This is a genomic window from Amycolatopsis halotolerans, from assembly GCF_042647905.1.
Classification (GTDB): domain Bacteria; phylum Actinomycetota; class Actinomycetes; order Mycobacteriales; family Pseudonocardiaceae; genus Amycolatopsis; species Amycolatopsis halotolerans.
Genome location: NZ_JBHRWI010000024.1, coordinates 111,765 through 168,738, shown reverse-complemented (window position 1 = coordinate 168,738; position 56,974 = coordinate 111,765). Strand labels below are relative to the sequence as shown.

Here is a 56,974-nt window from a genome sequence, read left to right as displayed (position 1 = left end):
ATCGACTCGCTGAACCCGTTCGTTTCCGTGGTCAGCATGGCGTTTTCGGTGTTCGAGCAGATCTACCCGACGTTGGTGCAGCTCGACCCGAACGACCACTACGTCCCCGAATTCGCCACCGGCTGGAACACCTCCGAGGACGGCCAAACCTGGACTTTCCATACTCACCCCGGGGCCACCTGGTCCGACGGCGAGCCACTCACCGCCGCTGATGTCGCGTGGACGCTCAGCACGATCGCGAAATTCCAGGACGGCCCGACAGCGGGTCTCGCCAACTACGTGGTCAATCTCGACAGCGCGACCGCACCGGACGCGAACACCGTGGTGCTGCACTACGCCAACCCGGTCTCGAATGTCCTCAGCAGACTGATGAGCGTTCCGATCCTGCCCCGGCACATCTGGCAGAAGTACGCCGAGGGCAAGGGCGACGCGCTGACCACGTTCCCGAACACCGCGCCCATCGTGTCCGGCGGCCCGTTCGTCCTGGTCAAACACCAGCCGAAACAGGTCGCGCTGTTCAAGCGGAATCCCGCTTACTACGGTCCGAAACCGCAGATCGCCGGGTTCGGCATCCAGTTCTTCAGCACCGACGACGCGATGATCACCGCGTTGAAGAGCCATCAGCTCGATGCGGTGCAGAGCGTGCCGGCCACTTCAGTGGGCAATCTCGAATCGTCCGGGTTCGAGGTGCTTTCCTCGCCGGGCATGCGCTTCGACAGCATCACGGTCAACGCGAACCCGAAACAGCAAGCAGCACATCGGGAATTGACGAACCCGCTGGTGCGCGAAGCGCTCGACCACGCGGTCAACCGGGCCGAGATCGTGAAAACCTCGCTGCTCGGCCACGGCAAACCGGGCGGCGCGGTGATCGCGCCCGGAACAGCTGATTGGACAGACAACTCGATCAAGCCGCCGTCGTTCGACCTGGACCTGGCCAATCGGCTGCTCGACCAGGCCGGTTACCGGCGCGGGCCGGACGGTGTCCGGATCGCGGGCGATCATCCGATGGACTACCCGATCATCCTGCCGGAGGACACCTACAGCGGCGCCGGGCTGCGCTCGTTCCAGATCATCCGCGGCGATTTCGAGCGGATCGGCGTCCGGCTCGAACCGCGGCTGCTCGACAACGCCGCGGCCAACGAAGCGGCCATGGCGAACAAATCGCAGGACTTCGCCATGACCATGTGGGGGTGGAGCGGCGGCACCAGCGACCCGGACGACACACTCAACTACCTCACCTGTGCCAGCCAGGGAATCCTCAACGACACCGGCTACTGCAGCAAGGAATGGGACGACCTGTACGGCGAGCAGGGCGAGGCGATGAACCCCGCGGACCGGCACGACGTCGTGAACCGGATGCAGCAGCTGGCGGCACGCGAGCGTCCGCTGCTCGTGCTCGACTACCCGGACGCGATCGAGGCGCACTCGCCGTCCTGGACCGGCCTGACGCCGGTGGGCGGGGCCTCGTTCTCGTCGGAGTCGAAGCTCCCGCTGCTGTCCGTGCGAAAGGCGGGCTGACCCGATGCGCAGTCTCGACTATCTGCTCCGGCGCGGCGTTTTCACTGTGGTGACGATCTTTCTCACTGTCACCGCGAACTTCTTCCTCTTCCGGGTCCTGCCCGGCGACGCGGTGACCAACCTGTCCCGCGTGCCGCACGCGACCCCGGAACTGCAGCACGCGCTGATGGTCCGCTTCGGTCTCGACAAGTCCAAATGGGACCAATACCTGATCTACCTCAAGAACCTGCTGCACGGCGACCTCGGCGTTTCGTTCACCTATCAGCAGCCGGTGACCCATCTGCTGGTCGAGGACCTCAAGAACACCGTGCTGCTGGCCGGCGTCGGAACGCTCGGCGCGATCGTGCTCGGCATCCTCTCCGGGGTGATCGCGGCGTGGCGGCGCGATTCCGCGCTGGACCATCTCAACACCGGGCTCGCGACGCTCGTGTACTCGTTCCCGTCGCAATGGCTCGGGTTGGTATTGCTGATCCTGTTCGCCGGGATACTTCCGGCCGGCGGGATGTCGGACCTGTTCCTGTTCGACAGCCCGCCGTTCTGGCAGAACATCGGCGACGTGGCGAGTCATATGGTGCTGCCGACGGTCACGCTGATCCTCACCGCGTACGGCGGTTACACGCTGGTGGTGCGGTCCTCGATGCTGGAAACCCTCGGCGAGGACTACGTGCTCACCGCGCGCGCCAAAGGTCTTTCGGACCGGCGGGTGGTCTGGCAGCACGCGGTGCGGAACGCGATGCTGCCGATGGTCACCATGGTCGCGCTCGATCTCGGCTACGTCGTCGGCGGCGCGGTGCTGATCGAGGTGATCTTCAGCTGGCCGGGCATCGGCATGGCCACCTACACCGCGCTCAGCCAGCGCGATTACCCGATGGTGCAGGGCGGGTTCCTGCTCCTGACGGTGTCGGTGATCCTGCTGAACTTTCTCGCCGACCTGGTCTACTTCCGTCTTGATCGGAGAGTCAGCGCATGACCACTGCCGCCCCGGCCGAATTGCGCCGCACCGGTATCTTCCGAAAAGTACTGCGGGAGCACAAAACCGCGGTCGCCGGTCTCGTTATTCTCGGCCTTTTCGCAGTCTTGGCCGTTGTTTCGCCTTACCTCGCGCCATACAGCATCACTGAACGCTCCTGCGCGGTTTTCGAACCGCCGTCGGCGCACCATTGGCTGGGTTGCGACGACGGCGGCGTGGACATGCTGTCGCTGCTGATGCGCGGCGGGCAGACGTCGCTCGTCGTCGGATTCGCCGCGACGCTCGTCGCGATGCTGCTCGGCGGCACGGTCGGAATCCTGTCCGGGTATTTCGGCGGCTGGGTCGACGCGGTGCTGATGCGGATCACCGACGTGCTGCTGGTACTGCCGGATCTGGTGCTGGCCATGGTGATCGCCGCGGTGTGGGGGCCGAGCCTGTTCCACGTGATCCTGGTGATCGGCCTGCTGGAATGGACGACGACCGCGCGAATCGTGCGCGCGGAGGTGATGTCGCTGCGCGAACGGGCTTACGTCAAACGGGCACGCGGGCTCGGCGCGAGCAATACGCGGGTGATCGTGCGGCATATCCTGCCGCAAGCGGGACCGCTGCTGATCGCCAACACCGTGCTGACCGTTTCGGTCGCAATTTACTTGGAGACAGCGTTGGCATTTCTCGGTTTGGAAGACCCGAGTGTCACGACGTGGGGAACGATCCTGGAACACGCTTTCGCCCGCACCGCGATCAGTTCCGGGGCCTGGTGGGCCATCGTGCCGGACGGATTCGTGATCGCCGCGGTGAGCATCGGCTGCTTCCTGCTGGGCCGGGCGATCGAGGACGCGTTGAACCCGCGCCTCAAGGTTTCCCATCTGTCCGGCCGCCGGTGGCGAGTGCGGGTCCTGGCCGGAAGGGGAGCGGACGCCCGATGAATGTGGTGGAGTGCAATGATTTGCACGTGTGGTTCGACCTGCCGGGCGGCGGTCAGGTGCATCCGGTGAACGGGGTGAGCTTCTCGCTGGCCCCGAGCGAACGGTACGGGCTGGTCGGCGAATCCGGCTGCGGGAAGTCGACGACGATCCTGGCGTTGCTGGGCTTGCTGCCGCCGACCGCGACCGTGGCGGGCAGCGTTTCCATTGCCGGTACCGAGATTTTGGCCGGCGGCGAGGAATCCATGCGCGGGCATCGGTGGCGGGACATCGCGATGGTGTTCCAGGGCGCGATGAACGCGCTCAATCCGGTGAAGACGGTCGGCTGGCAGATCGCGGAACCTATGCGCGCCCACGGCATCGCCCGCCGGGCGAAAGCACGTGAGCGAGCGCGGGAACTGCTGGAACTGGTCGGTATTCCCGCTGCGGCGGCGGATCGGTACCCGCACGAGTTCTCCGGCGGCATGCGGCAACGGCTGTCGATCGCGATGGCGCTGGCCTGCGAGCCGAAGGTGCTGCTCGCCGACGAACCGACCACCGCGCTCGACGTGATGGTGCAGGCGCAGATCCTGGAACTGCTGACCTGGCTGACCGACGAACTCGGCATGGCGCTGGTCCTGGTCACCCACGACCTGCCGTTGGTGTCTCAATTCTGTCACCGGGCCGCGGTGATGTACGCCGGGAAGATGGTCGAAGAGGGCCCGGCGGATCAGCTGAGCTGGGAGTCGCAGCACCCCTACACTCGGCTGTTGTTCTCAGCGACGCCGGATCTCTACGGCGACGAACCGGTCGTCTCGATTCCGGGCGCTCCGCCGCGCCTTGACACCGAGATCGTCGGCTGCCCGTTCCGCCCGCGCTGCGATGTCCCGATGGACCGCTGCGCTGCCGAGTTGCCGCTGCTGACCACGGCCGGTCCGGGGCATCGGGCGGCGTGTTTCCGTACCGAGAGCGTGGTGACGGCATGACCGAGGCGCTGCTGGAGGTCGACGACCTCTCGATCCACTACCCGATGCGCCGCGGCGTCGCAGGTGCGCTGGCCCGGCGTCCGCGCAGCGTCGTGCACGCCGTGGACGGCATCAGCTTCCGGCTCGGACGCGGTGAGATGGTCGCCGTCGTCGGCGAGTCCGGCTGCGGGAAATCCACGACGGCGGCGGCGATCTGCGGCCTGATTCCCCCGACCGGCGGTACTGTCCGCCTGGAAGGCAACGCGATCACCGGACTGTCGGAACGCCGCTTGCGACCGATCCGGCGACGGGTCCAGATGATCTACCAGGACCCGTACGAATCGCTCGACCCGCTCTGCCGGGTGCGGGACATTCTTGCCGAGCCAATGCTGATCCACGGCGCCGGCGGGTCCAAAGAGGAACGGGCCGCGCTTGCCTCGGACGCACTGGAACGCAGCGGCCTCTCGCCAGCGGAAGCGTTCCTGGACCGCTACCCGCACGAACTGTCCGGCGGCCAGCGGCAACGCGTCGCCATCGCCGCCGCACTCGTGCTCGACCCGGACGTCCTGCTCGCCGACGAACCAGTGTCCATGTTGGACGTTTCGGTGCGCGCCGGTGTGCTGTCCCTTTTGGACACCTTGCGGAAGGACCAGGACACCGCGATCCTGATGATCACCCACGACCTGTCCACGGCCGCGCATTTCGCCGACCGGATCGTGGTGATGTACCTGGGCCGGATCGTCGAACAGGGACCGGCGCGGGAGGTCGTGCACAATCCGCGGCACCCTTACACGAAGGCGTTGCTGTCGGCGGTCCCGCGACGGGACCGGGATCAGCAGGCGAAACCGCGGCTGCTGACCGGCGAGACCCCGAACCCCGTCGACATCCCGCCCGGCTGCCGGTTCCGCTCGCGTTGCCCGGTCGGCACCGAGGACTGCGAACGCGCCGACCCGCCGCTGGTCGCGATCGGCGGCCACGAAACCGCATGTCTGTACGTCTGATTCTCCCTCGCGCGCCCAAGGAAAGGAACACGATGTCCGCCGATCTCGTCCTCCGAGGTGGCTCAGTACTCGACGGCACCGGAACCGCCGCCCGCCGCGCGGACGTGGCGATCACCGGGGACCGGATCGAAGCGGTCGGCGACGTCCGGGATCCCGACGCCCCGGTCCTGGACGCCGAAGGGTGCGTGGTGGCGCCGGGATTCATCAACGTGCTCAGCCACGCGTACGAAACCCTCCAGCTGGATCCGCGCGGACTGTCCGACATCTATCAGGGCATCACCACCGAGATCTTCGGCGAAGGCCGCTCGATGGGCCCGGTCACCGGCCGGATGACCGACCTCGTCGCCGCCGAACCGCCGCTGTTCGGCATGCGCACCAGTTGGCCCCGGCTCGACGACTTCCTGACCGACCTCAGCGGGGCCGGGTTGAACATCGGCAGCTTCGTCGGCGCGGAAAACCTCCGAATGCCCTTCGCCGGCAACGAAGACCGCCCGCTCACCGACGACGAACTGGCCGCCGCCTGTGCGTTGCTGGACGAGGAACTGGCGGCGGGCGCGCTCGGGGTGGGTTCGGCGTTGATCTACGCGCCGGGCAGCTACGCGTCCACCGAGGAGCTGATCGCGTACGCACGAGTGCTGGCGAAGCACGACGCGCTGTACATCTCGCACATCCGCGGGGAGTCGGACCGGCTGGTCGATTCGGTTGACGAGCTGATCCGGATCGCTCGGGAATCGTCCGCGCGGGCAGAGATATATCACCTGAAGGCATCCGGACAGCAGAACTGGCCGCTGCTGTCCACCGTGCTTGAGCGGGTCCAGCAGGCGCGCGCGGACGGTCTCGGCATCACCGCGGACATCTACCCGTATGACGCTGGTTCGACGTTCCTCTCCGCCTTCATCCCGCCGCGCTTCCACGAAGGCGGCGGGCTGGCCGCACGCCTAGCCGACCCGTCGAGCCGCGCGGAAATGAAAGCCGCCATCCGCGCGCCACGGCAGGACTGGGAGAACCTGTACCTCGGATCCGGTGGTGCGAAAGGGATCCTGTTGTTAAGCGGTGCGGTGCAGGGCCAAACCCTCGCCGAAGCGAGCCGTGGCGGAGACCCGCTCGACACCTTGCTGGACCTCGTCGCGGCGGAACCGACTCTGATGGTCGCCGAGTTCACCGCCTCGGAGGCGGACACGCGACGTGCACTGAAACAGCCGTGGGTTTCAGTGTGCACAGACTCCGAGGCGATCGCGGCGGAGGCACCGTTCACGGATACGTCCATCCATCCCCGGACGTACGGCGCCTTCGCACGAGTGCTCGGCCCCTGGGTCCGGGACGGCGTGCTGCCGCTGGAAGAAGCGGTGCGGCGGATGACCAGCCTGCCCGCCGCGAACCTGCGCCTGACCGACCGCGGCGTGCTGCGGCCCGGTGCGTTCGCTGATGTGACGGTGTTCGATCCAGCGGCGGTGCGGGACAACGCGACCTACCTGGACCCGCACCGGTACGCCGACGGGATGCGCCACGTGCTGGTGAACGGCCAGCCCGCGCTGCGGGACGGGAAGCCGACCGGGGTGCTGGCCGGGCGAGCTGTGCGGCGGGGGTCGTGAGTGGCATCGCCACTCACGACTACCACCCCAGCTGATCACCCAGCCGCAACCGCAACCACAGCACCAGCCGCTCGTCCGGATCGGCCAGATCGAACCCGAAGATCTCCTCCGCCCGCGACAGCCGATACCGGATCGTGTTGGGATGCACCGACAACCGAGCCGACGCGGCCGCGATGTCGCCGTTCGTATCGAGATAAGCCAGGATCGTCGGCGCATACGTCGTCCCGTGCTCGACATCGTGCGCCCGCACGGCCGGACCCAACCGCCGGGGCAACGCGGCGTCCCCGGCCAGGATCTGCGCCAGCACCGACAGCGTCGCCCCGGCCCAGACCTCCTCGATCGCCGCCACCTGGCACGGCTCCGGTGCGGTCCGTCGCTCCGCCAGCGTCCGGAGGACGAGATCCGCGTCGGCCCGCGACGAGGCGATCGACCGGAGCCCGGGGACCGTCGAGCCGAGCCCGGCTTGCACCGGCATCCGCAGCGCGCCGTGTGCTCGCCGGGCGATGTCGGCGACCAGATCGCGATGCGCATTCGGCAGCAGCGCGTAGACGGTCCCGTCGATCAGCGCGCACCCGTGCTTTCCGTAGTGGGCCTCGCAGTGCAGGCTCACCAGATCGGCCAGCCGCGTCGCCGCGTGAGCAGCCAGCACGTCTTCAGGATCGGTGACGGTGAACGCGGCGACCGCGACCGGGGCGTCCGGGTCCAAGCCGAGTTGCGGGGCGGCGGCGGTGACGCTGCTCGGGTCGGCCAGCAGGCGTTGTAGCAGGTCAGCGCGCCGACGGCGGACGACGTCGACCGCGGTGCGCGCGGCCAGCAGATGCAGCGCGGCGATCTCGGCGGCGTTGAACAGCGCCTGCTCGGCCGTCTCGTCGAGACTGTCGTCGGCGTCGACCACCCAGATCGAGCCGAGCATCTCGCTGCCCGCCCGCACCGCGACGCCGAGCCGCGGCAGCCCGCCGGGGAGCGAGGGAAAGCGGCAGGTCTGCCGCACCCGCGCGAGTTCGCGGTACTGGTCGTCGTAGAAAACCGGCACCTCCGGCACTTGCAGCCCGAGGATGCCCTGGCGGCGGCCGTCGTCGATGGGCTGGCCCGGCAGCGTCGAGTACGCCAGGATCCGCCGGTGGGGATCTTCGATGGTGGTCGCGCCGCCGACCATCCCGGCGATGGCGTTGGCCAGCGCGAACAGATCGCCGGCAGCCGGCGCGCCGGGCGTGCGCACAGCGGGGGCGAGCGCCGAGGAGATCATCGCCTCGAGGTGGTGCCAGGGCACGGCCTCGTCGGCGGCGAGCAGCACGACCCCGGCGTCGCGCGCGGCGTCGGACAGTTCGGTGAGGGGTTCGCCGAAGCTTTTCACCACCAGCGCCGCGTATCCCACGGCCGAGTTGAGGAGATCTTTCGCTTCGGCCGGATCGGCCCCGACCGCGAGCAGGATCGTGTCTTGCCCCGGCGGTGCGCCGCTGCGCCGCTCGTGGATGAGCACCCCGGACACCGGCACCGGCCGGTCCGGCAGCGGGCTGGCCGGCTGCAGCAGCGAAGCGCCGAGCGCGTCGAGGACCTGCCCGAGATCGGGGACCTCCGGATCGAGCATCTTCACCTCTTTAGCCAGACGCACAAAACATCCGCGGAATCTCTGGACCGGCATTGCACGCACCCGGACGATCCGGCCGCGAGGCTGTCAGCATGCACGTTCCACCAGGCGCACCCGCGACCGTACTCCCTCCGGCCCCGGACGCGGCCGTCTCGACCGCCCTGCGCGCCGCGACCCGGGCCGGCGTCCGGATCCGGCTGGCCGAAGACGTCCGGACGCTCGAAGCGGTGTCGCGATTTCTCGCTCAGGTGTGGCAGACGCCGGAATCCCACGCTCCGTTCGGCGCGGACGCCCTGCGCGCCGTCGTCCACGCGGGCGGCGCGGTGCACTACACGGCTGATGACGCCGGTATCCAGGCGGCGTCGGCGCTCATTTTCTGCCCGCCGGTGACGCGCGCGGTTTATTCGCTGATCGCCGCAGCGCGCGCGAGCGACCGCGGGGTGGGCTTCGCGCTCAAGCAGGCTCAGCGGGTGTGGGCGCTCGACCAGGGTGCGGAGACGATGGTCTGGACCTTTGATCCGCTGGTGAGCCGCAACGCGCATTTCAACCTGGCGAAGCTCGGCGCGCGCGGAACCGAGTACACAGTGGACTTCTACGGCCAGATCGAGGACGGCGTCAACGGAGCGGACGAAACCGACCGGTTCACCGCGGTGTGGCCGCTGCGGGAACCGAATCCGGTCCGGCTTTCCGGCCCGGACCTGACGACCGCGGAGATCGACCCGCGCCGCGCCCCCGACGGCGAACCGTTCCTGGTCCGCGACGGCTCCGGGTATTGGTGCCGGGTCCCGGCCGACATCGTGGGCCTGCGCCGCCTGAACGCGCGGCTGGCCGCCGAGTGGCGCTACGCGATCCGGGACGCTTTCGTCCCGCTGATCGCCGAGGGCTGCACGGCGACCGGGTTCAGCCGATCCGGCTGGTATCACCTGACCGAAGGGGAGCGGGCGTGAAAATCGAACGGATCGACCTGATCGAGGTCAGCCTCCCGCTCGTCCGTCCATTTCGGACCTCGTGCTCGGTGGACACCGAACGCAACACCCTTCTGTTGCACGTGGTGACCGACGTCAGCGAGGGCTGGGCAGAGTTCGGCGGAGACCCGGAACCGGTGTACAGCCCGGAATTCGCCGTCGGAGCCGAACGGATCCTGCGGGATCATCTCGTCCCGCGCGTGACTGCCCTGCCGCACTTGACCGCCGCCCGGGTCGCGGGCGCGATGGCTCCGGTCAAGGGCAATCCGCTGGCGAAAGCCCTGCTCGAAACCGCGGTCCTCGACGCCGAATGCCGCGCCTACGCGATGCCGTTGTCGACTTATCTCGGCGGCGTGCGCGATCGGATCAGGGCTGGAGTTTCCGTCGGAATCACCGACACTGTCCCGGAATTGATCGACACCGTCGCCGGTTATCTGGCCGAGGGATACGTCCGGATCAAGCTGAAGATCGAACCCGGCTGGGACCTCGAACCCGTGCGCGCCGTCCGTGCCGAGTTCGGCCCGGACCTGGTGTTGCAGGCCGACGCGAACACCGCCTACTCCCTCGCCGACGCCGACCACCTGCGCCGACTGGACGAGTTCGGCCTGGTCCAGCTCGAACAGCCGCTCCCCGCGGACGACCTCGGCGGCCATGTCGAACTCGCGAAGCTCCTGCGCACTCCGCTCTGCCTGGACGAATCGATCTGCTCCGCCCGCGACGCCGCGTTCGCGATCCGGCTGGGAGCGTGCCGGATCATCAATGTCAAACCCAGCCGCGTCGGCGGATACCTCGAAGCGCGGCGAATCCACGACGTGTGCGCCGCGCACGGAATCCCGGTGTGGTGCGGCGGAATGCTCGAAACCGGCATCGGCCGCGCGCAGAACCTCGCCCTCGCCGCACTGCCCGGTTTCGTGCTGCCGAATGACATCTCCGCGTCGAGCCGGTACTACGCCACCGATCTCACCGCGCCGTTCGAACTCGAAGACGGTTGTCTGTCCATTCCAGACGGTCCGGGCGGCGGCGTCGCTGTCGATCCGGCCGCGCTGAAACGGCACACCGTCGCTTCGCAAACGCTCTTCGCAGTCTGAAGATTCCAGCAGAAGGAGACGACATGCGAGCTTGGACCAGCGCCGCCGCGGCGGTGGCGGTAACCGCGGCATTGATGGTCGCGCCGACGACCACGGCCTCAGCGGCCGCGTGCTCCGCCAAACCCATCCAAACCGCGCTGGACGGCCTGAAAAAGGTCGGTCTCCCCGGAATCGTCCTGACCGTGCAGAGCCCGGATTGCGGCCTGTGGAAAGGCGGCGTCGGAAAGTCCGATGTCGAGTCCGGCCGCGCGATCACCGGCGACGAACACTCCAGAATCGGCAGCGACACGAAAACCTGGACCGCGGTAGTCGTGCTGCAATTGGTCGCCGAGGGCAAAATCAGCCTGAACGAAACCGTTGATCACTACCTGCCCGGCCTGATCCGCACCGCCCGCTACGACGGCCGCAAGATCACCGTCCGGCAGCTGCTGCAGCAGACGAGCGGCCTGCCGGACTACCTGGACTCGCCGTTCTGGGAGGACGATCAAGCGCATCGGTGGGAGCACTTCGACCCGATCCAGACCGTCAAACAGGCGCTTTCGCTTGCCCCGCCGGACCGCGCCCCGTCCGGTTTCGCGTACTCCAACACGAACTACAACCTGGCGGGCATGGTGGTCGCGAAGGTGACCGGCCGCGGCATCGGCACCGAACTCACCGAACGGATCATCAAACCGCTCTGCCTGGACGAAACCTATTGGCCCGGCGACGAAACCACGATCGACGAACCGGACCTGCGGTCGTACACCGACGGCGTCGACACCACGGAATGGAACGTCTCCGAAGCCGACGCCTCCGGCGAATTGATCTCCACCGGCGCGGACACGACGAAATTCTGGACCTCGCTGCTCGGCGGAAAACTGCTGCCCGCTGCCTTGCTGACCGAAATGAAAAAGACCGTCCTTGACGACGGCGGCGAGGGATACGGCCTAGGCCTGCAGCGGTACGAACTGACGCCGAACTTCCCGACCTGGGGCCACAGCGGCGGCATGGCCAGCGGCCACGACTTCCGCAACGCGGTGACCGAGGACGGAAAGCGGTCGGTGACAGTGTTTATTGACACGGCGGACTATTCGAAAGCCCAGTCGGACCGGATAGACGCGATCGTGGGCGCACTGGTCCGCGACATCAGGTAACGCCTCCGGGCGGTTGCGGCGTCCCCCAGCGCGGCAACCGCCCGGATCCCACTCAGGCGTTCGCGAGGCGAAGACGCTCAGCAGCCTGCTCCCGAAGCGCCGCACCGCAAATCGGCGGATCTCCATACAGCGCTTCCCACCGGGCGTTGTGCGCCGCAGGCCACAAGCTCGCCGCCCACGCGACTTCCTGTTCGGCTACGGAGAACCGGCGGCCTCGGAAGTCCTGATAGGACTCCAAAAATGCTGCGGAGCTCTCGATCGGTGCCAGCGTCGGCGGGGTAGTGCTCGGGAACATCCCGCTCGCTGCTCCCGCCAGGGCTGCTTCCGGTTGCCACGCCAGGCTGTCCCAGTCGTGTACCGTCCAGCCCTCACTGGTATCCCAGCGGAGGTTTTGCGCTTCGAAATCACCGTGGCCGAGGACGTTCGGCAGATCGGCGGCGAGCAGTCGGCGGCGGGCCCGGTCCGCGGTCTTGGCGACCTCCTCGGGTACGGAGCGCTGGTCTCGTCCGTCCAGGAAGTCGATCGCTGGCCATAGGCCGGGGTCGGCGTGATCCCAGCGCAACCAGCGCGGGTTCGGCAGCGGCGGCTTGACGGCGATCCCGTCGAGGGTGGCCAGCAGCAGGGCGAATAGCTCGGCATAACGCGCGGCAACGTCCGGCGAGTCCCCGGGTACGACGTCTCCGCCCGGGCGGTATTCCTCGGCGTGCACGGCTAGAGAGCCGACCATGACGGCCGGGGCCAGCGGTCGTGCGCAGGGAAAGCCGCGCTCAGCCAGTTGGGTTTGCGCGGCGACGCAAGCGAGGGCGCGGCCGTCGTCCGGACGGGCCTTGACCACGACTTTCCGGCCGTCTTCGAGGCGCAGGCCGTGCACTGTCGAGACCTGGCGTGCCTCGAACAGCACGTCGACCGGTGCGGTGCCGAGGTGCGTGCGGCACCAATCCGAGAGCCATGGTTCCAACTATTCGACTCCCGGTGCCGTCGTGCGTCGTTCGGTCGACCGGCGTTCGATCGCCTCCGCGACCCCGTCGATCGCCCGTCGGATGATCGCACCGTACTCGTCGTCGGCGAGCGCGTCCTGTCGTTTTCGCGCTGCCGCGATCTGCTCCGTCGCCGCGGAGAACGAGCCGAGGCGGCGGAAGTTGTCGGCCAGGTTCAGGTGGAGCGACGGGTAGAAGCCTTCGATCCGAAGCCCGGCGTCGTGCGCTCGCACCTGCTCGTCGGTCACTGTCGCGGCGGCGTCCAGGGCTCTGACATCCCACACCAATGCCTCTGCCGGGTCCGTGAACAGATCTGCTTGGTAGTGGGCGAGAACGCAGCGGTAGAACGGATCTCCGCCCGGTCCGATCTCGTCCCACAGCTCCTGCAGCCGCGCCCGCGCGGCGTCCGTGTCGCCCGCTCGGCCCTGCGTCACCGCGGAGGTGATTTCGGTCATCATTCGGCATTTCCTTTCACTGGCATGGCAAGCGTGGTGAGGTCGCCGTCGTCGGCTGAGCGCACGACGACCGGCAGGTGCGGGGCCGCGACGTCCAGCATCACGTCCGGACCGACCGCGGTGCTGATCGCCGGGTGGAGCGTGCTCACGGCGAAGGAGAGCGAGATCGGCGGGCCAGTGACGTCCGCGGGGATGGATTCGGTTCCCACCCTGACGGCTGCGGGCGATAGGTCCAACTGGACTTGCGGGGCGTATTGGCGTTCCAGACAGGCCAAGAGCGCGTTGCGGGATATCACCGCCCGAGTAAGCACTTCTGGCAGCGAAGCCAGCATCAGCCGATAGTCCGGGAATTCGTCGGCGACAGTGCGGCAGGTTCGTGTTGCATCGTCGCCTTGGAAGCGGAGCTCCTCGTCCCGGACGCTCAGCCGCAGCTCGTGCTGACGGCGCGTCCACGGCATCGCGAGGCGCAGGTCGTCGGCGTCGATGGTCGCGGTCCAGGTGGACGCACTCGGCTCGGCCGGGACGAGCGTGCGGGTCGAGAGGCGGTACCGGTCGGTGGCGGTCAGCACGATCGCCTCCGGAGAGACCTCGAGGTGCGCGCCGTTGAGCACCGGCAGGTCCGGCGACGTCGCGGTCAGCACCTGCTCGACGGCAGCGGTGAACACCGGCCCGGTGAACTGGACCGACGGTGCCGACGCCGTCGAGCTCAGCGTGGCCTTCACTGCCGCGGCCGTTTCCCGGGCCTGCTGCACCTGAGACACCAACCCGGCGACGTGGTCGTCGATGATCCGCGACGCCTCGGCCGGTTCCGCGGCGAGGACCGCGCCGACCCGTTCCAGCGGAAGGCCGATCTCCCGCAACCGCCGGACGAGCAGCGCGGCCGACACCTGGCCGGGGGAGTAGTAGCGGTAGCCGGATTCCTCGTCGACCCGGATCGGTCGCACGAGGCCGGAATCGGCGTAGAAGCGCAGCGCGCTGGCGGTGAGGCCGCAGCGGCGGGCGAACGCACCAATGGTGAGCAGGTCGGACACCTGCCCATCATCGGGCTTCAAGCAGCTTGAAGGTCAACCCGGAGCGCTTGACCACGAGATTTCCCCGATTGTGCTAGTACGGACAGACGAGCGACCCGATCGAGGAGGCAGCGCTGTGCGGCGCGATGGCGGCCGAGATCGCGCTGTCGGTCGAGGGCACCATCTCCGCCGGACGGCTGGCGGCCGGCTGCTCACCGTGCGCGACCTTGCCGCGCGGCTGCTCACCGTGCGCGACCTCGCCGCGCGGCTCGAAGTGAGCCCGGTGCCCGCCAACGCCGCCTGCCGGACCCTGCCGCAACCGTGGTCTCATCGCAGCCGCCGGTCGCGCTGGGACGCGCGTGCTCGAACGCACCGCGCCGACGAACCGCACTCTCGGCGCCCCGGCCAGGCCAACGCTGGCCCGATCCGTGAGCTAGGCCAAGGCGAGTGCGTCGTCGATCGTCGCGTCCAGGAAGTCGAGGGTGTCACGTCGTCGCGCCAGGGGATTCCGGTAGCTGCGCCGGCCTTCCGCGCCTTCGGTGCGCAGGCTCAAGCTCTCCGCGATGATGCGCTGCCACCGCTCGTCGAATTCCCTTGCCGCATAACGGCCCGCGCCGCACTTGGACGTCATCTCCCCGGTGGCCAGCAAGTGGTGCAGTCGGCTCACCCCGAGCACTGCCCACACCGGAAACCACGGGCTCATTCCGATCGCGAGCGACAACGTACTGGCGCGCCGGTTCTTCTCCCACCACGGCCGCCAATAACGGCTCAGGTTGTCGACAGTGAACGCGCGCAAGGCATCCTGGTCCGCCCAAATGTCCGCATCGGACGGTTCCGGTCCACGCAGCGCGATCCCGCGGCTGGCGAGTTCGCAGAACATCACCGGGTTGAGACCGTCGCGACCCGACTCGGTGAACCGGTTTTCCTGCGCGCACGGAACGTCCGGGCAGGCATCCGGTCCGGCGGCGAGGTCGGCCCAGGTGAGCACGGCTCCGTCGAAATGCGGTTTCGGGAACTGGGCGACCGTCGTGCCATGCGCCAGCGCCAGCGCCAGCGCCTCGATCTCGCCAGGTTCCGCGCGTCGGTCAGCGACCGCGACGAAGTCGATGTCGCTGGACGTGCTCAGCCGTCCGCGTCCGGCGCCGCGGGCGTGGAAGTCGCCGAAGCAGACCGAGCCGACCAGGTAGAAGCCGGTGACCAGCCCCGGTGCGACTCGGTCCACTGTGGACAGGAACAGCGTGGTGCTTCGGCGGACTTCCTCGGGTATCTCAGCGGGCACGCCTGCCACGTTACCGAGTTACGCGAGTTCGGCCGCCGCCTTCGCCAGTTCGTCGACGCTGCCGGACATGACCGTGCGGACGTGCTTGGTGAGGTGCTCCACCGGCCAGTCCCACCACGCGATCGCCAGCAGCCGTTCGACGTCCTCGTCGCTGTACCGCCGCCGGATCAGCTTCGCCGGATTGCCGCCGACGATGCCGTAGTCCGGCACGTCGTCCACCACAACGGCCCCGGACGCGACGACCGCGCCGTGCCCGATGCGGACGCCCGGCATGACCATCGCCCGGTAGCCGAGCCAGACGTCGTTGCCCAGCACCGTGTCGCCGCGGCCGGGCAGGCCGGTGATGACGTCGAAGTGCTCGGCCCAGTCGCCGCCCATGATCGGGAACGGGAACGTCGACGGCCCGTCCATTCGGTGGTTCGCGCCGTTCATGATGAACCGCACGCCCTCGCCGAGCGCGCAGTACTTGCCGATCACGAGCCTCTCCGGCCCGTAGTGGTACAGCACGTTGCATGTCTCGAAGGCGGTCGGATCGTCCGGGTCGTCGTAGTAGGAGAACTCGCCGACGTCGATCAGCGGCGAGGTGACCAGCGGCTTCAGCAGCACCACTCGCGGCTGGTCGGGCATGGGGTGCAGGACGGTCGGGTCGGGGGAAATGGGAACTCTCCTCGGGGTTGGGTGTCAGTGGCGGTGGTGGATCCGAAGCCCAGCTGGGTGTGCTGGATGCCCTGCTGGTGCCAGTCGGGGTTGTCCGGGCATCGGGTGCAGGCGGAAACGAAACCGAGCCGGGTGTGCCGGTTGCTCCACCAGTACGACCCGCGGCTGTTCGGCTACGGGTGCAGGGCGGTCGGGTCTGGGGAAATGGGGTCTCTCCTCGGGGTTAGGGCTTCAGCAGCGGGTGGTGGTGGACCCGAAGCGCGGCCGGGTGTGCCGGATGCCCTGCTGGCACCAGTCGAGGTTGTCCAGGCATCGGGTGCAGGCGGAACCGAGACCGGGCCAGGTGTGCCGGTTGCCCACCAGCGCCACCTGCGGCTGTTCGGCTACGGGTGCAGGGCGTTCGGGTCTGGGAAAGCGGGCTCTCCTCGGGGTTGGGGGCTCAGTGGCGGGCGGCGGCGGACCCGAAACCGAGCCAGGTGTGTCGGTTTCCCCACCAGCACCAGCCGACCTTCGGGGCGTTGCGGCGTTCGCTGCCGTCGCGGCCGGTGCCGTTGCTGATCCACAGCGCTGGTGTGCGGGTGTCGAACGTGCCGTTCTCCTTGCGCAGCCGGGAGCCGATGGTCATGAAGCAATGATTGCGCTCGAGCACCGAAGGCTGTTGCAGCACCCAGTGGATCCCCTCGGTGAGCAGCAGCGGACTGCGCCCGGCCTTCGTGATCGCGGGCAGCGCCTCTTCGGGGCTCCAGTTCCCCATCTCCTCGCCGCGGTCGAGGCCGGTGACCAGGTACAGCGGCGCGTCGGGCAGCTCGACGTCGCGCGGTGCGAACTGGTCGACGTCCGGCATGTCCGTGACGACGAATCCGGCCTTGCCTTCGCGGCGTAACAGCGGCGTGAGCGCCGACGCTGGCGCTCGATCCGGGTGGATCGCCAGCAGCGCGCCGTCCGCGTCGCTGTGGGCTGCCGCGAAAGTGCGCAGGTCGGCGGCGGAAAGCTGCGCGATTTCGGGTACCTCCAGCGAGATCAGGTGCTCCGCCTGGTCCGCGAGCGACGGGAGGGCGGCGATCGACAAGTGGTTCTCCTTCGGGTTATGTTTACGTCGGTAGTAAAAGTATGCCGAGACCCGGAACTGCTGTCAAGGTAAAATTACGTCGGAGGTAAGTTTTTGATGGAGCTAGGCCTGCGGGAAGCCAAGAAGCAGGAGACGCGCCAGCTGATCTCCGACCACGCGACGCGGCTGTTCCTGGAGCAGGGCTTCGAGGAGACGACGATCGCCCAGGTCGCGGAGGCCGCGCGGGTCGCGAAGAAGACGGTGACCAACTACTTCGCCCGCAAGGAAGACCTGGTCCTGGACCACCAGGAGGAGTTCGTCGCGACTCTGGCGGCCGCGGTGTCGGCGCGGGAGCCAGGGGAGTCCGCGCTCGCGGCGCTGCGGCGGGCGTTCGAGGCCGCGGTCGCCGCGAAGGACCCGGTGGTCGGGTTCGCGGGGCTGGAGTTCACCCGGATGATCGCCGAGAGCCCGACGTTGTCCGCGTGCCTGCGGGGCCTGCACCGGCGGCGGGAACGGGCCTTGGCCGACGCGCTGGCGGACGCGGCGAGCAGCCTCCGGTCGGACATCACCGTCCGGACGGCGGCCGCGGTGCTGGGGGCGGTGCACCACAGCCTGTTCGAGCGGATCGAGGAGCTGACCCTCGCCGGACGGCCGGTCGACGAGATCGCGGAGACGGTCGCGGCGGAGGCGCGGAAGGCGTTCGACCTGCTGGAACCTGCGCTCGGGAACTACGCGGTGGCCGCCGCGACGTCCTAGGCCGCGTCCGTGAGGGGAACCCTGCGGACTCTGATTCCCAATGCCAGAAACTTAAGCCGCGTTACCTCGGCCCGCTGATCGTCCGCAAAGGACTCCGGAAGTGCCGAAATGCCCGATTTGTCACCCTGTGGTCAGGGCTTGAAGTACGTGAGGGGCTCCTTGAGGGAATCAGAGTCCCTCAGAGGGTGTTTCGAAACCCGGTGGTGTGGTCGGGCGTTGGCTGTGATACCCGCGCGGCATGGCGTTCACCGGGCGACTGCGTGCAAGCTGCCGCGTAACACACGGATTCAGCGACTGAGCACGCGGGTTTCGAAACACCCTCTCAGGGTTCCCCTCACGGACCGGTGCCTCGGCTGAACTCGCTCCCCGAAACCCGCCCGAAAAAGTTTTCCCCGGGGATGTCGATCCGCCCGCACCCCGATCGTCGCGTCAGTGAGACCGGTCGGCGAGACCGCCGACGAGGCGACTTCAGGGGAGAGAGCAATGAGCGCAGGACGACGCGAGTGGCTGGGCCTGGCGGTGCTGGCCCTGCCGACCGTGCTGTTGTCGCTGGACATGAGCGTGCTGCACCTCGCGGTTCCGCACCTCGCCGCGGACCTGCGGCCGTCCAGCACGCAATTGCTGTGGATCATCGACGTCTACGGCTTCATGATCGCCGGGTTCCTCGTCACGATGGGCACCCTCGGCGACCGGATCGGCAGGCGGAGGCTGCTGATGATCGGCGGCGGCGCGTTCGGGCTCGCGTCGGTCGCGGCGGCGTTCTCGACCAGTCCGGAGATGCTGATCGCCGCGCGGGCCGTGCTCGGGATCGCCGGGGCGACGCTGATGCCGTCGACGCTCGCGTTGATCAGCAACATGTTCCAGGACCCGAAGCAGCGCGGCACCGCGATCGCGGTGTGGATGAGCTGTTTCATGGGCGGCATGGTGGTCGGCCCGGTCGCCGGCGGGTTCCTGCTGGAGCATTTCCGCTGGGGTTCGGTGTTCCTGATGGGCGTTCCGGTGATGATCCTGCTGCTCGCGACCGCGCCGAAGCTGCTGCCGGAATACCGCGACACCTCCGCCGGACGCCTCGACCTCGCCAGCGTCGGCCTGTCGCTCGCCGCGATCCTGCCGGTCATCTACGCGCTCAAGGAAATCGCCAAGAACGGCTTGTCCCTGACCGAAATCGTCGTGCTCGCCGCGGGGCTCGCGGTCGGCGCGGTGTTCGTCCGGCGGCAGCGGCGGCTCGAGCACCCGCTGCTGGACCTCCAGCTGTTCCGGGTGCGTGCGTTCAGCGCGGCGGTGGCGATCATGCTCGTCGGCGCGGTCACCATGGGCGGGGTTTTCCTGCTGGTGAGCCAGTATCTGCAGATGGTCGCCGGGCTGAGCACGGTCGACGCCGGGCTGTCGCTGGTCCCGCAGGCGCTGGCGGTGGTCGTCGGGTCGATGATCGCGCCGCGGCTGGCGCGCCGGTTCCGTCCGGAATTCGTGCTGGGCTTCGGAATGCTCGTCGCGGCGGGCGGGATCCTGTTGTTCACGTTGGCCAGCGGGTCCGGTGGTGTGGCATTCGTGGTGCTGGGCATGTCGATCGCGAGCTTCGGGATGGGACCCCAAGGCGTGCTGTGCACCGAAATGGTGGTCGGCTCGGTCCCGCCGCAGCGGGCCGGCGCGGCTTCGGCGATGTCGGAGACCAGCGCGGAATTCGGGATCGCCATGGGGATCGCGGTGTTCGGCAGCGTCGCGACGGCGGTGTATCGCAACCAGATCGCGGTTCCGGCACACGTGCCCGCCGCGGCGGCCGCCCAGGCGACCGACAGCATGGCCGGTGCGATGGCGGCGTCGGCGACGCTGCCCGGTGCGACGGGGGAGCAGTTGCTGGCCACAGCGCGGGACGCGTTCACCTCGGGGCTGCACACGGTAGCCGGGATCGGCGCGGCGATCGTGGTGGTGTTCGCGGTGGTCGGGATGGTCGCGCTGCGGCGTTCCCCGGCGGCGGCTAAGGCGGAGGAACCGGTGCCAGTCGCGTCGTGACAGACGAAAGCGGGCCGGTGTTCCAGCCGAGCTGCTAGCTCAGCCGGAGCACCGGCCCGCCTGCGAACCTGGTGTGCCGTCAGGGTTTCCGCGCGACCCCGACCGCCACGATCCGCTGGGCGACCGTCGGGGAACCCAGCAGCGGGCCGTCCGGCCACCATTCGACCACCGGCACGATTTCCGCGGGCTTGTTCGGTCCGCTCGGGATCAGCTCCATGTCGTGGAACAGTTCCTTGATCTCGGCCCGGGTGCGGGACGAGACGTCCTTCATCGATCCGTTGTGGATCGATTCGATGATGCCCTGCACCGCTTCGTCGTCCGCGGAGCCGTCGTGCGCGTCGAGCAGGTGCGAGATCGCCACGTACGAACCGGACGGGAGCCGGTCGATGAATTCCTTCGTCACCTTCGCCGGTACCTCGCGGTCGCCGGTCTGGTGGTGCAGGGCGAGCAGGAACAGCACCGCGATCGGCTGGTCCCAGTCGAGGTGCTCGGTGACCGTCGGGTGGTCGAGAATGCTCGGCGGGTCGAAGAAATCCGCCTGGATGTATTCGGTGAACTCGTTTTCGTCGAGCAGCGCCCGTCCGTGGCTGGCCACCACCGGGTCGTAGTCGACGTAGACGACCTTCGTGCCCGAATCCGCGCGCTGCACGATCTGGTGCACGTTCTCCGCGGTCGGCATGCCGGAACCGCAGTCGATGTACTGGCGGACGCCCGCGTGATAAGCGAGGAACCGGCAGATCCGGGTCATCAGATGCCGGTTGACCCGCGCGGTCTCCGCGATGTCCGGCATCACCCGGGCGGCTTCCCTGGCGACCTGCCGGTCGATCTCGTAATTGTCTTTCCCGCCCAGCAGATAGTCGTAAACGCGGGCGGCGCTCGACTGGTCCGGGTTGACTCCCGGCGGTGCGTTGACTGCGTCGGCCACGACGCGTACCTCCCGCGTGCTGACACGGTGATAGTTGCCGTACTGAGAGTAGCGGACTTCGCCGACGTCGCGAAACTGGTGCCGCCCGGATGCCAGCCGGGCTTATCTCACTGCGCTGACCAGCGGCGACAGTGCGCTCACGCGGTCCTTCCGGTCCACTCGGCACAGGTCACGACCTCGAATCCCCGGCTGGGGAACACTTTGTCCAGCAGGAAGTCGTTGACGTCCTGGTCGCTGTCGGCGCATCCGTCGCGCAGCACGGTCACCCCGTAGCCGCGGTCCGCCGCGTCGTAGCACGTCGCGGTGACCATCGCGCTGGTCGCGACCCCGGCGATCGCGACGTCGCGGATGCCCCGGGCACGCAGCACCAGGTCGAGATCCGTTCCGGCGAACGCGCTGGCCCGGCGCTTCAGGACGACGACGTCCTCTTCGGCGACCGGCAGCGTCAGTTCAGTGCCCGGCGAACCCTCGTGGAAAGCGTCTCCGGCGTCGAAGAAGGAGCGGTACAGCGCGCCGTCGGGCAGGTCGGTTCCGTTGTCCCGCATGGCGAAATGCACGAATACGACGAGTGCGTCGTTCTTGCGGGCACGCGGCAGCAGGTCGGCGAGCGGCGGCACGACCTGACGGGCGAACGGGTAGCCGTCGGTGATGCCTCGCTGGATGTCGCCGACGATCAGTGCGGTGGTCATGACAATCCCCCTTTGCGCTCGCCGCTATTTAACCCGCAGGCGCGGTCAGGCGTCGAAGGCGAGCAGCGCTTCGAGCAGTTCTTCCGGAGTTTCGACCTGCGGCAAATGTCCCGTGCGAGGAAGCACGGTGAACGTCGAGCCCGGGATCGCGGCGGCGTACGCCTCGCCGTACCGCGGATCGGCGATGCGGTCGCTTTCGCCCCACAGGACGTGAACGGGGATTTCGGCGGTGCCCAGCCGTTCGATCAGGGTCGGGTCGGTCATCGCCGGGCCGGTGTAGCCCACCAGCGCCGCGACGTCCGGGCTCGGGCCGCTGCTGCCGGACGGCGGGGTCGGCGCCTTCGCCGGGTCGTGGAACGAGAACTGCTGGATTTCGGCGACCGTCTTGCCGCGGACGTCGGCCAGCGGATGGCCGTCGACCTCGATGCCGATGCCGTCGACGACCACCGCGCGGCTGACTCGCGGGCTGTGCAGCAGGGCGATTTCCGCGGCCAGCCAGCCGCCGAAGGAGTTGCCGACCACCGTGACATCCGAGACGTCGAGGTGGTCGAGCAGCGCGACGTACGCCTTGGCCAGTGCGGTGACGTCGGTGAGCTCGGTGGCTTTCGGCGTGCTGTTGAAGCCGGGGTGGGTGGGGAGCAGGACTCGCGAGCGCGTGCGTTCGGCCAGCAGGTCGGCGAAACCGGCCATCGTCGCGACGCCGCCTCCGCCGTGCAGCAGCAGGAAGGTCCGGGTGCGGTCGTGGTCCTGGACGGCGATCTCGACCGGGCCGGTGGACTGGAACTGGAGGATCCGGGAGGAAGTCATATCAGGAACCTTATATAAGGAAGTTGATATAAGCAACCTGTCTTGAACGAGGTAGGCTCCCGGCCATGAAGTACCGCCACGCCGACGTCGCATTGGCCGTCAAGCGCCTGCAGCACCGCCATCACCGCGCGCTGAGCCAGGCGTTGCAGCCGCTCGGCCTGTCGCTGGTGCAGTGGGACACGTTGCGGCACTTGGACAATCACCCGGATGCGTCGCTGCACGACCTCGCCGTGCTGACCTTCCAGACCGACCAGTCCTTCGGCACGCTGGCCGGGCGGATGGTCGACCGCGGCCTGATCGAGCGGGTGCCCGGGCCGGGTCGCGCGGTGCGGCATCGGCTGACGGAGAAGGGCGCTGAGCTGCGGTCGGCTGGGCAGGAACTGGCGGACGTGGTGGTGAGGACGTCGTTCGACCGGCTTTCGGCGGCTCAGTTGGATGAGCTGGGCGCGTTGCTGGACGTCGCGCTGGAGTCTGATCCGGCGTAACCGGTCAGCCGGTCGGCGAGGGCGCGCATCCGGTCGCGGAGGGCGTCCGGCTGCTCGATGACGAACGGCCGGTCGAGCGCGGCGAGCCGGGGCGGGATCCAGTCGAGGCGTTCGGCCCGGATGCACGCCCGCGTCCACGCGCCGTCCGCCTCCAGGATGGCGATGGACGGCGGGAACACCGCGCGGATCTCCTCCGCGGTCGCGTCGATCCGCACCGCTACGTCGTGTCGATGCGGTGCTTCGGCGATGCCGGTGAGCACCTGCCGCATCGGGTCGAAATCCGTTGGGGCGCTGAAGGTTCCGTCCTGCGGTTCGGCCCGTTCGATGCGGTCGACACGGAACGTGCGCACCTGCCCGGCACTGGAGTCGAAGCCGGTGAGATACCAACGGCCGGAATGCGCCACGACCCCGTAGGGCTCGACGACGCGTTCGCTGCTCCGGCCGTGCGCGGCGGTGTAGGCGAGTCTGATCGGCCGCTGGTCGCGCGCGGCCTCGGCGACCGCGAGCAGCACTTCGGCCTCGGCGGTGAGCGCGGCCCGCGCGGGTGCGGTGAAGTCGGCGACCTCCAGCAGCGCGTCGAGCCGACGCCCGAGCGCCTCGGGCAGCACCCGGCGGACCTTCGCCACCGCACTTTCCGCAGCCGCGACCGACGTGGTGACCAGCCCCGCGCGGCGGCCCGCGACCAGCCCCAGCAGGACCGCGAGCGCCTCCTCGTCGGTGAGCATCAGCGGCGGCATCCGGTAGCCGGGCGCGAGCCGGTACCCGCCGTAGCGGCCGCGCACGGAGCGAACCGGAATGTCCAGGTCGAGCAGGTGCTCGACGTACCGGCGGACAGTGCGCTCGTCCACGTCGAGCCGTCCCGCGAGTTCGGCGACGGTCCGGGTGCCGCCGCCCTGGAGGATCTCCAGCAGCGCCAGCACGCGGGCGATCGGCCGGGTCATGCGGAGAATTCTCGCAATACCGGGCGGATCCTGTCCACTATTGCTTCTAGCGTGGCCACTGAGCAACGAGAGAGGAACTGGCCGTGCAGTTGACTTCCGTCCGGATCATCACCGGTGACATCGACCGTCTGACGTCCTTCTACGAGCAGGTGACCGGCCTCGTCGCGAGCCGCCCGGCGAAGCAGTTCGCCGAGTTCGTCGGCGAGACCGCGACCCTGGCGATCGGCAGCGCCGAGACGATGACGCTGTTCAGCGCGGGCGCGGCGGTGCCGGAGTCGAACCGGACCGTCATCCTGGAATTCCAGGTCGAGGACGTGGACCGCGAGTTCGCCCGGCTCCGGCCGCTGCTCGCGGAGGTGGTGCAGGAGCCGACGACGATGCCGTGGGGCAACCGCTCGCTGCTCTTCCGCGATCCGGACGGCAACCTGGTGAACCTGTTCGCGCCGCAGAGTGCGGAGGCGCGCGCTCGGCATGGTGTTTGATTGATGTGTTTGATTGCCGCGACTTCGTCGCGGCGGAGAAATCGCCTTCATCCGGTTTCTTCCCTCCCGATCCGCTCGGCCCGGGGGGCCGATCGGATCGCTCAGTCCAGAAACCGGGGCGATTTCTCGGTGTGGTCGGGTGGGGAGCGGAGCGGGCGGAGGGCGCGTTGCGGTCGGCGCTGTCTCCGGGCGACCGAGCAGTGCCGGTGGACGACTGGATCGAGACGGGCAGTCAGGCGCTGGCGGTGCGCGATTTGGTGGTGGAGGCGGGTGCGGAGTTGGTTGGTTGTGCGGTACTGGTCGATCAGCTCGGTCCAGCCGCGCGGTCGCGCATCGGAAGGTTGCACGCGCTGCTGACTGCGGACGAACTGCTGGCTACTGCTGGGTCAACAGCAGCGGCGATCGGCCGTTCGTTTCCTTGCCGCCGCGGAGAATCTGCGCCCGGCTGGCGCCCGGCCAGCTGTTGACCCAGCTCGAGCCCGGGATCTCCTTGGCCTGCTTCTTCAACGGCGCCAGCAGCCGCGCGCTTTCGCGGTACGAACCCGCTGAGGCGCCGGTCTGGACGAGGCTCGCCAGGGAGAGCGTGACTGACACGCCGTCGGCGGACCAGCCGTGGCCGAGGACCGCGTCGGCGAGCGAGGTGATGTCCGCTACGCCGCAGACGACCAGGAAATCGTCGCCGCCGACGTGGCCGACGGTGACGTCGCCGAGTCGCCGGGCGTGGTCGGTCAGCGCCCGGCCGATGGCGCGGATCAGGTCGTCGCCCGCGGCGAACCCGGCGGTGTCGTTGAGCCGCTTGAAGTGGTCGATGTCCAGCCAGGCCACGACAAACGGGCGTCCGGCGTCCGCGCGGCGGGCGACGTCCTGTGCGATCGCGTCGCTGCCGGGCAGCCGGGTGAGCGGGTTGAGCGCGACCGCGGCCTCGACCTTCACCGCGGCCATCCGGCGCATCACCTCGTTCGGCCGCACCACGCCCTGGTAGCGGCCGGACGCGTCGGTCACGACGAGGTCGTCGCCGCTGTGCTCGGCTCCGCCGTCGGCGATGATCTCGAGCAGTTCGCGGGTGCTGGTGTCGATCCGGACGAGCCGCGGCGGGCCGGCCAGTTTCGCGGCGGGCTTCCCGGCGTACAGCGCGTGCCCGTACCGGCCGGTCACCGCCAGCAGGAAGCGCATCCGGTCGATCGTCCACTGTGGACGCGCCTGCTGGTCGAGCCCGACGATGGCCTTCGGCGCGTGCTCGGCGGAGAGGATCGCGTGGACGTCGTCGCAGGTCGCGTCGTCCGGCAGGGTTTTGGCCTGGCGGAGGAATTCGGGAATCCGCAGTCCGGCGGCGGGCGAGACCGCCGTGGTGCCCGGCTGGTCGCCGCGTTCGGCGGTGGGCAGCACGCGTTCGGGGGCGGCGGTGGCGAACAGATTCCCTTGCACGAGACGGATTCCGGCGCGTCGCGCGACGTCGAGTTCCGCGTCGTTCTCGATTCCCGTCGCGACGAGCCGCAAGTCGGTTTGGGTGGCGAACTGCACCAGCGCCTCGACGAGCGCGACGGTCGACGCGTTCGCCGGGAGCCGGCGCAGCGTCGCACGGTCCAGCTTGATCATCTCGATCGGCGCTTCGGCGAGGAGGTTCATCGGCAGGCCCGCGGTGCCGAGCCGGTCGAAAGCCAGCCGGAAGCCGAGGTCGCGGAGCCGGTGCAGGCCCTGCAGCAGGGTCCCCGGGTTCGGGACGGCAAGCGGAGCGGTCACTTCCAGCACGATGTCGGCGGGACGGCGACCCGCGCGTTCCAGGGTCTGCAGCAGCGGGATGAACCGCTCCGCGGGCGCGCCGGCGGCGCTGGCGCTCAGGTTGAGATGCAGCGACACCCCGGCGGCGACCTGCGGGGCCGCGGCGGCCGCTCGGGCGGCGAGGTCGAGGTCGGCGTCGATCAGCTGGGCCTGGTCGCCCGCCGCGTCGAGGAGGTCCTGGACCCAGCCCGCCGCCGGATGCCCGACCGCTTCGACTGCGACAGCCGAGCCGCTGTAGAGGCTGTACAGCGGCTCGAAGGCGAAACGGACCTGGTCGGCAGGGGCGAGCACCCGCAAATCCTCGCCCGGAACGCACGGATCTCCACAAAACCGTTATCTCCCGTTGACCTGCCCGGTCAGCGGCCGAACGGGAAAACTCTTCGGGATCGGGTGCTGTGCTTGGGATTCGCGAACGCGCTGGGCAAACCCTCGGTATGGCTCGTGACCACCATCACAAATCGGCTACGAACCAGGTGTGACCAGGCGTGATGGCTCGACCACTGGCGATGCGCCCGTGGCGGGGAGGACGCGGCGTGCCGTGAGGGGAACCTCGGAGGGCTCAGCTTGCGATGCCAGGGATTTGAGTCGCGTGGTCGCAGGTCGATGGCTGTCCATAAGGGACGCAAGCGCTGTCGAAATGCCTGCTTGGTACCCAGATTACCGTTTCTGCAAGTCCGTGAAGGGCTCCTTGAGGGAATTCTGATTCCCTCAAGGAGCCCTTCACGGACCACTGTCCCGACGCCGGGGACTTAAGGCGGCGTTGCGGGTGCGATGTGCCCAGGTCGAAGGACTTGGGCAGGGCAGGTGTCCGTGAGGGGAACCCTGACGGACTCTGAGTCCCTCAGGGTTCCCCTCACGGAACGCCGACCCGCTAGCCCAATTCGCCGGTGATGTACCGAAGGTCGCCCATGCGCAGATCGTCGTCCTGAAGCGGCGGCAGACCGTTGGCCGCGAGCAGCTCCCGGACGGTGCTTCCCCGTACCGTCCAGCCGAGCCCGGTCAGGTAGGGAGCCGCTTCGTTGCGCTCGCCGAAGTAGCGCAGCCTCGTCATGTCGGTGTCGAACCCCTCGCCGCGCCATTGCTCGGAGATGCGGTCGAGGCGTTCCTTCGTCTTGTCCTCGTCGCCGGGACGCGGGTTGGGCCGGTTCTCGGTGGCGACCCGGCTGCCCGGCGCGCTGAGTTCGGTGATGGTGTCCAGCAAGCGATCTTGGGCTTCGGGCGGCAGATATCCCAGCAGGCCTTCGGCGCTCCACGCGGTCGGCCGGGCCGGGTCGAAACCGGCGGCGCGCAGTGCGGCGGGCCAGTCTTCGCGCAGGTCGACGGCGACCGCTCGCCGGTCGGCAGTGGGCTCGGCGCCCAACTCGGCCAGGGTGCGGGCCTTGAACTCGACCACTGGCTCCTGGTCGATCTCGTACACCACGGTCCCGTCCGGCCAGGGCAGCCGGTAGGAGCGGGAATCCAATCCGGACGCCAGGATCACGGCCTGGGCGAGGCCCGCGTCAGCCGCGCCGAGGAAGAACTCGTCGTAGAACTTGCCGCGGATCTTGGCCGCGTCGATCCAGATCTGCCCGACCAGCGTGCCGGAGGCAGACTCGCCGGACGCCAGCTTGGCGAGCAGGTCGACGCCGACTGCCTGGACGAGCGGTTCGGCGAACCGGTCCGAGAACAGTGTGCCGTCCTCGCGGGTCGCGATCGCCCGGGCGGCCGCGGCCATGGTCGCGGTCGCGCCGACGCTGGACGCCAGGTCCCAGGTGTCTCCGTCGTGCCGGGCAGAAGTCATTGAGCCGCCTTGCCTTTCGCCGGGTGTCGAGACCGCAACCTACTCCGATCCCGACACCGTGTCGCACAGTTCGCCGGGTTTCTTCCGTCGCCGCGTCGGAGCGCCCGGCCCGGCGTGCTGCGTAGCGTGCCGGGCATGACGGCTGCCGCGCGGTTGCTGGAAACCTTGGCGCAGTGGGGGGTCGAGCACGTCTTCTGCTGCCCCGGCACCAGCGAGATACCAGTGCTCGAAGCTCTTGCCACCCGACGAGGCGGACCCGAGTTCGTGCTGACCACGCACGAGGCGATCTCGGTGTCCATGGCCGACGGCTACGCGCGCGCCTCCGGACGGATCGGCGTGGCCTACCTGCACACGAACGTCGGGGTCGCGAACGGCCTGGCGCATCTGTACGCGGCCCAGGTCGCGCGCAGCAGCGTCGCGATTCTCGCTGGCATCAAAGGGACGGCGACCCTCCCGCACCGCGCGTTGACGACCTCGCCGCGCTTGCTCGAGACGGCCGCGCCGTACGTGGGCCATGCCTGGCAGAACCTCCGCGCGGAGGACCTGCTGGAAGATCTCAGCCGGACGCTGTGGCACACCACGATCGTTCCGGAACAACCGGCGATTCTCACGATCCCGCAAGACCATCTGACGGCCGAACCCGGCGTCGCGCCTCCGGTCCGCCGGGGTGCGCGGCAAGGCCCGGCCGCGGAAGCGGTTCGACACTCGAGCGCGCTGCTCGACGCGGCACGGCGGCCGGTGATCGTCGCGGGATCGGACGTTGCCCGGCGGCGGGCCGAGGCAGACCTGGCGCGGTTGGCCGAGCGGCTTGGCGCGCCGGTGTTCGTGGAGTCCCGGAGAGACCTCGAACGGTGGTCGTTCCCTACGTATCATCCGCACTACGCCGGATTGTTCGAGCCCCGCGCGCCGCTGCTGGCGGAGGCCGACCTGCTGGTGCTGGCGGGCATGCCGACGCCGCTGGAGTTCTCGGCCGAGGTCGCGGCGCTGCCGCCCGGCGTCCCGATCCTGCATGTCTCCGAAGACGCCGCCGAGCCTGGTCGCCGCTACGTGCCAGCCGGGGCGGTTGTCGGCGACACCGCTGCGGTGCTGCGCGGACTGGCCGAAGGGATCCGCGCGCCTTCTCGGGACGAATGGCTTGCCCGGGTGCGGAAGGACAGCGAAGCCCGGCGAGCCCGTTGGGAGGCCGAAGTTCCGTGGGACGGGGAATTCAGCGCCGCGCTGGCGATGCGCACCCTCGCGGACGTCATCGGCGGGGAACGGCTGCTGGTCCTCGACGCGGTGACCTCGACGCTGCCGTTGCTGCGGTTTCTCCAGCGCACGCGGGCGGATTCGCTGTTCGCCACCGCGAGCGGTTCGCTCGGCTGGGGAATGGGTGCGGCGGCGGGCGTGGCGATGGCGCGGCGCGAGCGTGTGCTCGCGGTGGTCGGCGACGGCGTCGTCCAATTCGGCGTGCCCGCGTTCTGGACCGTCGTGCGGTACCGGCTGCCGGTGACGTATCTCGTGGTGAACAACGGGAAGTACCAAGCCGTGGTCGCCGGTCTGAAGAAAAGCGGAGGCGACCGAGCGGAGTATCCGCTCACCGACATCAGCGGCGTTGAGATATCCGCATTGGCGCAGGCGTTCGGCATCAAGGCGACGACGGTCGACGACGTTGACGGGCTGCGGGCCGCACTCGCCGAGGACCCGGAGGACGGCCCGCGGCTGATCGAGGTCCGTGTGAACGACCGGCTGTGGCAGTGATTCCGACACCGTGTCCAGTCGCCGGCGCGGGATTTGCGTCGCCGAGGCGATGAAGCGAGGGCTCGCGCCGACCTAGCATCGCGGCGATCTCCGCACCCGCACCAGGATTGGCAGGCGACGCACATGGCCCGGTGGGATATCCGCGAGGCAGACGGGCAGATCTACTCCGGCGGTTGGCGCGCTGGAGGGGGAGGGACGCAACCGGTTGTCTCGCCGGGCGACGGCGGGAAAGTCGGCCTCGCGGGGATCGCCGACCAGCACGACGTCGAGCGAGCTGGAGCACGAGCCGCGAAGGCACAGGCCGAGTGGAGCGGAGCGTCGTACCGCCTGCGGGCCGACGTCCTTACCCGCGCCGCGGAAGCGTTGCGCGACATCCGCGCCGACGTCGAGGACGTGCTTGTGCGCGAAAGCGGCTCGCTGCCTGCCAAAGCCAAGCACGAGGTCGACAAAGCGATCGACGAACTGATCGCCGCGGCCGGGCTGGTCACGATGTCGCAGGGCGATCTCCTGCCCGTGGAAGACCCGACGACGCTGGGTTTGGCCCGGCGGATCCCTGTCGGCGTCGTTGGAGTGATCGCGCCCTGGAACGCGCCGTTGATGCTCGCCATGCGCTCGGTCGCCCCGGCAATCGCGCTGGGCAACGCGGTGCTGGTCAAGCCGGACGTGAAGACTGCTTTCTCCGGCGGCGCGGTGCTCGCGCGCATCTTCGAACAAGCCGGTTTGCCGGACGGCGTACTGCACGTGCTGCCCGGTGGCGCGGCGACCGGCGAGGCTGTCGTGCGTTCGCCGCACACGAACGCGATCTCGTTCACCGGCTCGTCCGCCGCGGGCCGCCGGGTCGGCGAGATCGCGGGCGGCCTGCTCAAGCGGGTGGTGCTCGAACTCGGCGGCAACAACGCGTTCATCGTGCTGGCGGACGCCGACCTCGACCGCGCCGTCGCCGGTGGCGTCGGCGGGACTTTCCGGCACCAAGGCCAGATCTGCATGGCCACCGGACGGCATCTCGTCCACGAAAGCATCGCCGACGAGTACGTCGAACGGCTCAAAGCAGCGGCGGGGAAACTGCGGCTCGGCGACCCGAAGGCACCCGGGACGACCCTCGGCCCGCTGATCACGACCGCGCAGGCCGAGCGGGTGCACGGCATCGTCGAGGCCGCGGTCGCCGGGGGAGCGCGGGTCGTGCACGGGGCCACGCACGACGGCGCGTTCTATCAACCGACCGTGCTGGACGGCGTAACCGCTGACAACGCGGCTTTCCGCAGTGAGATCTTCGGCCCGGTCGCGCCGGTCACCCGCTTCTCGACCGAAGAAGAAGCGCTCGAACTCGCCAACGCGACCGAATACGGCCTGTCCGCGGCGATCCACAGCCGCGACGTCGCGCGCGCCCTCGGCTTCGCTTCTCGGTTGCGTGCCGGGATGGTCGCGCTCAACGGCCAGACCATCTACGACGCCGCACACATCCCGATGGGCGGCCTCGGCGCGTCCGGCAACGGCGGACGGCACGGCGGGCACTGGAACCTGGACGAGTTCACCTACTGGCAATGGGTGACGGTGCCGACGATCCAGCGCTGAGCGTTTCCGACACCGCGTCGGACTTTCCTACACGGTGTCGGACGCCCGCGGCGGAGATTCCCGCAGCGGACCGATTCCGCGGCGCCGCGATTTCCGTAGCTTCGAATCGTCGCCCGGTGCGGGCCCGTCACAGACAAAGGAGTCGGAGTACATGGACATTTCCGGTGCCACCGGGGCGCTGACCGGCGAGCAGTACAAAAAGAGCCTCAACGACGGCCGCGAGGTTTGGCTCGACGGGAAGCGCATCGAGAATGTCGCGGAGCACCCGGCGCTGAAGCCGACCGTCGACGAGTTCGCCCGCCTGCTCGACCTGCGGTTCGCCACCCCCGAGGGGCGGGCGGCGACCCTGTTCAAGTCCGAGGAGACGGGCAACGAGGTCAGTTACGCGTTTTCGCTGCCGAAGACCCCGGAGGAATTGCGCGCCAAATTCGCCGCGTCGGAATGGTGGATGCGGGAAAGCCTGGGGCAGCTCGGCCGTTCGCCCGACTTCATGTCGAATGTCGCGGCGGGTCTCGCCGATTACGCCGACGAACTCGACCAGAACCGCGAAGGTTTCGGCCAGAACGCCCGGGACTACCGCCGGTTCGCCATGGAAAACGACCTCGTCCTGACGCACGCCCTCGGCGACCCGCAGATCGACCGCAGCGCCAGCCCGCTCGACGACCCGGACCTCGCCCTGCGCGTGGTCGAGGAGCGCGAGGACGGCGTGATCCTGCGTGGTGCCAAGCAACTCGCCACGCTCGCGCCGTTCTCCCACGAAGTGCTGGTGTACCTCAACGGCGTCACCGCCGCGCGCGGTGCGGAAGACTTCGTCATCTGGTTCGCGCTGCCGATGAGCACGCCGGGCCTGAAGATCCTGCTGCGCGAACCGCTCGGCGCGCCGGAGAGCGGCCATTCGCACCCGCTCGGCAACCGGTACGACGAGCAGGACGCGATGCTGTTCTTCGACGACGTTTTCCTGCCGCGCGAACGCATCTTTCTGCTCGGCGACTCCCTGCGCGCGCTCAAGGGCCTCGGCCGGATCAACGTCTGGAGCCTGCAGAGCACGCACATCCGCTTCCTCGCCCGGATGAAGTTCTTCACCTCCGTCGCGAAGAAGCTCGCGCACTCCATCGGCGTCGACACTTTCCGCGGCATCCAGGAAGAGCTGGGCGAGCTCATTTCGTATGTCCAGACGCTCGAACTGGCGATCAAGGGCGCCGAGGCCGACGCCGTCGTGACGCCGGGCGGGCACCTCGCCCCGAGCAATACCAACGGCGTCGGCTTCTGGTCGGCGGACATCTCAGCGCGGATGGTGCAGATCTTGCGCCAGGTCGCCGCGTCCGGCCTCATCATGCAGCCGACCGAAGCCGACCTCGCGAACCCGGAGCTGCGTCCGTTCCTGGACCTCTACATGCGCGGCCACGACATCGGAGCGGCGGAGAAGGCACGGCTGTTCCGGCTCGGCTGGGAGCTCGCCGGCTCGAGTTTCGGGATGCGCCAGGAACTTTACGAGTACCTGCACCGCGGCGACCCCGGCGCGGGCCGCACCCGGCTGCTGCGCTTCTACGACACGTCGGCGACGGACGCGCGCGTCGACGAACTCATCAGCAAGCCGCTCGGCTGAGACCGCAAGGAGCATCCCGTGATCATCGACGTCCACGGCCACATGTCCGCGCCGGACGCCTACTACGCCTGGAAAGCCTCGCTGCTGTCGCACCGCGGCGCGCACGGCGGCAAACCGCCCGCCATCAGCGACGACGCGCTCGCCGCCGCGTATCACCACCCGCACCCGAGCTTCGGCGACATCTCGCATCTGGCGCACCTCGACGGCGCCGGGATCGACCTGCAGATGATCTCGCCGCGCCCGTTCCAGATGATGCACAGCGAACGGCCGGCCAAGCTCGTGCAGTGGTTCACCGAGGAGACCAACAACCTCATCCACCGCGCGACCGAACTGTTCCCCGGCCGGTTCAAGGGCGTCGCCGGACTCCCGCAGAGCCCGGACCTGACGCCCCGCGACTGGACCGCTGAGCTGCGCCGCACGGTGACCGAACTCGGCTTCGTCGGCGCGATGCTCAACACCGATCCGTACGAGGGCACGGAAACCCCGCTCGCGCTCGGCGACCGGTACTGGTACCCGGTGTACGAGGTGCTGTGCGAACTCGACGTGCCGGTGCTGCTGCACGCCGCCGGGTGCAAACCGCCCGCGCGCGAGCCGTACAGCCTGCACTTCATCCAGGAAGAAACCATCGCGGTGTGGAGTCTCGTGAACTCCAGCGTGCTGAAGGACTTCCCGGACCTCAAGGTGATCGTCTCGCACGGCGGCGGCGCGATTCCGTACCAGGTGGGCCGTTTCCTGCCGTCGGTGGTGCGCACCGGAGTGTCCTATCTGGACAAACTGCGCCGGCTGCACTTCGACTCCTGCCTGTACACCCAGGACAGTCTAGAGCTGCTGATGAAGGTCGTCGGCACCGACCGGGTGCTGTTCGGCTCGGAGAAACCCGGCACCGGCTCGCAGATCGACCCGGACACCGGCCGCTGGTTCGACGACATCCACCTGCTCATCGACGACATCGCCTGGCTCGGCGAGAAGGAACGCGCCGACGTCCTCGAGAACAACGCCCGCGCGCTCTTCCAGCTCTGAGGGGGAAGGTCATGACCGAGATCGTCGCCGGGTTCGGCACCTCGCACGGACCGCAGCTGAAGGCGCCACCGCCGCACGCCTGGGATACCCGGGGCACGGCGGACCGCGCTAGCAAGGGGCTGAAGTTCCGCGGCGAGACGTACAGCTACGAGGAACTCCGCGAGCTGCGTGAAGACTTCACCGCGGAGATCACGCCCGAGGTGATGGCACGTCGCTGGGAAAGCTGTCAGCGGTCGATGGACCGGCTCGCGGACTTCATCCGCACCCAGGACGTCGACGTCCTCGTGATCGTTTCCAGCGATCACAAGGAAACCTACGGCGACGAATGGCTCGCCCCGTTCTCGGTGTTCTGGGGCGACGAGGTCGCGCACGTGCCCTTCACCCAGGCGCAGCTCGACGCGATGGCTCCCGGCCTGGCCGAGGCCGCGACCGGCGACGTCCCGGACCGCACGATCATGCGGCCGACCCACCGCGCGCTCGGCAAGCACATCATCCAGTCCACGCAGGCCGAGGATTTCGACACCGGGGCCACCGAGGTCATCCCGGCCGGGCGGTACGAGAACCACACCATTCCGCACGGCTTCGGCTTCATCTACCAGCGGTTCCTCGGCCAGGAATCGACGCTGCCGATGGTGCCGATCTTCATCAACACCTTCTGGGAGCCGAATCCGCCGGGAGCCAAGCGCTGCTACGACTTCGGGCGCGCGGTCGGGCGGGCGATCCGGTCGTTCCCCGGCGACCTGCGGGTCGGCGTCGTCGCTTCGGGCGGGCTCAGCCACTTCGTGATCGACGAGAAGCTCGACCAGGAGTTCATCCAGGCCCTGCGCGACCACGACGCTAGCTACCTGTCGAGCGTCCCGGCCGCCGAGATGCGGTCCGGTGCCTCCGAGCTGCGCAACTGGATCGCGGTCGCCGGAATCGCTGACGAAGCCGGTCTCGCCGTGACCAGTGTCGACTACGAGCCCTGCTATCGCACTGAAGCCGGCACCGGCAACGCGATGGGTTTCCTTACCTGGGAACGGAAGTGACCATGTCTCCCGAAGAGATCATCACCGCACTGCGCGGCCTCGACAGCTGCGCGGTTTCCGACGCGCTCGATACGCTGGGCTTGCCCGGCGCGGTTACCGCACTGAAGCCGATGTGGCCCACGGGCACCGTCCTGGCCGGTCGCGTGCGCACGGTCACGGCCGCTCCCAAAGCGACCGCTGGACCGGCGACGCACATCGCCACCCCGCTGGTCGCGATCACCGAACCGGACGACGTCGTGGTGATCGACAACCACGGCCGCACGGACGTCTCCTGCTGGGGTGGCCTGCTCGCCGAGGCCGCGGTCCGGCGCGGCGTGGCTGGCGTGATCGTGGACGGAGCCTGCCGCGACGTCCAGGAGAGCGAGGCGCTGAAGCTCCCGGTGTTCGCCCGCACGGCAGTTCCGGTCAGCGCGCGCGGCCGCATCGTGCAGGCCGCGATGGACGAGCGCATCCAGATCGCTGGTATCTCCGTTGCCCCGCAAGACTTTGTGCTCGCGGATGTCAATGGCGTCGTCTTCGTCTCCGCCGGAGATGCCGACCGCGTCATCGGCCTCGCGAAGCGGATCGCCGAGCGTGAAGCCCGGATGGCGGAGGCCGTCCGGTCCGGCCGTGACGTGCAAGAGGTCATGCACGATTCCCAATTCCCCTCAGTCACTGTGGAGCAGCGCTGATGTCTCTCCTCGACCGGTTCGCCGGGCTCGGCACCGCGACGGTCTCCGACGCCCTCGACAAGCTCAAGCGCCCCGGCAGCCTGCTCGGCCTCGCCCCGCTCGCGGACGGACAGCGCATGATCGGCCGCGCGTTCACCGTGCGGTATGTCAGCGCGCAGGTCCCGGCTGGCACGGTCGGCGACTTCATCGACCAGGTCGAGCCTGGTCAGGTGATCGTGCTCGACAACGACGGCCGCCTCGACTGCACGGTCTGGGGCGACATCCTGACCGCGGTAGCGCACCAGCGTGGCATCTCCGGCACGGTCATTGAGGGTGTCTGCCGCGACACGCATCGCGCGCTTTCCATCGGCTATCCGATCTACAGCCGCGGCCGCTTCATGCGCACCGGCAAGGACCGGGTCGAGGTGGCCGAGGAGCGCGGACCGGTGACGATCGGCGGCGTGACCATCCGCCACGGGGACATCCTGCTCGGCGACTCGGACGGCGCGGTCGCGATTCCGCGCGACTGTGAGGACGACGTACTGGAGGTCGCCGAGATGATCCAGACGCGCGAAGAAGCGATCCTCGCCGCTGCTCTCGGCGGCGCGACGATCGCCGAAGCCCGCGCGAAGTACGGCTACCACGATCTGCAGCGGGCGGACGCATGACCACGTTGGCCGAAGACACCAAGGAACTGCTGACGCTCGGCACGGCCACGCTGTACGAGGCGTCCGGTCTCGACTGCTTCCTGGACGCCGCGTTCCGGCCAGCCTGGGACGGCGCGCAGATCGTCGGCCGCGCGATGCCGGTGTCCGCGCAGATCGGGGACAATCTGGCGCTGCACCACGGGATCGAGGCTGCTGGCCCCGGCGACGTTCTTGTGGTTGACGCAGGTGGCGCGCCGTTCGGGTACTGGGGTGAGGTGATGGCGGTCGCGGCGCAAGCGCGCGGCATCCTCGGCCTGGTCATCGACGGCGGCGTCCGCGACACTCAGCAGCTCGCGTCGCTCGGGTTCCCGGCGTTCAGCACGGCGATCTCGATCCGCGGCACGATCAAGAACTGGCCGGGAACGGTGGGCCGCCCGATCACGTTGCGCGGCAGGGTGGTTCACCGCGGTGACATCGTCGTGGCCGATCGGGACGGGATCGTCGTGTTCCCGGCGGACGAGTACGACCGTGTCTTGGCCGCGTCCCGGGCCCGCGCGGAGAAGGAAGAGTCCTATCTGGACCGTCTGCGCGCCGGTGAGACCACTTTGGACGTCTACGACTTCCGCCATCTCGGCGGTCCGGACGGAGCGAGGTGACCACGATGACCTCCGACCAGCAGCGGATCGACAGCTTCCGCCAGGCAGCCGGACGATTCGCTTCAGGTGTCACAGTAGTGACTACCGCGCTCGACGGGCACCTTTACGGAATCACCGCGACCTCGTTCGTTTCCCTTTCGCTGAACCCGCTTTTGGTGACGGTGTCGATCAATTCGCACAGCCCGATCCTCGAAGAGATCCGCGCGAGCGGGGTCTTCGCGATCAACGTGCTCGGCCGCCATCAGCAGGAGGTTTCCGCGTGCTTCGCCCGCCGTGGGCGCGGCCGGAGCAAAGAGCGGTTCGACGAGGTCGAGACGCACACCGAGGCTACCGGTGCCCCGGTGGTCACCGGCGCGTTGAGCTGGTTCGACTGCACCGTGCACACGATGCTCGGCGGCGGCGACCACATCATCCTCGTCGGCGAAGTCGTGTCGGCGGGCGGCGGGACCGGGCAGCCGTTGCTGTACTGGTCCGGCGAATATCGCGAACTCAACACAGCGGAAGAAGCCGAGGCGGACATCGGCCGGATCGCCGATTCACTTTCGATTCAGCTGCATTTGCACGGCATGCGAACCGAACAACTCCTGGAAGCGCAGCACGCGGTCGAACCCGCCGCAGCCGCGCTCGCCGCACGTGCTGCCGCCGACGACCAGGTCGCGCAATTGCGTGCGCTGGTCGAGGAGTCGGAGAAGCACGTCCACGACGCCAGCCGGTACAACCCGTTGTCGCTGGAATTCCATGCCCGGCTTGGTTTGCTCAGCGGAAACCCGGCGATCGCCGCGTCGGTCGGCGCGCTCAACCGGCCGCGGGAAAGCGTGTATGCCGTGCATACCAACGCTGAGCGGGCTTCTCGGGCCGTCGATGCGCACCGCCGCATCCTTCAGGCCATTGAGGACCGTGACGAGGATGCCGCCCGTCGGTTGATGACTGAGCACCTTGGCGTGGTGGCGCAAGGAATGCCGTGCTGAACGGAGAAACCATGGACGCAGACGTCCTCATTGTCGGGGCAGGTCCGGTCGGTCTCGTCGCCGCCCTCGACCTGAGCAGCCGCGGCGTGTCGGTGATCGTCGTCGAGGAACGGGAGTTTCTCGAACCGCCGAACGTCAAGTGCAATCACGTCGCCTCGCGCACCATGGAGAGCTTCCGTCGGCTCGGGATCGCGACTGAGGTGCGCGCCTCCGGTCTGCCGCGCGACTATCCGCAGGACGTCGCGTTCCGGACCTCGCTGACCGGACGGGAACTGTCGCGCATCCCGATCCCGGCGAGCGGCGACCGGTACACCTCGCGCGTCGGCCCCGACACGAGCTGGGCGACGCCGGAACCGCCGCACCGGATCAACCAGACTTTCCTGGAACCGATCCTCGCCCGGAACGCCGCCGCCGCGCCCGGCGTGACCCTGCTCAACCGCACCCGGTTCCATTCGGTCGAGCAGGACGCTTCGTCGGTGTCGGCAGTAGTGTCCGACGACTCGGGTGAACGGACTCTGCGCGCTCGGTACTTCATCGGCGCGGACGGCGGCCGTTCGGCGGCGCGCAAGCAGATCGGCGCGAAGCTCAGCGGCGATCCGGTGCTCCAGCACGTGCAGTCCACCTGCATCCGCGCGCCGAAGCTGTACTCGCTGATGTCCGCCGACGAACCGCGGGCGTGGGGTTACTACACGTTCAACGCCCGCCGCGTCGGCCACGTGTACGCGATCGACGGCCGCGAAACCTTCCTCGTGCACACGTACCTTTCCTCGGCGGAGGAGGTCGTCGACCGGGACGCGGCAATTCGCGCGATTCTGGGCGTGGACGAGGCGTTCGAGTACGACGTCGTGTCCAAAGAGGACTGGATCGCGCGCCGGCTGCTCGCCGACCGGTTCCGCGACCGGCGGGTGTTCCTGGCCGGAGACGCTTCGCACCTGTGGGTGCCATTCGCCGGATTCGGGATGAACGCGGGCATCGCGGACGTGCTCAACCTGACCTGGCTGCTCGGCGCGCATCTCGGCGGCTGGGCCGAGGAAGGGATCCTGGACGCCTACGAAGCCGAGCGGCGGCCGATCACCGAACAGGTGTCGCACTTCGCGATGAACCACCAGCGGAAACTCGCGCGGCCGGGACTTCCCGCCGCCTTGGAAGACGAGACTCCGGAGGGCGAAGCCGCGCGTGTGTCGTTCGGTGCCGCTGTGCGGGAGCTGAATGAGCCGCAGTTCGCCGCCGCTGGTTTGAATTACGGCTATGCGTACCATGATTCCCCGATCATCGCCTACGACGGCGAGGAAGCGCCCGGTTACACGATGGGCAGCTACACACCGTCCACTGTGCCCGGTTGCCGTGCCCCGCATTTCACGCTGGCGGACGGATCCTCGCTGTACGAACATTTCTCACCCGGTTACACCGCAATAGCCGGGCGCGGTGTAGATACCTCAGCGCTGTCCGTTGAAGCGGCAGGCCGAGGAGTCCCATTCGCCGTGGTTGAAGTCGACGCGCTGCCGGATGAATATCTTTGCCCGATCACGCTGGTGCGGCAGGACCAGACGGTGGTCTGGCGAGGTGCTCCGCCCGACCGGGCGGCCGCGGCCGAGTTGTGGGAAAAGCTTCGCGGCGCTTGACCCTCCGGCCCACCGCGAAGGCCTCCTCGGGGAAATCCCTCGAGGAGGCCTTCGCTGGTTTCAGCGGCGGATGATTTTGCTGGCCGCCATGGCTTTCAGGCCTTCGACGCCGAACTCCAGCCCGTATCCGGACGATTTGGTCCCGCCAAAGGGAATCGCCGGATCGACGCCGCCGTGCTGGTTGATCCACACGGTGCCCGCCTCCATCCGCTGCGCCACCGCGTCGGTTTCGTCAGCGTCGGGGCCCCACACCGAAGCTCCCAGCCCCTGATCAGTGCCGTTGGCCCGACGTACGGCGTCGTCCACAGTGGAGTACCGGAGCACCGGCAGCACCGGACCGAACTGCTCCTCGTCCACTACCGCGGCGCCGTCCTCGACGTCCGCGATGATCGTCGGCCGGTAGAACAGCGGCCCCAGTTCCGCGGCAGGCAGGCCGCCGGTGACGATCCGGGCCCCGCGCGCCCGGGCTTCTTCCACCAGCCGGGAAACGATCTCGAACTGCGCGGGATTCTGCACCGGCCCGAGCCGGTTCGCCTTGTCCTGTCCTGGCCCCATCGGCGCCTTTTCGGCGCGTTCGGCCAGTGCGGAGACGACGTCGTCGTAGATCGTCTCGTGCACATAGAGCCGTTTGAGCGCGGCGCACACCTGGCCGGTGTTCATGAAAGCCGCCCAGAACAGCTTGTCCGCGACCGCGTCGACGTCCGTGCCGGGAAGCACGATCGCGGCGTCGTTCCCGCCCAGCTCCAGGGTGAGCCGCGCGAGGTTGCCCGCCGAGCTTTCGACGATCCGGCGTCCGGTCGCGGTCGAGCCGGTGAACACGATCTTGGCGATCCGCGGATGCGCGGCCAGCGCGGCGCCGACCTCGCGATCCCCGGAGACCGCGGTCAGCACGTCCGCGGGGAGGTGGCGGCGGAAGATCTCCGCGAGCGCGAGCACGCTCAGCGGCGTGTTCTCGGAAGGCTTGAGCACCACCGTGTTTCCCATGCGCAACGCCGGCGCGACGTGCCACACCGCGATCATCACCGGGAAGTTCCACGGGCCGATCGACGCGACGACGCCGAGGGGAACGTAGTGCTGTTCCGCTCCGTCCGGCAGGGTCTGCGGTTCGAGCACCGTGTCCGCGGCGGACCGGAGCCAGTACGCGGCACCGTGCGCCTCGCCAGCGCCGCCGGCTTTGCCTTGCTCAGCAGTGATGATCTCGCCGAGTTCTTCGGCGTGCGCGTCGATGTCGTCGGCGATGGCGTGCAGGATTCGTGAACGTTCAGCGTGCCCCAGCGCGGCCCATGCCGGCTGAGCCGTCGCGGCAGCGGCGATCGCGGCGTTCAGCTGGTCGACCGTGTGCACCGGTGCGTGGCCGACGACTTCCCGGGTCGCGGCGTCGAGGATCGGCCGCCCGCGGTCGTCGGCGACCGAGACGGTGGTCAGCAGTGCGTTCATGCGGGACCCTTCCGTAAAAGTTCACATTGAATATAGTCAATTGGGGGCGATGGGGCTAGCGAAGACCGGCGAGCGTCGCGATCCGCAGGCCGGTGTGGAGTTCCCGGCGTACTTTCCCGTCGGCGAGATCGACGTCGGCGACCGCGCGCACGCGATCCAGCCGGTAGTAGAGGGTGCTGCGGTGGACGTGCAGGGTCAGTGCGGTGCGCTGGGCGTCGCAGCCGCAGTCGAGGTAGGTCTCGAGGGTCTGTGCGAGATCCGGTCCGGACTGCGCGTCGAGCAACCGTCGTACGGCATCGGGGAGATCCGCGATGTCGACGTCCTCTAGCGGGAGTTGCAGCAGCAGCCGGTCCAATCCCAGCTCCGACCAGTGGGTCACGCAGCCGGTGTCGCCGCCGCGCAAGGCGATCCGGGCTTCCCGCAGCGAGCGGTGCACTCCGGACAGCGGCGCGTGCGCTCCGCCGGCCCCGGCGTGCAGGCCGGAAAAGGCAGGCTGGGCAAGGAGAGCCGACAGTCGCTCGGTGTCGATCTCGTACGGCACCAGCAAGATCGCTTCGCTGCCGAGCACCGCGCCGACCGCCTTCAGGGTCGGGAAGACGGGAATGCTCGACAACGCGCGGTCCAGCACGAGCCGGAGCGTTGCCGAGCTGGGCTCGGCTCGGGGCGGGGTCGCGATCGAGATCACCGTGTAGTGCGGGACGGGGGAGAGCAGGCCGCTCGCGAGCAGCTCGTCGGCGGCCCGGACGCGCTGGTCGTCGTTGCCTTCGAGGAGCGCGGCGAGCAGACGTCGCGCGCGGTCCTCGTCCTCTCGGTTGCCGAGCGCCATGGCGGCCAGCAGCAAGCCGATCTGTGCGCGGCGGTCGCGCAACTCGTCGTCGTCCTCGTAGGCGGAGTCGTCGTCCTCGGGGATCGTCGAGGACAGGTAGCCGACGAGCCGCCCCTCGTGCCGGACCGGCGCGACCAGCCGGGACTGCCCGCCGTCGAGCGGCGGAATCCGGACCGGGTCCGGTGCCTGGCCGACCCGGTACTCCCGGATGGACTCGCGGGCGCGCGAAGATCCTTTGTGGGACAGGATGATCGCCAGCCGGGCGTGGTCGACGTCCTGGTCGTGCACGCTGAACGCGATCACCGTGAAGTCGACGTCGAACACGATGATCGGCCTGCCGAGCCGGTCCGCGTAGGCCTGCACCTGTCCTTCGAGAGTCATGCTCGCCTCTTCCGTTGCCAGCTGCCCGAGATTTGATCTATATTCATTATAGACATTTGACGAGAGGGATCCGCATGGCACAGATGACAGGCGGTGACGCGCTCGCCAGGGCGCTCATCAGCGAGGGCGTCGACACGGTCTTCGGCATTCCCGGAGTCCAGCTGGACGGGCTCACTGACGGCATGTACCGCAAGCGCGACGAGCTGGAGCTCGTGGTTCCGCGGCACGAGCAGGCGACCAGTTACATGGCGGACGGCTATTACCGCGCTTCCGGACGGCCGGGTGTGGCGATGGTGGTGCCGGGGCCCGGTGTGCTGAACGCTGGGGCTGGGATGGCGACGGCGTATGCCTGCTCGTCGCAGGTGATGCTGCTGGCGGGGACGATTCCTTCGCCGCTGGTCGGGTCTGGGCTTGGGGCGCTGCATGAGATTCCTCGGCAGACTGACACGGTTCAGGGCCTGACCAAGTGGTCTGCCCGGCCTAAGCGGGTTGAGGAAATTCCGGATCTCGTGCACGAGGGATTCCGGCAGATGCGGACTGGGCGACCGCGTCCGGTTGCGCTGGAGCTGGGGCCGGATTTGCTTCACGCGGTTGCGGATCTTAAGCCGGGGGAGCCGTTTGGGGTTCGGGAGCCGGAGGCGCCGGAGCGGGATGTCGCTGAGCTTGCCCGGTTGCTGGGGGCTGCCGAGCGGCCGGTGATTCATGCTGGCGGCGGGATGCGGGATCCTCGGGCGTTCAAGCTGTTGGCTCGGCTTGCTGAGTTGCTGGACGCGCCGGTGGTGATGAGCGAGAACGGGCGCGGGGCGATTGACGCTCGGGATCCGCATGCGTTGCCCGCGTTCGCCCTGTGGGAGCTGCGGTCTACGGCGGATCTGGTGGTTTCGTTCGGGAGCCGGTTCCTGACGCCGTTCGGGCAGCAGCTGAATATTGGTGACGCCAGGCTTGCGTTGGTCAATATCGATGCGGCTGATCTTCGTCCGCCTCGACGGCCGGATCTTGCGGTTAATGCTGATGCGGTGGCGGTGTTGGAGGCGTTGGTCGAACGGCTCTCGCCTCGTGCTTCCTGGGGGGTTGAGCTGGTTCGGCTTCGGGAGGATTGCGGAGTCCGGATCCGGAAGCAGGCCGGGCCGCAGATGGAGTTCGTCGACGCGATTCGTGCCGCGTTGCCGGAGGACGGGGTTTATGTCAACGAGTTGACGCAGATCGGGTACGTCTCGACGTACGGTTTTCCCGTGCAGGCGCCGCGGTCTTATGTGTGGCCGGGTTATCAGGGGACGCTTGGCTACGCGATGCCGACCGCGCTCGGTGCCGCGGTGGGAGCGGGTGGACGTCCGGTAGTCGCGGTGACTGGCGACGGTGGGATCGGCTGGTCTCTGCAGGAGTTCGCTACGGCTAAGAAGTACGGGATTCCGTTGGTGACCGTGTTGTTCGAGGACTCGCGGTTTGGGAATGTGTGGCGGATTCAGCGGGATACCTATGGTGGTCGGTTCATTGGGTCGGATCTGACTAATCCTGATTTCGAGCTGCTTACTCGGGCGTTCGGGTTGGATTTTGCGCTTGCTGAGGATGCTGCTGCGGTTGAGAAGCATGTTTCCGCGGCTATTGCGGCTCGGCGTCCGGCTGTAGTGAAGGTGCCGGTGGATGTGTTTCCTTCGCCTTGGCCGTTGATTCACGAGAAGCACTGATCGCTGTCGGCTCGTCGCCTGGCGGCGACATTGCGTTCGGGGTGGGGGCCACCACCCCGAAGTTTGATTGTGCTGACGGTTCGGGGGTGCTTGTCAAGGCGGGAAAGATGCCTTGACAAGCACCCCCGAACCGCAGAGAAGGCTTCGTATCGGGGTTGGGGGTGGGGTGGGTGCTTTGCTGGGTGGGTGCGTTGGCTGCGGTTCGCGGTGGGGCGGGGCTTGCGCCCCAATGTGGCATTGGGTGCATGTGACGCACCGAATGCCACATTGGGTGCGTGGGATGCACCGAATGTGGCGTTGGGTGCATGTGACGCACCGAATACCGCGTTGGGTGCGTGGGATGCACCGAATGTGGCGTTGGGTGCATGTGACGCACCGAATACCGCGTTGGGTGCGTGGGATGCACCGAATGTGGCGTTGGGGCGCATCGAGGCGGCGAGCGAACGAGCGGACGAGCGGACGAGCGGACGAACGGGTGGGCAAGCGGGTGGGCAAGCGGGTAGGGCAAGCGGGTAGGGCAAGCGGGTGGGCAAGCGGGTGGGGGTGGGCTGTGAAGGGCTCCTTGAGGGAATCTGATTCCGTGAAGGGGCCCCTCACAGGCGGCGGTGGGTCGTGAGGGGAACCCTGCGGGAATCAGAGTCCCTCAGGGTTCCCCTCACGGACGGCGGACGTGGCTGAGCGCGAGTGCTGCCAGGGCAGCGGCCTGGTCGCCGAGGACACTGTCGTCGAAGACCGCGCGTGGGGAATGGTTCATCTCCGCCGCATCTGGGTCGATCCCGTCCGGGGTGGTGCCCAGGAAAATGAACGCGCCGGGGACCTCGTTCAGCACCGCGGAAAAGCTCTCCGAAGCCATCACCGGGTGCTCCAGCGGGACAACCCGTTCCGTGCCGAACAGATCACCGAGAACGGTCAACGCATGTGCCGCTGCCTTCGGGTCGTTCGTGGTGACTGGGTAGACCGACCGGAACTCTGTCTCCGCGCGGCAACCGAACGCCGACGCGATCCCGTCTGCCAGTGACGGTAGTTCGCGGGCCAGAATGTCCACGCTTTCCGCGGACAGCGCGCGAATCGTCGCGCCGAGGGTTGCCTCGTCGGGGATGGCGTTGATGATCTCGCTCGCTTGCATTTTGGTCACCGACAGCACCACCGGATCGAACACCGGAAACCGCCGGGTCACATAGGTGTGCAGTGCCGAAATGATCTGTGCTGCAGCGGGAACCGGGTCCACTGCCTGATGGGGGCGCGAACCGTGTCCGCTTCGGCCGAGCACGCGTACGGTCAGGCTGCTCGCCCCCGCCATGACTGAACCGGGGCGGGTCGTGAATACGCCGGATTGGCCGGGGAGGACGTGGATGCCGTAAGCCGCCTCGACGTCTGAAAGCACTCCCTCCTCGATTAACCGTTGTGCGCCGCCGCCTGCTTCCTCGCCTGGTTCGAACATGAACACCACCGAGCCGGCGATCTCGTCTCGGTGGGCGCTCAAGAGCTTTGCCGCGCCGACGAGCGCGGCGGTGTGCAGGTCGTGTCCGCAGGCGTGCATCAAACCGGGAGTTTGCGAGGAGAACGGCAGTCCGGTCTCTTCCGTAACGCGCAGCGCGTCCATGTCCGCGCGCAGGAGAACCGACGGTCCAGGCCGCGCGCCGCGCAGGACTGCGACGATTGACGTGAAATCGTGCGGGCCGGACGTTGCTTCCAGGTCGAGTGAGGCCATCGCGCTCAAGACCGCTCGCTGGGTGTGGGGCAGGGCGAACCCGGCTTCGGGGCGGGCGTGGAGGGCGCGGCGGAGGGCGACCAGGTCGGACTGGAGGGCGGCGGAAGCGGCGAGGATCGAGGCGGAAACCGGCATGGGGCTCCTTAAGGGCAACGGTGCGTGCCGCGCTGGTGACCCCAGCGTCTAATGTCTACAATCAATATAGACGATGCCGGGTGTTCCAGGTTCCGGTGCGCCTCTAATCTGTCACTACGCGTGACCCGCGTCGGCGACGTCACCGGACCGAGAACTTCGGAGGATCCTTGCCGCAGATCACGAACACCGCTGCCGCCGTCCAGGTTGCTCGCGCGCTCGAGGACGAGATCGTCTCGGAGGGCTGGAGCGCTGGGCATTTCGTCGGGCGCCGTCAGGAGTTGATGGCGCGCTTCGGGGTTGCGCCGGCGACGCTGAGCGAGGCGATTCAGTTGCTGCGCGCCCGTGGCATCGTCGACGCGAAGCCTGGACCGGGCGGTGGGATCTTCGTTGCGACGCGTTCGCCGTTTACGCACCTGAGCGATCAGCTGCTGCAGTTGCGCGAGGGGAAGGCGACGGTGGAGAACTGTCTGCGCGTCCTGGACTCGCTCGACGGTTCGGTGCTGCACGACGCGGTCGAGAACGCGAGCGACGAGGACATCGCTGACATCTCAGCGTGTGCCGAGACGTTGAAGGCGGCCTGGGATTCCGCGGAGGCTCCGATGGCGATCTGGGCGCTGCACGCGCGGATCGCGCAGGTGTCGCCGAACGAGCTTTTGCGCAGTCTGTATACGAATCTGGTCGATTACATCATCGCCGCGCGGCTCGAGGGGGTCACCGCACCGACCACGCAGGAGCGGTTGCGGACGCACCTCGACTTCGCCGAGGCGGTCGTGCGGCGTGACCACAAGCTCGCGGAGTCGGCGATTTCGCGGCATCGCCGTCCCGCGGTGGCGGCCCGGCCTTCCTGATCTTCGCAAGCCGGAGAACTGATGGATGTACACGCGCTCAGAATTATGTATATTCATTACAGTTAATCGTCCGGCTTGAGGAGGATGCATGCTGCTGGAGCTCCGCAGTGTGGTCGACCGCGTGCTCGCCGCCCCCGATCGCTCGTCCCGCGGTGCGCAGCCGCCGATCCGCTTGTCACAGAACGAAATGCCGTGGGCGCCCGCTGACGTCATCGTCGCCGCGATGACCGAGGCGGCGCGGAATGCCCACCGTTACCCCGATTACCACCGCACCGCGGCACGTGCCGCCGTCGCGGAGGCGATGGGGCTGGACGCGGGGCGCATCGCGATCGACAACGGTTCCGGCACTCTGCTGCACGCGCTCGCCCGGCTCGTCTGTGAACCCGGCGTGCACGGTGTGCGCCCGGCACCGTCCTTTGAGGCGTATGCGGCGGCGCTTTCGCTCGCCGGCGCGGAGTCCACAGAGGTCGGTCTCGACGCGAACGGCGCGATGGACCTCGACGCGATGCTCGCCGCGGTCGGCCCGGAAACCCGCATTGTCTACCTCTGCAATCCCAACAACCCGACTGGCGGGTTCCGCGGGGTCGAGGATATCCGCGACTTCCTGAAAAGCGTGCCGTCGAGCGTGCTGGTTGTTGTCGACGAGGCGTACCGCGAGTTCGTGTCCGCCGAACCGCTGGACGCGACTGTCGGGTTGCTCGACGAGTTCGAGAATCTCGTGCTGCTGCGGACACTGTCCAAAGCGCACGGTTTGGCGGGAATCCGCGTCGGTTATGCCGCTGCGGCGCCGCGGATCGCGGAAGCGCTGCGCCGCACGTCCGTCGGGTTCGCGCTCAACAGCGTGGCCGAGGCGGCGGTCATCGCGGCGTTGAGCGCGGAAGGATTGGCTGTGGCGAAGGAAAGGACCGCCGTCATCGTCTCCGAGCGCGCTCGCGTCGAGGCGGCGTTGAAGGCGGCGAACGTCGCGTATGTGCCGAGCCAGGCGAATTTCCTTTTCCTGCCTGGGGACGCGGCCGATCTTCTGTCCCGTTTGGAGGCTCGCGGCGTGCTCGCCCGGCCGTTCCCGAAGGCGGGCGGGGCGCGCGTGACGATCGGGCTGCCCGAGGAAAACGACGCGGTGCTCGCCGCTCTTGTCTGATCAGCGGTTTCCTCCGACACCGTGTCGGAGGAAACCGGGAGGACTTCGGAGAGCCGCTCGATGAGCCGCCGCACCCGAGTTCTTACGCTAACCGGCAGGACGGACGGAGCGGTTCGTTCACGCGGCGGGTAACCGATCGCTCGCAGGAAGGAACGGTGCAGTGACCGAGCGCCTATTCGAGCACGACCGGCGGGCATCGATGCGCCGCTCGGTGACCGGCGGTGTGCTCAAAGCGACCCTGCTCGCCGGGCTCACGCTGATTTTCGTCTATCCGGTGGCGATGATCGTGCTCGGCGCCTTCCGCGACGGGCTGCCCTCGGACAACATGCCGTTCACCATGAGCGGCCTGCTCGCGGCGTTCGAGGCCCCGGAAACCTGGCACACGCTGTGGAACTCGATCGTGCTGGTCGTCGTGTGCGGCACGATCTCGGTGGCGGGCGGCGGGCTGTTCGCCTGGATCGCGGCCAACACCAACGTGCCCGGCCGCAAGCTGCTCACGCCGATCATGGTGATCAACCTGTTCGTCCCGCCGCTGTTCCACACCCTCGGCTGGATCATGCTCGGCAACGCGCAGAACGGCCTGCTCAACCAGTTCGGCCGGGCGCTCGGCACGCACGGGCCGCTGATCAACATCCAGGGCTGGGGCGGGCTGATCCTGCTGACGTCGCTCGGCTACATGCCGTTCGCGTACCTGCTGCTGCTCGGCGCGTTCAAGAACCGCGACCAGTCGCTCGACGAGGCCGCGGCGATCAGCGGCGCGGGAACGGTGCGGACGTTCTTCACCATCACCATCCCGTCGGTCGGCCCGGCGATCACCGGCGCGGCCCTGCTGATCGCGGTGCTGGTGTTCCAGTCGTTCGACGGACCGCAGCTGATCGGGCGCCAGGCGGGCATCTACGTCTTCTCGACGCAGATCTACCACTACGTCCGCGATGAGGCGCCAGCCGAATACACCAAGGCGTTCGCGCTGTCGCTCGTGTTGATCCTGCTGGTGCTGCTGCTGTTCCTCGCCCAGCGCTGGATGCTGCGCGGCCGCAGCTTCACCACGCTCACCGGCAAGACGTCGCGTCGCGATCCGCAGGAGCTGGGCCCGGTCCGCTGGGTGCTGTCCGCGCTGATCGTCGTGGTGGTGCTGCTGAACTTCCTGCTGCCGCTGTTCGCGATGGTGCTCGGCAGCCTCCAGCCGATCTTCGGGGTGATGAGCACCGGGCTGACGCTGGACAACTACGTCACGATGCTCACCGACCCGCAGTTCAGCTCGAGCCTGGCGCTCACCGCGTGGCTCGCGGTCATCGGCGGCTTCGGCTCGATCGCGATCGCGCTGCTCACCACCTACGTCACCGCGCGGCGCCGGGGATTTCTGCGGAGCTACACCTCGTTCGCCGTCTGGATCCCGTGGGCGCTGCCCGGCGTCGTCCTCGGTCTCGCCTACATGTTCGCCGTGCTCTACCTCCCGGCCTTCCGCGGGCTCTACGGTTCGGCGTTCCTGATGACGCTCGTGCTGGTCGTCGCGACGATCCCGGTCTCCAGCCGGATCGCCGAGGGCGCGCTGGCCCAGCTGTCGCCCGAGTTGGAGGAGGCGGGCCGGATGTCCGGCGCGAGCGCGGGCCGGGTGCTGGTGACCATCGTGCTGCGTCTGGTCATCCCGAGCTTCCTGGCCGGCTGGTTCCTCTCCGCGCTGTTCATCTCGGGCAACCTCGCCGTGCCGATGCTGCTGGCCCCGCCCGGCCTGGAACCCGTGTCGCTGACCGCGTTCCAGCAGTTCCTCACCGGCGAGATGTCCCGGGGCGCGGCGCTGTTCATGATCATCCTGATCGCCGCGTTCGTCGTGCTGGCGCTCGCCGCGGTGTCCGTCAAGCTCGGCGGCCGGATCCTCGGCCGCGACCGTTCCGCAGGTCCGCTCTCCCGTCTCACCCCCTGACCCGAGAGGAAGAACAATGAAGTTCTCCCGTACGAAACTGCGCGCACCGGCGCTGGCGCTCACCGCCGGCCTGCTCGCCGCGCTCACCGCCTGTGCGTCCGCGGGCGCGACCAAGTCGAGCACGCCGATCGAGGTCCCCGGAGCCTCCGCCTCGGCCAACAAGTACATGAACGAGCTGTACGACAAGGCTTTCTCGGCCAACCACACCCAGCTCGTGCTGTACGGGCCCGGGGTGACCGCGAACCAGGCGCTGAATGACGTGTTCACGAAGCGCTTCCCCGGGATCAAGCTGCTCCCGCAGGACCAGGCCGACGCGCAGATCCTCACCAAGCTGGACACCGAGGCGCAGAGCGGAAACCGGATCGCGGACGTCTACGTCGGCGGTGAATCTCCGCAGGCGGCCGCGAAGCCGAACATCTGCACGCCCGCGGACGTGCGCACCGCGGATCCCGGGTTCAAGGTCCCGACCGACAACGACGGCAGGCTCACCTACTTCGCGTTGCGCTACTTCGGGTTCGTCTACAACACCGACCAGGTGCAGAAGCAGGACGCGCCGAAGAACTGGCACGACCTGCTCGACCCGAAGTGGAAGGGCAAGATCGCGGTCGGCGACATGACCGTGCCCGGCGGTATCCGGTACATCCTCGAATCGCTGATGCTGCCCGAGAACGAGAAGAAGTGGGGCCGCTCCTACCTGGAGAAGCTGGCCGCGCAGGACCTGCAGATCTCGCAGTCCGAGCCGATGGTGCCCACCGATGTCGCCAGCGGCCGGTTCCCGGTCGGCATCGCCGTGTACCAGGGCTACTTCGAGGCGCAGAAGCAGAAGGGCGCGCCGATCGGCATGGTGTTCCCGCTGGAGGACGGCGGAAACTACATGGCGCGCTCCGCGCTGTGCTTGATCAAGGACGCGCCGGATTCCGACGCCGCGCAGCTGTACGTCAACTGGCTGTACTCGCCGGAAGGCCAGAAAGCCTTGGCGGAGAAGGACAACTCCTACGGCCGCACGCCGACCGCGCCCGGCCCGGCGGGGCTGCCGTCGCTGGACAAGCTGCCGCGGCTGCCGTTCTCGAACCCGGACCCCGCGTTCAACAAGCCCTACTTCGACTTCATCACCCAGGCCTTCAAGAAGTAACGCCTCGCCTCCCGGCCGAAGAGAAAGCGCAGGTCACGATGACCGAGGTCCAGGTATCCGGACTCACCAAGAAGTACGGCGCGAAGGCGGCGCTGCACGAACTGGATCTGACGATCGAGTCCGGGCAGTTCGTGACGCTGCTCGGCCCCTCGGGCTGCGGCAAGACGACGACGTTGCGCTGCCTGGCCGGGCTGGAGCGGCCGACCTCGGGCCGGATCGTCATGGGCGACCGGGTCGTCGTCGACACCGCGCGGCGCACGTTCGTGCCCGCGGACAAACGCCGCGTCGGGATGGTGTTCCAGAGCTATGCGCTTTGGCCGCACCTGAACGTCACGGACAACGTCGCGTACCCGCTGAAGGTCGCGCGGATGCCTGGCCGGGAGCGGGCACAACGGGTACAGGAAATGCTTGACGCGGTTGGCCTTTCCGACCTCGGGAAGCGTCCGGTCACCGCTCTGTCGGGCGGTCAGCAGCAGCGCGTGGCACTCGCTCGTGCGCTGGCCGCTCGGCCGGGGATCATCTTCTACGACGAGCCGCTGTCCAATTTGGACAGCAAGCTGCGGTACCAGATGGGCCAGCAGGTGCGCTCGCTGCACAACCGGTTCGAGACGACGTCGGTCTACGTGACGCACGACCAGGAGGAAGCGATCACGCTGTCCGACCGGATCATCGTGATGAGCGAGGGCGTGATCGTCCAGTCCGGTACGCCGAGCGACCTGTACGACCGGCCGAATTCGGCTTATGTCGCGGACTTTATGGGATTTCAGAACATCCTTCCCGGGACCGTCACCGGTGTGCACGGGAAGACCGCTGAGGTGCGGGTGGATGACACTTCGCTGGTCTTCTCCGGGATCACGACCGGGGATGTTTCCGCGGGAGACCGGGCTGATATTGCGTTCCGTGCGGCGCATGCCCGGTTGTCTTCGGACGGTTCTGGTTTGGGCCGGTTCCAGGGAACCGTTGAGCGCACTACTTATCTCGGCAGTGCCGTCAACCTTCTTGTGCGTTCGGACGGTCTCCCGATGCGGGTGCGGACCGAAACGGCTGAGCTGTCCGCGGAATCCGTCCCGACCGCTGGGGAGGAACACGCTTTCGCGGTGAGCCCGGACCGTGCTGTCGTCATTCCGCATGAGAACGCGGCTCCCGCTGACGACGACTACCTGACCACGATGACCGATGCCGCCGTCGCGCCCCGCTGACGCCGGACGAAGGGAAGAATCCGTGCCCTTGAATACGCCGCGTTCCGACGGGCCTCGGATCCGGGAACTCGCCGAGATCGGCGGGCGCACCGACACTCGGGACGTCCTCGCCCACGCGACCAAACAGGCCGAGCGGGAGTACGACGACTACTTCATCGTCGACATCGACGCGCACGTCTCGGAGGATCATTTCTGGGGCGAGGTGCTGGAGCTCATCGACAACGATGTGTGGCGGCAGATCGGGATGGACCAGTTCGGCAAGTTCGCTGGGAACAACGCGTTGCTGAACATCCAGCCTGGTATGTCGCATCAGAGCGTCGGCGGACGGATCGGGCATCAGGGGCGCAAGGAGCCGCTTGACGGAGTGTCCGGGCATCCGTTCGTTGCCGCTGCTCGGCGCGGCATGGACGCGATGGGGTTGGACTACCAGGTCGTGTTTCCCAGTGCGATGCTGCTGTTGGGCATGCATCCGCAGGATGAAGTCGAGGTCGTGCTGGGGCGGGCTTTCAACCGGTGGCTGACTGAAGTTGTTCTGCCGCAGGATGATCGGCTCAAGGGGATGTTGTACTTGCCGTACAACACGCCGGAGGTTTGCGAAGAGCTGGTCGAGAAGTATGCCGATGATGACGGGATCATCGGGTATACGGTTTGTTCGACGCGTAACAATCCGGTCCACTCGGATGTCTATACTCGGCTGTACAAGCTGATCGAGGACAGCGGGAAGCCGCTCGCGTTCCACTCTGGGTACCACTGGGGCGACCCTTCTTTTGCCCAGTTGAACCGGTTCCTGTCGATGCATGCGTTGTCTTTTACGCATTACAATCAGATTCATGTGACTAACTGGATCATCAACGCGATGCCGGAGCGGTTCCCTCGGCTGAAGATGGTGTGGGTCGAGAGCGGGCTGGCTTGGATTCCGTTCCTCATGCAGCGGCTTGATCATGAGGTGTTGATGCGGCCTAGCGAGGCTCCTGGGTTGAATCGGTTGCCTAGTGAGTACATGAAGGACATGTGGTATACGAGTCAGCCTATGGAGCGGACCAGCATGGAGTTGCTGGAGGCCGGGATGAAGGCGTTCAACGCGGAGACGCAGTTGTTGTACTCTTCGGATTGGCCGCATTGGGACTGGGACGCGCCTTCGACTATTACGCGGCTGCCGTTTTTATCTGAGCAGGCTAAGCGGAACATTCTCGGTCTCAACGCGGCTCGCGTCTTCAATCTGCCCACTGACCGCCGGAAGCCCGCTGCGCGCAGTGTGCTCCATGATCGTCCTGGGGTTTCGTGATGGCGACCTCTGAACTGACTTCGCTGGTTTCCCGGTTGGGTGAGCTGACGACTGGGATTGTCTCGGAGGACCGGGCTGCTGCGGTCGCTGACGAAGAAATCGCGGATCTGTTGTACGCGGCGGCTCGGCTGTTCTCTGCCAAGACTGATCGGGTGGGGAAGATCGCGTGGCCGATTCGTGAGGATGCGCTTACTGCGACGGAGACTGTTGTTCTGGTGACTGCGTTGCTGGATGCCGCGGATGTGAACCTTTTCGACATGGCGATCTGGTATCGGAGGGCCGAATGAGCGCTGTGCAGCGGGATGTCGTTGTTGCTCGGCTGGCGGATCTCCAGGCGCGCGAACGGATCGTGGTGGAGGTTGACGGGCTGGAAGTGGGGCTTTACTTCCATGCTGGGGAGGTGCGGGCTTGGCATAACGTGTGCCCGCATCAGGGCGGGCCGGTTTGCCAGGGGAAGATCATGCCTCGGACTATTCAGCCGGTTCGGGAGGATCGGAAGAGTGCTGGTCCTGCGTTTCATCCGGCTGATCGGAATATTGTTTGTCCTTGGCATGGGTTTGAGTTCGATATCTTGACTGGGCGGCATCCGGCTGATGGTCGGGTGGGGTTGCGGGGGGTTCCGGTTCGGGTGGTGGGGGATGAGGTTGTGGTGACTCTCTGAGGCTGTCGGCTCGTCGCCTGGCGGCGACATTGCGTCCTGCGAGGGGCCACCACCCCGAAGTTTCATTGTCACTACGGCGCGGGGGTGCTTGTCAAGGCGGGAAAGATGCCTTGACAAGCACCCCCGCGCCGTGTTTTTGGCTTCGTATCGGGGTTGGGGGTGGGGTGGGTGTTTGGTTTGGTGGGGTGCGTTGGCTGCGGTTGGCGGGTTGGGGTTAGCGCCCCAATGTGGCGTTGGGTGCATGTGATGCACCGAACGCCACATTGGGTGCGTTACACGCACCGAATGCCACATTGGGGCGCATCGCGGCGGCGGGCGGGTCGTGAAGGACTCCTTGAGGGAATCAGATTCCCCCAAGGAGTCCTTCACGGACCACTGCCCCAATCTCGGGGGCTTGAGGCGGCGTTGCGGGTGCGGTTTGCCCAGGTCGGAGGGCCTGGGCGAGGGCGGGCGTCCGTGAGGGGAACCCTGAGGGACTCTGAGTCCGTGAAGGTTCCCCTCACGGACGCGGGGAAGGGAGCATCCCCGCGCATCAGATCGTGTCGGGATCCACGTCAACCGCAGCGAAAAGAGTTCGTGCGCAGAGGTCCCGCAGCTCCTCCGTGCTGATCTTCGGCTCGTCCAGCCAGTCCAGAATCAGCGTCGCGACAAACGAAAGCCACCCCCGAACCGCCAGCTGCGTAGTGGCGGTGACCGGTCGCAGCAAGCCCACCGCTGCCAAAATCCGCTCCGCGTTCGCTGCCATCCCGGCTTCGCAGATCTCCCGGATTTCCCGATCCGCGTCACCGGCGCTGCGGTGCACGATGCGGTAGCCGTCCGGATGCGTGCGGGCGAATTCCAGGTACACCTCCAGCCCGGCGCGCAGCTGCTCGGCCACTGGCAAGGCGGGGTCGGGTTCGCTCATCGCCAGCAGCTGGTCGCGTTGCCCGCGGACGATCGCGGCGAAGAAGTCTTTCTTCGTGGGGAAGTAGTGGTACAGCAAGCCACGCGAGACGCCGGCGATTTCGGCTACCTCTTCGATCCACACCTCGTCGTACGGGCGTCCCGCGAACAGGCCTGCGCCGATGGTCAGCAGCTGTTCGCGCCGCTGTTCGGTGGTCAGGCGCGTCCGCATCGTCCCAGCTTACTTGACACCGGTTCAGTAGCGGGGGAAGGTGACCCTATTGGATGTGGGTTCAGTAGGGAGCGAACTGTGGACACCACCGCGATTCCGCACCGGCCGGGTCGGTTGCCGGTGCTCGGGGACCTGCTCGGGACCAATGTGCGCACGCCGTTGCAGAGCACCATGCGCGCCGGCGCGGGGCTCGGGCCGATTTTCACCCGCAAGTTCTTCGGACTGGACATCGTGTTCGCCTGCGGGCTCGACCTGGTCACCGAGCTGAACGACGAGTCGAGGTTCGGCAAGCACGTCGGCCTCGGCGTCGAGCGGTTGCGCGGGGTCGTCGGCGACGGGTTGTTCACCGCGCACACGCGCGAGCCCAACTGGCGGCTGGCGCACGACATTCTGCAGCCAGCGTTTTCCGCCGAGGCCATGCGCCGTTATCACTCGATGATGCTCGAGGTCGCCCGCGAGTTGACTGCGTCATGGGACCGCGCGACTGGGCCGGTCGACGTCGCGGCCGACATGACTCGGTTGACGCTCGAGACGATCGGTCTCGCCGGGTTCGGGTACCGGTTCGGGTCGTTCGAGCGGGCCGAACCGCATCCGTTCGTCACTGCGATGATCCGTGCGTTGCGGTTCGCGCAGCTGGACAACGTCAAGCTTCCGTTCGTGCGGCGGGCGCTGGCCGGGTCGGCCGGGCAGAATCAGGCTGACATCACGACTATGACGAATCTGGTCGACGAGGTCATCGAGAGCCGTCGCCGCGAGGGTGGCGAGGCTCGCGACCTGCTCGGGTTGATGCTCACCGACGGGCACCCGATGACTGGGGAGAAGCTCGACCCGGTGAACATTCGCAACCAGGCCATCACTTTCGTGGTCGCGGGTCATGAGACGACGTCGGGGGCGCTGTCGTTCGCGTTGTACTACTTGACGCGGCATCCCGAGCTGCTGGCGAAGGCCCGCGCCGAGGTCGACGCGGTGTGGGGCGATCGCGAACCAGGCTTCGGCGATGTCGCGAAGCTGCGGTACGTCCGGCGCGTGCTCGACGAGGCGATGCGGCTGTGGCCGACCGCGCCCGGCTACTCGCGGGAGGCCCGCGAAGACCTGGTGCTGGGCGGAAAATACCGGATGCGCAAGGGCGATTCGATCATCGTTCCGCTGCCGATGCTCCACCGCGACCCGACGGTCTGGGGGCCGGATCCGGAGAAGTTCGACCCGGATCGCTTCGAACCGGCGGAGGTGCGGAAGCGTCCGGCTCAGGCGTACAAGCCGTTCGGCACCGGGGAACGAGCGTGCATCGGCCGCCAGTTCGCGTTGCACGAAGCGGTGCTGGCGTTGGGGATTATGTTGCAGCGCTACGACTTCGAGGCAGATCCGGCGTACGAGCTGAAGATCGTGGAATCGCTGACGTTGAAGCCGAGCGGGTTCACTGTCCGGCCTCGGATCCGGGAGCGGGCGGCGGAGCTGACCTCAGTTGGCCGCTAGTTCCCCGGACAGCGTCTCGTGCATCGCCGCGCTGTGTTTGTTCAGTCCGACGATGTCGACGGTCTTCCCGCGCGCCTGGTACTTCGTCGTGATCGCATCGAGTGCGGCGACGGTCGAGGCGTCCCAGATGTGCGCGGCTGACAGGTCGATGACTACTCGATCCGGGTCGTCGGCGTAGTCGAACTGATAGACGAGATCGTTGCTGGAGGCGAAGAACAGCGCACCGGTCACCGAGTACCGGACATTGTCGGACTCGCGCACCGCGGTCACCTCGACCAGGTGCGCGACCCGGCGCGCGAAGATCACCATCGCGGTGATCGACCCGACTACGACTCCGATCGCGAGGTTGCTGGTCGCCACCACGATGCCCACGGTCACCGCCATCACGGCGACCTCGCCGACCGGCATCCGCTTCAGCGTGCCGGGCGCGATCGAATGCCAGTCGAACGTGCCGAACGCGACCAGCACCATCACCGCGACGAGCGCGGCCATTGGGATCCGCGATACGACCGGCCCGAACACCAGGCACAGCACCATCAAGAACGCGCCGGCGAGGAACGTCGACAGCCGGGTCCGGCTGCCCGCGACCTTGACGTTGATCATGGTCTGGCCGATCATCGCGCAGCCGCCCATGCCGCCGAAAATCCCGGTGACGACATTGGCGACACCCTGCCCGACCGCTTCCCGGGTCTTGTTCGAGTGCGTGTCCGTGATGTC

At 67.9% G+C, this 56,974-nt stretch carries 53 protein-coding genes (2 of these 53 only partly in view); 33 read left to right on the top strand and 20 right to left on the bottom strand.

Annotated elements, in window-relative coordinates:
- The 6 genes in view from ACFORO_RS21105 to ACFORO_RS21080 are tightly spaced (at most 32 nt apart) and all read left to right on the top strand, a layout consistent with a single transcriptional unit that may run on beyond the window.
- Nucleotides 1–1,518, top strand: the 3' portion of a protein-coding gene (locus ACFORO_RS21105; protein ID WP_377873839.1) for an ABC transporter substrate-binding protein. Its footprint begins 135 nt before the window's first position; the window shows 1,518 of its 1,653 coding nt (coding positions 136–1,653); the start codon falls outside the window, past its left edge; its stop codon occupies nt 1,516–1,518.
- A gap of 4 nt (nt 1,519–1,522) precedes the next feature.
- Entirely contained in the window at nt 1,523–2,488 is a 966-nt protein-coding gene (locus ACFORO_RS21100; protein ID WP_377873838.1) for an ABC transporter permease, read from the top strand.
- Nucleotides 2,485–3,414, top strand: a complete 930-nt coding sequence (locus ACFORO_RS21095) for an ABC transporter permease (RefSeq protein ID WP_354740452.1) — start codon at nt 2,485–2,487, stop codon at nt 3,412–3,414. The genes ACFORO_RS21100 and ACFORO_RS21095 overlap by 4 nt, the downstream gene beginning before the upstream one ends.
- Nucleotides 3,411–4,376, top strand: coding sequence for an ABC transporter ATP-binding protein (locus ACFORO_RS21090; RefSeq protein WP_377873837.1), 966 nt, complete (start codon nt 3,411–3,413; stop codon nt 4,374–4,376). Before ACFORO_RS21095 ends, ACFORO_RS21090 begins: the two co-directional genes overlap by 4 nt.
- Nucleotides 4,373–5,356: an ABC transporter ATP-binding protein gene (locus ACFORO_RS21085; protein WP_377873836.1), complete on the top strand. Its 984-nt coding sequence runs from the start codon at nt 4,373–4,375 to the stop codon at nt 5,354–5,356. The genes ACFORO_RS21090 and ACFORO_RS21085 overlap by 4 nt, the downstream gene beginning before the upstream one ends.
- 32 nt (nt 5,357–5,388) lie before the next feature.
- Complete coding sequence (locus tag ACFORO_RS21080; protein ID WP_377873835.1) at nt 5,389–6,948, top strand: N-acyl-D-amino-acid deacylase family protein; 1,560 nt, start codon at nt 5,389–5,391, stop codon at nt 6,946–6,948.
- A gap of 19 nt (nt 6,949–6,967) precedes the next feature.
- Here the strand turns inward: ACFORO_RS21080 and ACFORO_RS21075 are convergent, their stop codons facing one another.
- Entirely contained in the window at nt 6,968–8,536 is a 1,569-nt protein-coding gene (locus tag ACFORO_RS21075) for a PucR family transcriptional regulator (RefSeq protein WP_377873834.1), read from the bottom strand.
- Between the two features lie 92 nt (nt 8,537–8,628).
- On the opposite strand from ACFORO_RS21075, the gene ACFORO_RS21070 reads away from it, so the two are divergent.
- The 3 genes from ACFORO_RS21070 to ACFORO_RS21060 are packed head-to-tail and all read left to right on the top strand — an operon-like array spanning nt 8,629 to nt 11,722.
- A complete protein-coding gene (locus ACFORO_RS21070; RefSeq protein WP_377873833.1) occupies nt 8,629–9,483 on the top strand; it encodes a hypothetical protein in 855 nt (284 codons plus the stop codon).
- A complete protein-coding gene (menC, locus tag ACFORO_RS21065; RefSeq protein WP_377873832.1) occupies nt 9,480–10,589 on the top strand; it encodes an o-succinylbenzoate synthase in 1,110 nt (369 codons plus the stop codon). The genes ACFORO_RS21070 and menC overlap by 4 nt, the downstream gene beginning before the upstream one ends.
- Nucleotides 10,590–10,612: 23 nt before the next feature.
- Entirely contained in the window at nt 10,613–11,722 is a 1,110-nt protein-coding gene (locus ACFORO_RS21060) for a serine hydrolase domain-containing protein (protein ID WP_377873831.1), read from the top strand.
- A gap of 52 nt (nt 11,723–11,774) precedes the next feature.
- On the opposite strand, the gene ACFORO_RS21055 is transcribed toward ACFORO_RS21060, so the two are convergent.
- From ACFORO_RS21055 to ACFORO_RS21020, 8 genes are all read right to left on the bottom strand, one after another.
- Entirely contained in the window at nt 11,775–12,680 is a 906-nt protein-coding gene (locus ACFORO_RS21055) for a phosphotransferase (protein WP_377873830.1), read from the bottom strand.
- Nucleotides 12,681–13,157, bottom strand: a complete 477-nt coding sequence (locus tag ACFORO_RS21050) for a hypothetical protein (RefSeq protein ID WP_377873829.1) — start codon at nt 13,155–13,157, stop codon at nt 12,681–12,683.
- On the bottom strand, nt 13,154–14,185 hold the full coding sequence (locus ACFORO_RS21045; RefSeq protein ID WP_377873828.1) for a DNA polymerase III subunit beta family protein: 1,032 nt from the start codon (nt 14,183–14,185) through the stop codon (nt 13,154–13,156). The genes ACFORO_RS21050 and ACFORO_RS21045 overlap by 4 nt, the downstream gene beginning before the upstream one ends.
- A 73-nt stretch (nt 14,186–14,258) precedes the next feature.
- Nucleotides 14,259–14,495, bottom strand: a complete 237-nt coding sequence (locus ACFORO_RS21040; protein ID WP_377873827.1) for a hypothetical protein — start codon at nt 14,493–14,495, stop codon at nt 14,259–14,261.
- A 102-nt stretch (nt 14,496–14,597) separates the two neighbouring features.
- Nucleotides 14,598–15,443, bottom strand: coding sequence for a hypothetical protein (locus tag ACFORO_RS21035; protein WP_377873826.1), 846 nt, complete (start codon nt 15,441–15,443; stop codon nt 14,598–14,600).
- A gap of 18 nt (nt 15,444–15,461) precedes the next feature.
- Nucleotides 15,462–16,100, bottom strand: coding sequence for a CatB-related O-acetyltransferase (locus ACFORO_RS21030; protein ID WP_417281599.1), 639 nt, complete (start codon nt 16,098–16,100; stop codon nt 15,462–15,464).
- Nucleotides 16,101–16,331: 231 nt separating this feature from the next.
- Complete coding sequence (locus tag ACFORO_RS21025; RefSeq protein WP_377873824.1) at nt 16,332–16,460, bottom strand: hypothetical protein; 129 nt, start codon at nt 16,458–16,460, stop codon at nt 16,332–16,334.
- Between the two features lie 79 nt (nt 16,461–16,539).
- Nucleotides 16,540–17,169 (bottom strand): DUF5701 family protein, encoded by a 630-nt coding sequence (locus ACFORO_RS21020; RefSeq protein ID WP_377873823.1) that lies wholly within the window; start codon nt 17,167–17,169, stop codon nt 16,540–16,542.
- Between the two features lie 96 nt (nt 17,170–17,265).
- Here ACFORO_RS21020 and ACFORO_RS21015 point away from each other — a divergent pair, with 96 nt between their 5' ends.
- On the top strand, nt 17,266–17,904 hold the full coding sequence (locus ACFORO_RS21015; RefSeq protein ID WP_377873822.1) for a TetR/AcrR family transcriptional regulator: 639 nt from the start codon (nt 17,266–17,268) through the stop codon (nt 17,902–17,904).
- Between the two features lie 483 nt (nt 17,905–18,387).
- Complete coding sequence (locus ACFORO_RS21010; RefSeq protein ID WP_354740486.1) at nt 18,388–19,914, top strand: MFS transporter; 1,527 nt, start codon at nt 18,388–18,390, stop codon at nt 19,912–19,914.
- 79 nt (nt 19,915–19,993) lie between these two features.
- On the opposite strand, the gene ACFORO_RS21005 is transcribed toward ACFORO_RS21010, so the two are convergent.
- The 3 genes from ACFORO_RS21005 to ACFORO_RS20995 form a co-directional block, all read right to left on the bottom strand.
- On the bottom strand, nt 19,994–20,839 hold the full coding sequence (locus ACFORO_RS21005) for an SAM-dependent methyltransferase (RefSeq protein ID WP_377873821.1): 846 nt from the start codon (nt 20,837–20,839) through the stop codon (nt 19,994–19,996).
- A 137-nt stretch (nt 20,840–20,976) separates the two neighbouring features.
- Complete coding sequence (locus ACFORO_RS21000) at nt 20,977–21,528, bottom strand: cysteine hydrolase family protein (protein WP_377873820.1); 552 nt, start codon at nt 21,526–21,528, stop codon at nt 20,977–20,979.
- Nucleotides 21,529–21,573: 45 nt separating this feature from the next.
- Nucleotides 21,574–22,335 (bottom strand): alpha/beta fold hydrolase, encoded by a 762-nt coding sequence (locus tag ACFORO_RS20995; RefSeq protein WP_377873819.1) that lies wholly within the window; start codon nt 22,333–22,335, stop codon nt 21,574–21,576.
- Between the two features lie 65 nt (nt 22,336–22,400).
- Between ACFORO_RS20995 and ACFORO_RS20990 the strand changes: the two genes are divergently transcribed.
- Nucleotides 22,401–22,820, top strand: a complete 420-nt coding sequence (locus ACFORO_RS20990) for a MarR family winged helix-turn-helix transcriptional regulator (RefSeq protein WP_377873818.1) — start codon at nt 22,401–22,403, stop codon at nt 22,818–22,820.
- Here the strand turns inward: ACFORO_RS20990 and ACFORO_RS20985 are convergent.
- Nucleotides 22,763–23,761: a helix-turn-helix transcriptional regulator gene (locus tag ACFORO_RS20985; RefSeq protein ID WP_377873817.1), complete on the bottom strand. Its 999-nt coding sequence runs from the start codon at nt 23,759–23,761 to the stop codon at nt 22,763–22,765. The two genes, ACFORO_RS20990 and ACFORO_RS20985, sit on opposite strands and share 58 nt — an antisense overlap.
- Before the next feature lie 83 nt (nt 23,762–23,844).
- Here ACFORO_RS20985 and ACFORO_RS20980 point away from each other — a divergent pair, with 83 nt between their 5' ends.
- A complete protein-coding gene (locus ACFORO_RS20980) occupies nt 23,845–24,243 on the top strand; it encodes a VOC family protein (protein WP_377873816.1) in 399 nt (132 codons plus the stop codon).
- Between the two features lie 375 nt (nt 24,244–24,618).
- On the opposite strand, the gene ACFORO_RS20975 is transcribed toward ACFORO_RS20980, so the two are convergent.
- On the bottom strand, nt 24,619–26,313 hold the full coding sequence (locus ACFORO_RS20975; protein WP_377873815.1) for a bifunctional diguanylate cyclase/phosphodiesterase: 1,695 nt from the start codon (nt 26,311–26,313) through the stop codon (nt 24,619–24,621).
- Nucleotides 26,314–26,893: 580 nt separating this feature from the next.
- Complete coding sequence (locus ACFORO_RS20970; RefSeq protein ID WP_377873814.1) at nt 26,894–27,802, bottom strand: SAM-dependent methyltransferase; 909 nt, start codon at nt 27,800–27,802, stop codon at nt 26,894–26,896.
- Between the two features lie 135 nt (nt 27,803–27,937).
- Between ACFORO_RS20970 and ACFORO_RS20965 the strand changes: the two genes are divergently transcribed.
- The 10 genes from ACFORO_RS20965 (at nt 27,938) to ACFORO_RS20920 (ending at nt 39,311) form a co-directional block, all read left to right on the top strand.
- Nucleotides 27,938–29,542, top strand: a complete 1,605-nt coding sequence (locus tag ACFORO_RS20965) for a thiamine pyrophosphate-binding protein (RefSeq protein ID WP_377873813.1) — start codon at nt 27,938–27,940, stop codon at nt 29,540–29,542.
- Between the two features lie 123 nt (nt 29,543–29,665).
- Nucleotides 29,666–31,114, top strand: coding sequence for an aldehyde dehydrogenase family protein (locus ACFORO_RS20960; RefSeq protein WP_377873812.1), 1,449 nt, complete (start codon nt 29,666–29,668; stop codon nt 31,112–31,114).
- 151 nt (nt 31,115–31,265) lie between these two features.
- Nucleotides 31,266–32,720 carry a 4-hydroxyphenylacetate 3-hydroxylase family protein gene (locus ACFORO_RS20955; RefSeq protein WP_377873811.1) on the top strand — a complete coding sequence of 485 codons (1,455 nt, stop codon included), beginning with the start codon at nt 31,266–31,268 and terminating at the stop codon, nt 32,718–32,720.
- Nucleotides 32,721–32,738: 18 nt separating this feature from the next.
- Nucleotides 32,739–33,740, top strand: coding sequence for an amidohydrolase family protein (locus ACFORO_RS20950; protein ID WP_377873810.1), 1,002 nt, complete (start codon nt 32,739–32,741; stop codon nt 33,738–33,740).
- 11 nt (nt 33,741–33,751) lie between these two features.
- Complete coding sequence (locus tag ACFORO_RS20945; RefSeq protein WP_377873809.1) at nt 33,752–34,768, top strand: DODA-type extradiol aromatic ring-opening family dioxygenase; 1,017 nt, start codon at nt 33,752–33,754, stop codon at nt 34,766–34,768.
- A gap of 2 nt (nt 34,769–34,770) precedes the next feature.
- Nucleotides 34,771–35,439, top strand: coding sequence for an RraA family protein (locus ACFORO_RS20940; RefSeq protein WP_354740514.1), 669 nt, complete (start codon nt 34,771–34,773; stop codon nt 35,437–35,439).
- On the top strand, nt 35,439–36,086 hold the full coding sequence (locus tag ACFORO_RS20935) for an RraA family protein (RefSeq protein ID WP_377873808.1): 648 nt from the start codon (nt 35,439–35,441) through the stop codon (nt 36,084–36,086). The genes ACFORO_RS20940 and ACFORO_RS20935 overlap by 1 nt, the downstream gene beginning before the upstream one ends.
- The gene (locus ACFORO_RS20930) at nt 36,083–36,721 is read left to right on the top strand and encodes a 4-carboxy-4-hydroxy-2-oxoadipate aldolase/oxaloacetate decarboxylase (protein WP_377873807.1); all 639 of its coding nucleotides are present in this window, start codon (nt 36,083–36,085) and stop codon (nt 36,719–36,721) included. The genes ACFORO_RS20935 and ACFORO_RS20930 overlap by 4 nt, the downstream gene beginning before the upstream one ends.
- 5 nt (nt 36,722–36,726) lie before the next feature.
- Nucleotides 36,727–37,689: a flavin reductase gene (locus ACFORO_RS20925; protein WP_377873806.1), complete on the top strand. Its 963-nt coding sequence runs from the start codon at nt 36,727–36,729 to the stop codon at nt 37,687–37,689.
- Between the two features lie 11 nt (nt 37,690–37,700).
- Nucleotides 37,701–39,311: an FAD-dependent monooxygenase gene (locus ACFORO_RS20920; RefSeq protein WP_377873805.1), complete on the top strand. Its 1,611-nt coding sequence runs from the start codon at nt 37,701–37,703 to the stop codon at nt 39,309–39,311.
- A gap of 60 nt (nt 39,312–39,371) precedes the next feature.
- Here ACFORO_RS20920 and ACFORO_RS20915 read toward each other — a convergent pair whose 3' ends face one another.
- Both ACFORO_RS20915 and ACFORO_RS20910 read right to left on the bottom strand, forming a co-directional pair.
- Nucleotides 39,372–40,748 carry an aldehyde dehydrogenase family protein gene (locus tag ACFORO_RS20915; RefSeq protein ID WP_377873804.1) on the bottom strand — a complete coding sequence of 459 codons (1,377 nt, stop codon included), beginning with the start codon at nt 40,746–40,748 and terminating at the stop codon, nt 39,372–39,374.
- 55 nt (nt 40,749–40,803) lie between these two features.
- Nucleotides 40,804–41,955 (bottom strand): PucR family transcriptional regulator, encoded by a 1,152-nt coding sequence (locus ACFORO_RS20910; RefSeq protein WP_377873803.1) that lies wholly within the window; start codon nt 41,953–41,955, stop codon nt 40,804–40,806.
- A gap of 32 nt (nt 41,956–41,987) precedes the next feature.
- Between ACFORO_RS20910 and ACFORO_RS20905 the strand changes: the two genes are divergently transcribed.
- The gene (locus tag ACFORO_RS20905) at nt 41,988–43,640 is read left to right on the top strand and encodes a thiamine pyrophosphate-binding protein (RefSeq protein ID WP_377896616.1); all 1,653 of its coding nucleotides are present in this window, start codon (nt 41,988–41,990) and stop codon (nt 43,638–43,640) included.
- 655 nt (nt 43,641–44,295) lie between these two features.
- On the opposite strand, the gene ACFORO_RS20900 is transcribed toward ACFORO_RS20905, so the two are convergent.
- Nucleotides 44,296–45,486, bottom strand: a complete 1,191-nt coding sequence (locus ACFORO_RS20900) for a M20 metallopeptidase family protein (RefSeq protein ID WP_377871474.1) — start codon at nt 45,484–45,486, stop codon at nt 44,296–44,298.
- Between the two features lie 167 nt (nt 45,487–45,653).
- On the opposite strand from ACFORO_RS20900, the gene ACFORO_RS20895 reads away from it, so the two are divergent.
- The 8 genes from ACFORO_RS20895 (at nt 45,654) to ACFORO_RS20860 (ending at nt 53,670) form a co-directional block, all read left to right on the top strand.
- The gene (locus tag ACFORO_RS20895; protein ID WP_354751143.1) at nt 45,654–46,334 is read left to right on the top strand and encodes a FadR/GntR family transcriptional regulator; all 681 of its coding nucleotides are present in this window, start codon (nt 45,654–45,656) and stop codon (nt 46,332–46,334) included.
- Nucleotides 46,335–46,422: 88 nt separating this feature from the next.
- Entirely contained in the window at nt 46,423–47,472 is a 1,050-nt protein-coding gene (locus ACFORO_RS20890; RefSeq protein ID WP_377871473.1) for a pyridoxal phosphate-dependent aminotransferase, read from the top strand.
- A 160-nt stretch (nt 47,473–47,632) separates the two neighbouring features.
- Complete coding sequence (locus ACFORO_RS20885) at nt 47,633–49,393, top strand: ABC transporter permease (RefSeq protein WP_377871472.1); 1,761 nt, start codon at nt 47,633–47,635, stop codon at nt 49,391–49,393.
- A gap of 16 nt (nt 49,394–49,409) precedes the next feature.
- Nucleotides 49,410–50,525: an ABC transporter substrate-binding protein gene (locus tag ACFORO_RS20880; RefSeq protein ID WP_377871471.1), complete on the top strand. Its 1,116-nt coding sequence runs from the start codon at nt 49,410–49,412 to the stop codon at nt 50,523–50,525.
- A gap of 38 nt (nt 50,526–50,563) precedes the next feature.
- On the top strand, nt 50,564–51,724 hold the full coding sequence (locus tag ACFORO_RS20875) for an ABC transporter ATP-binding protein (RefSeq protein ID WP_377871469.1): 1,161 nt from the start codon (nt 50,564–50,566) through the stop codon (nt 51,722–51,724).
- 22 nt (nt 51,725–51,746) lie between these two features.
- Nucleotides 51,747–53,009: an amidohydrolase family protein gene (locus tag ACFORO_RS20870; protein ID WP_354751148.1), complete on the top strand. Its 1,263-nt coding sequence runs from the start codon at nt 51,747–51,749 to the stop codon at nt 53,007–53,009.
- Entirely contained in the window at nt 53,009–53,296 is a 288-nt protein-coding gene (locus ACFORO_RS20865; RefSeq protein ID WP_354751149.1) for a hypothetical protein, read from the top strand. Before ACFORO_RS20870 ends, ACFORO_RS20865 begins: the two co-directional genes overlap by 1 nt.
- On the top strand, nt 53,293–53,670 hold the full coding sequence (locus tag ACFORO_RS20860) for a Rieske (2Fe-2S) protein (protein WP_354751150.1): 378 nt from the start codon (nt 53,293–53,295) through the stop codon (nt 53,668–53,670). The genes ACFORO_RS20865 and ACFORO_RS20860 overlap by 4 nt, the downstream gene beginning before the upstream one ends.
- Before the next feature lie 532 nt (nt 53,671–54,202).
- On the opposite strand, the gene ACFORO_RS20855 is transcribed toward ACFORO_RS20860, so the two are convergent.
- A complete protein-coding gene (locus tag ACFORO_RS20855) occupies nt 54,203–54,784 on the bottom strand; it encodes a TetR/AcrR family transcriptional regulator (RefSeq protein WP_354750614.1) in 582 nt (193 codons plus the stop codon).
- Nucleotides 54,785–54,862: 78 nt separating this feature from the next.
- Between ACFORO_RS20855 and ACFORO_RS20850 the strand changes: the two genes are divergently transcribed.
- Nucleotides 54,863–56,257 carry a cytochrome P450 gene (locus tag ACFORO_RS20850; protein WP_377871468.1) on the top strand — a complete coding sequence of 465 codons (1,395 nt, stop codon included), beginning with the start codon at nt 54,863–54,865 and terminating at the stop codon, nt 56,255–56,257.
- Here ACFORO_RS20850 and ACFORO_RS20845 read toward each other — a convergent pair.
- A protein-coding gene (locus ACFORO_RS20845) for a SulP family inorganic anion transporter (protein ID WP_446681603.1) crosses the window boundary here: on the bottom strand, nt 56,243–56,974 show its end. 738 nt of this gene lie beyond the right edge of the window; 732 of the gene's 1,470 nt are visible here — the last part of the coding sequence; its start codon lies beyond the right edge, outside the window; its stop codon occupies nt 56,243–56,245. The two genes, ACFORO_RS20850 and ACFORO_RS20845, sit on opposite strands and share 15 nt — an antisense overlap.

Excerpts from the sequence above, each read along its gene's own strand:
- ACFORO_RS21095 (WP_354740452.1), top strand. The coding sequence starts at position 2,485 with ATGACCACTGCCGCCCCGGCCGAATTGCGCCGCACCGGTATCTTCCGA.
- ACFORO_RS20960 (WP_377873812.1), top strand. The coding sequence starts at position 29,666 with ATGGCCCGGTGGGATATCCGCGAGGCAGACGGGCAGATCTACTCCGGC.
- ACFORO_RS21040 (WP_377873827.1), bottom strand. The coding sequence starts at position 14,495 with ATGAGACCACGGTTGCGGCAGGGTCCGGCAGGCGGCGTTGGCGGGCAC.
- ACFORO_RS20925 (WP_377873806.1), top strand. The coding sequence starts at position 36,727 with ATGACCTCCGACCAGCAGCGGATCGACAGCTTCCGCCAGGCAGCCGGA.
- ACFORO_RS20955 (WP_377873811.1), top strand. The coding sequence starts at position 31,266 with ATGGACATTTCCGGTGCCACCGGGGCGCTGACCGGCGAGCAGTACAAA.
- ACFORO_RS20940 (WP_354740514.1), top strand. The coding sequence starts at position 34,771 with ATGTCTCCCGAAGAGATCATCACCGCACTGCGCGGCCTCGACAGCTGC.
- ACFORO_RS20935 (WP_377873808.1), top strand. The coding sequence starts at position 35,439 with ATGTCTCTCCTCGACCGGTTCGCCGGGCTCGGCACCGCGACGGTCTCC.
- ACFORO_RS20860 (WP_354751150.1), top strand. The coding sequence starts at position 53,293 with ATGAGCGCTGTGCAGCGGGATGTCGTTGTTGCTCGGCTGGCGGATCTC.
- ACFORO_RS20910 (WP_377873803.1), bottom strand. The coding sequence starts at position 41,955 with ATGACTCTCGAAGGACAGGTGCAGGCCTACGCGGACCGGCTCGGCAGG.
- ACFORO_RS21100 (WP_377873838.1), top strand. The coding sequence starts at position 1,523 with ATGCGCAGTCTCGACTATCTGCTCCGGCGCGGCGTTTTCACTGTGGTG.
- ACFORO_RS20965 (WP_377873813.1), top strand. The coding sequence starts at position 27,938 with ATGACGGCTGCCGCGCGGTTGCTGGAAACCTTGGCGCAGTGGGGGGTC.
- ACFORO_RS21060 (WP_377873831.1), top strand. The coding sequence starts at position 10,613 with ATGCGAGCTTGGACCAGCGCCGCCGCGGCGGTGGCGGTAACCGCGGCA.
- ACFORO_RS21070 (WP_377873833.1), top strand. The coding sequence starts at position 8,629 with ATGCACGTTCCACCAGGCGCACCCGCGACCGTACTCCCTCCGGCCCCG.
- ACFORO_RS20875 (WP_377871469.1), top strand. The coding sequence starts at position 50,564 with ATGACCGAGGTCCAGGTATCCGGACTCACCAAGAAGTACGGCGCGAAG.
- ACFORO_RS20995 (WP_377873819.1), bottom strand. The coding sequence starts at position 22,335 with ATGACTTCCTCCCGGATCCTCCAGTTCCAGTCCACCGGCCCGGTCGAG.
- ACFORO_RS20890 (WP_377871473.1), top strand. The coding sequence starts at position 46,423 with ATGCTGCTGGAGCTCCGCAGTGTGGTCGACCGCGTGCTCGCCGCCCCC.
- ACFORO_RS20865 (WP_354751149.1), top strand. The coding sequence starts at position 53,009 with ATGGCGACCTCTGAACTGACTTCGCTGGTTTCCCGGTTGGGTGAGCTG.
- ACFORO_RS21010 (WP_354740486.1), top strand. The coding sequence starts at position 18,388 with ATGAGCGCAGGACGACGCGAGTGGCTGGGCCTGGCGGTGCTGGCCCTG.
- ACFORO_RS20915 (WP_377873804.1), bottom strand. The coding sequence starts at position 40,748 with ATGAACGCACTGCTGACCACCGTCTCGGTCGCCGACGACCGCGGGCGG.
- ACFORO_RS20880 (WP_377871471.1), top strand. The coding sequence starts at position 49,410 with ATGAAGTTCTCCCGTACGAAACTGCGCGCACCGGCGCTGGCGCTCACC.
- ACFORO_RS21050 (WP_377873829.1), bottom strand. The coding sequence starts at position 13,157 with ATGATGACCGAAATCACCTCCGCGGTGACGCAGGGCCGAGCGGGCGAC.
- ACFORO_RS21085 (WP_377873836.1), top strand. The coding sequence starts at position 4,373 with ATGACCGAGGCGCTGCTGGAGGTCGACGACCTCTCGATCCACTACCCG.
- ACFORO_RS21080 (WP_377873835.1), top strand. The coding sequence starts at position 5,389 with ATGTCCGCCGATCTCGTCCTCCGAGGTGGCTCAGTACTCGACGGCACC.
- ACFORO_RS20985 (WP_377873817.1), bottom strand. The coding sequence starts at position 23,761 with ATGACCCGGCCGATCGCCCGCGTGCTGGCGCTGCTGGAGATCCTCCAG.
- ACFORO_RS21000 (WP_377873820.1), bottom strand. The coding sequence starts at position 21,528 with ATGACCACCGCACTGATCGTCGGCGACATCCAGCGAGGCATCACCGAC.
- ACFORO_RS20930 (WP_377873807.1), top strand. The coding sequence starts at position 36,083 with ATGACCACGTTGGCCGAAGACACCAAGGAACTGCTGACGCTCGGCACG.
- ACFORO_RS20990 (WP_377873818.1), top strand. The coding sequence starts at position 22,401 with ATGAAGTACCGCCACGCCGACGTCGCATTGGCCGTCAAGCGCCTGCAG.
- ACFORO_RS21015 (WP_377873822.1), top strand. The coding sequence starts at position 17,266 with ATGGAGCTAGGCCTGCGGGAAGCCAAGAAGCAGGAGACGCGCCAGCTG.
- ACFORO_RS21075 (WP_377873834.1), bottom strand. The coding sequence starts at position 8,536 with ATGCTCGATCCGGAGGTCCCCGATCTCGGGCAGGTCCTCGACGCGCTC.
- ACFORO_RS21090 (WP_377873837.1), top strand. The coding sequence starts at position 3,411 with ATGAATGTGGTGGAGTGCAATGATTTGCACGTGTGGTTCGACCTGCCG.
- ACFORO_RS20920 (WP_377873805.1), top strand. The coding sequence starts at position 37,701 with ATGGACGCAGACGTCCTCATTGTCGGGGCAGGTCCGGTCGGTCTCGTC.
- ACFORO_RS20970 (WP_377873814.1), bottom strand. The coding sequence starts at position 27,802 with ATGACTTCTGCCCGGCACGACGGAGACACCTGGGACCTGGCGTCCAGC.
- ACFORO_RS20855 (WP_354750614.1), bottom strand. The coding sequence starts at position 54,784 with ATGCGGACGCGCCTGACCACCGAACAGCGGCGCGAACAGCTGCTGACC.
- ACFORO_RS20945 (WP_377873809.1), top strand. The coding sequence starts at position 33,752 with ATGACCGAGATCGTCGCCGGGTTCGGCACCTCGCACGGACCGCAGCTG.
- ACFORO_RS20900 (WP_377871474.1), bottom strand. The coding sequence starts at position 45,486 with ATGCCGGTTTCCGCCTCGATCCTCGCCGCTTCCGCCGCCCTCCAGTCC.